This is a genomic window from Paenibacillus sp. P2(2022) (assembly GCF_029522175.1).
Classification (GTDB): Bacteria; Bacillota; Bacilli; order Paenibacillales; family Paenibacillaceae; genus Paenibacillus; species Paenibacillus polymyxa.
Genome location: NZ_JAKWFI010000001.1, coordinates 1,557,128 through 1,598,434, shown reverse-complemented (window position 1 = coordinate 1,598,434; position 41,307 = coordinate 1,557,128). Strand labels below are relative to the sequence as shown.

Here is a 41,307-nt window from a genome sequence, read left to right as displayed (position 1 = left end):
TTATGAGACGTATCCGCTGTATGAAATTCAAGCCTTGACCGAGCAAAAGCAAGAGCTGATCAACCACATTATCGTGTTTGAAAACTATCCGGTGGAGGAGCAGGTCGAGCAGCTTGGCGAAGGTGCAACGTCGGATTTTGTAATCAGCAATGCAGGCATGATTGAACAAACGAACTATGATTTCAATCTGGTCGTTATGCCGCAGGAAGCGATGAAAATCCGATTTGAGTACAATACGAAGTTATTTGATCGGGAAGCCGTGGAACGGACTCAGGGCCATTTAATACAGCTACTGGAACAAGTGGTAGCGAATCCGGACATTCGGGTGCAAGAGCTGGATGTGTTAAGCGAGCAAGAACGCGAGCAAATTCTCAGCGTATGGGGAGATACAGCCGCCGAGTATCCAAGCGAGCAAACGATCCATGGTCTGTTTGAGACACAAACGGCGCACACACCAGAGCAGCCAGCGTTGTACTTCGAAGGAGAGCAACTGAGTTATCGCGAGCTGAATGAACGCGCGAATCGTCTGGCTCGTACCTTGCGCAGTCAAGGTGTGACGAAAGATCGTTTGGTGGGTCTGATGACCGAACGCTCAGTAGACTTGATCGTGGGTATGTTAGGCATTTTGAAAGCCGGAGGTGCATATGTCCCAATCGATCCGACGTACCCAGAGGAGCGTATCCGCTATATGTTGGACGACTCGGGAACAGAGCTGTTGTTGACGCAAAGCCATCTGGTGGACAAGGTAGCTTTTGACGGTCACATGCTGGTGCTGAATGGGGCACAAAGTGTGTATCACGAGGATGGTTCTAACCTGGAGCCGTTGTCCGGTCCGAACGATCTAGCGTATGTGATCTATACGTCGGGTACGACGGGGCAGCCGAAGGGTGTTATGGTGGAGCATCGCAATGTCGTACGTTTGGTGAAAAATACAAACTACGCGCAGTTGGATGCTGACACGCGCATATTGCAGACAGGCGCTATTGTTTTCGACGCATCCACCTTCGAAATTTGGGGATCTGTATTAAACGGTGGACAGCTTGTGCTAGTGAGTCAGGATGTCATTTTGGATGTGCTCAAACTTAAGGATGCTGTCCACAGCTACGGCATTACCACGATGTTTTTGACCACACCGCTCTTTAACCAGCTGTCTCAACAGGATTTGACGCTGTTCGAGGGGATACGGGAGCTGCTGGTCGGTGGTGATGTAATGTCCGTACCACATATGAACCGGGTGCTGGAGGCCCATCCATCCCTGCGAATTAGTAACATCTATGGCCCGACTGAAAATACGACCTTTTCAACAGTGCATGCGATCATCGGTGTGCAATCGGAATCAGTGCCAATTGGCAGACCGATCCATAATTCGACAGCGTATGTCGTGGACCATTCGATGCGGCTTCAGCCCGTCGGGGTATGGGGTGAACTGTTGGTAGGCGGTGACGGGGTGGCACGTGGATACCGCAACCGTCCGGACCTGACGTCCGAAAAGTTCATCGACAGCCCGTTCCGCAGTGGAGAACGCTGCTATCGCACAGGCGACATGGTACGCTTGAATGCAGACGGTACGCTGGAATATAAGGGGCGGATCGACGCGCAGGTGAAAATTCGGGGCTACCGAATCGAACTGGGCGAGGTAGAAACGCAGCTGTTGAAGCTGGAGGCAGTGCAAGAAGCTGTGGTCATCGCACGAGAAGATGAGCAAGGGCAAAAGCAGCTCTGTGCTTATGTGGTCGCTAATGAGGAAGTTGTCGCAAGTGTGCTACGCAGCACTTTGAGCCAGAAGCTGCCAGGTTACATGATCCCTTCCTATCTGGTACAGCTGGAGCAGATGCCGCTGACACCAAACGGCAAAATCGACCGTAAGGCCCTGCCAGCACCAGAAGACAGCCTGCAAACCGGAGCCGACTATGTTGCACCGCGAACGTGGGTCGAAGTGAAGCTGGCGCAAATTTGGCAGGATGTGCTAGGCCTGACGCAGGTCGGCGTAAAGGAAAACTTCTTTGAGATTGGTGGACATTCACTGCGGGCGACGACACTGGCCTCGAGGATTCACAAGGAGCTGAACAAGCCGCTTCCCCTGCGCAGTATTTTTGAAGCACCAACGATTGAGCAACTGGCCGTTGTATTGGAACAGCTGGATCAAGTGACGTATGCGTCCATTCCGGTAACGGAAGAGCGTAGCTTCTATCCCCTGTCTTCAGCGCAAAAACGACTGTATGTGTTGCATCAGTTCGATCCACATGATGTGAACTACAACATGCCATCGGTGCTGCAAGTGAACGGTCCGCTGGACGTGAAGCGAGTGGAACATGCATTCCGTCAACTGATCGCCCGTCATGCGACGTTGCGCACCCGCTTTGATCTGATCGACAGTGAGCCTATGCAATGGGTTGAGGACACTGTGCCGTTCGAGGTGGAATATACGAAGGTACAAGCAGAAGGTGCGACTACGGATACAGACACGAGGGTCGGCAAGGAAGTGGATGAGCTGGTGAGTTGCTTTGTCCGTCCGTTTGATCTAAAAGCTGCGCCGCTGTTGCGGGTGGGCCTAGTAGATCTGGGCGTATCCGGAACTGAGCAGGAACCGCAGCATGTACTCATGCTCGACATGCACCACATCGTTTCGGATGGGGTGTCTATGGGGGTACTAACTAATGAATTTGTCCGCTTGTATGACGGTGAACAGCTAGCGCCATTGCGGATACAGTACAAAGATTATGCTGTATGGCAACAAAGTGAGACCCATCAGGAATGGATGCAGCGTCAGGAAGCCTACTGGCTGGACACCTTCCGGGGGGAACTTCCTGTACTGGATCTACCGACGGACTTTGCCCGTCCGTCGATACGAAGTACGGCAGGCGATGCCGTGGTGTTTGGGCTGGAACGCGAAGTGAGCGAACGCCTGAAGGAACTGGCGGCGCACACAGGCTCTACCCTGTATATGGTGCTGCTGGCGGCATACACCGCACTCTTGCATCAATATAGTGGCCAAGAGGACATCGTTGTCGGCACGCCGATTGCCGGACGACCGCATGCCGATTTGGAGCCAATCCTCGGGATGTTCGTCGGTACGTTGGCATTGCGAAACTATCCGACAGCGGAACATACCTTCCGCAGCTACGTGGAAGAAGTGAAGGTTCGGGCCCTGCAAGCCTACGAACATCAGGACTATCCATTTGAGGAATTGGTGGAAAAGCTGAATGTGAAGCGGGATATGAGCCGCCATCCATTGTTCGATACGATGTTTACTCTGCAAACGACCGAGGAAGGCGAACTGCAACTGGCAGACCTGAGCTTCCGTCCATACGGCTTGGAGCAAACACCAGCGAAGTTTGACTTTACGCTGGAAGCCAGAGAGGAAGAGGCAGGCATCCAGTTCGGATTGCAATATGCAACTGCGTTGTATCAACGGGAAACCGTTGAACGGATGACACGTCACTTTATTCGCTTAGCCGAAGCCGTGGCGGCAAACCCGGATGCGAAGCTGGGTGAGCTGGAACTGATTACGGCGGAAGAAACCGAACAGATTCTGAAGGTGTTCAATGATCCGAACGCGCACAGCGTGCGTGGAACACTCCAAGGTCTGTCGCTCAGCGAGCGTTTTGAAGAGCAAGCGAAAAACAGCCCTGAGCGGATAGCCGTTGTATCTGGGGACATAGGTCTAACCTACGCTGAGCTGAATGAGCAGGCGAACCGGTTGGCCCGTGTGTTACGGGCAGAAGGAGTTGAAGCAGATCAACCGGTAGGCGTACTGCTGGAACGTTCTGCGGATCTTCTGGTGAGCATTCTGGGGGTACTGAAGGCCGGAGGCGCGTATGTGCCAATGGATACGATGTATCCACAGGAACGGATCGACTACATGCTTCAAGACAGTGGGGCCAAGGTCGTGATCACCAGCAGAGTTGCCAACCTGTCACTCGAACTGCCATCGACAGTACAAGCTATCGTTCTTGACGATGAGGACGTTCAAGCTCAATGGGGAGCACAGGATGCGAGCAACCTGATCCCTGTCGCCGGCCTGCATAACCTGGCCTATATGATCTACACGTCAGGTACAACCGGTCAGCCGAAAGGGGTTATGATTGAGCAAGGCAGTGTCGGCAATCTGGTAGATGCTCTGTATGAGCGAGTGTACAGTCGGTATGATCAGCCGCTTCACATCGCATGGCTGTCCGCATTTGTATTTGACGCTTCGGTGAAGCAAATCTTTGCCAGCTTGCTGCTAGGTCATACCCTGCATGTGGTGTCCCGTGACGTCAGCCTGAGCGGAGAGCATTTGATCGCCTACTACCGCATGCACCGGATTGATCTGTCGGACGGCACACCAGCGCATCTGCATATTTTGAACGAAAGCGTCAATGTGACAGAAGCGCCGGATGTGAAGCATTACCTGATCGGGGGCGAAGCCTTATCCGTGCAGCTGGTACAGGGGTTCCTGCACAAATGGTCCGGGTATCATCCGGTCATTACGAACGTGTATGGTCCGACCGAAGCGACCGTAGATACGACCGCCTATACGATTGAAGATGTAGAGTCGCTGAATGTACTGCTGGAAAAAGGGGAGCACACGGTATCCATCGGAACGCCGATAGCCAACCAGGCTGTGTACATCTTGAACACTCGACAACAGCTGGTACCGATGGGGATCGCGGGTGAACTTTATATAGGAGGGGCAGGTATCGCACGAGGATACCTCAACCTGCCGGAACTGACGGCTGAGAAGTTTGTCCCGAATCCGTTTGCTGATGCGACGGCCGCTGATCCAGCGGACAGCACTTACGCAAACCAGATGTACCGGACAGGCGACCTGGCACGGTGGCTGCCGGATGGCAGTATCGAGTATTTAGGCCGGATCGACCATCAGGTCAAAATTCGCGGGTATCGGATCGAGCTGGGCGAGGTGGAAGCACAGCTGCTGACCGTGGACGGCATTCAGAAAGCCGTAGTCACAGCATGGGAAAACGAGGACGGACACAAGGATCTGTGTGCCTATATCGTAGCTTCGGAGTCGCTGAGTCTACCAGAACTGCGGAATGCGCTGCAGCCGAAGCTGCCGGATTACATGATCCCGACGTATGTGGTACAGCTGGATCGTTTCCCTCTGACGCCAAACGGGAAAATTGACCGGAAGGCATTGCCAGCACCGGAAGCACGCCTTGAAGGAGGCCTAGAGTATGTGGCACCGCGGACGCCGCTGGAGGCCAAGCTAGCCCAAATCTGGCAGGATGTCTTGAAGCTGTCCAGCGTCGGAGTCACCGACTCATTCTTCGATGTGGGGGGACACTCCCTGCGGGCCACGACGCTGGTGGCCAAAATCCATCAGGAACTGGGCAGCCGAATTACACTGCGTGAGGTGTTCCAGCACTTTACGATTGAGCAGCAAGCCCAGCTGATCACCGCGCAGGGCACAGACACCTATACGGTGATCCCTACAGCTGCCAAACAGTCTTACTATCCGGTCTCCTCAGCGCAAAAACGACTGTACATTTTGAGCCATCTGGACGGTGGGGAGGTCAGCTACAATATGCCGGGTGTATTAGTCGTGGAGGGGCCGCTTCAGGCAGATCGACTGGAGGATGCGTTCCGTCAGTTAATAGCCCGCCATGAAACGCTGCGAACTTCCTTTGAAATGATGGATGGTGAGGTTGTTCAGCGAGTTTACGATCAGGTAGCGTTTGCAGTAGAGCGCCTGCAGGCCCATGAGTCTGAAGCAGAAGCCTATATCGAGTCTTTTGTACGCAGCTTCGATCTTCAGCAGGCACCTCTGCTGCGTGTCCGTCTCATTCAAACCGGACCCGAACGTCACCTCCTGATGTACGACATGCACCATATTATTTCAGACGGTGTGTCGTCTAACAATATCGTGCAGGAGTTGGGACAACTGTACGAGGGACAGGCCTTGGCGCCGCTGCCCATTCAGTACAAGGACTATGCCGTGTGGCAGCAGCAGGAAATGCAGCGTGAATCATACCAACGCCGGGAACAGTTCTGGCTGGAGCATTTAGCCGGAGAGTTGCCTGTACTGGAGCTGCCGATTGCTTACCCTAGACCTGCTGTTCGCAGCTTCGAGGGAGCAATGTATGATTTTACTGTTGACTCGAATGTATCCGAGCAACTGCGCCGAATCGCGGCACAGACTGGAAGTACGCTGTACATGGTGCTACTGAGTGCCTATACCGTCCTGCTGTCCAAATACAGTGGTCAGGACGATTTGATCATTGGTACGCCGGTAGCAGGCCGCTTGTTGCCTGAACTGGAGCCACTGATCGGCATGTTCGTTAATACACTAGCCATCCGGCACCAGCCGCAGGGCGACCAAACGTTCCACAGCTACCTGCTGGAAGCCCGAGAACGTACGCTGCAAGCCTTCGAGCATCAGGATTATCCGCTTGAAGAACTGGTGGAAAAGCTGGATGTAGCGCGGGATGCAAGCCGTAATCCGTTGTTTGACACTGTGTTTGTACTGGAAAATACAGAGTCACAGGAAGCGCAACTTGAAACGCTGTCCTTTAGTCCTTATGTTAAGGAACACAGGACCTCCAAATTCGATTTGACCTTGTCCATGAGTGATGAAGACGGGCAGATCAAGGGTTCCTTTGAATATTGTACGAAGCTGTTTGGCGCAGATGCTATTGAACGATTAACCGGAGATTTGATAGCGATCCTGTCCCAGGTTGGAGCTAATCCAGATTTGCTATTAAGCGATATTCAGGTGAACTCGGACGAGCAGCCGGAAGGCTTCTCGCCGGATTCCATCGACTTTATTTTCTAAATCAGTTTTCATTTTTCTAAAAAGAAATGATTTCAGTTTGCAGGCAAGGGTAGCGGCTCAAACCGACGGCCCTGGCCTGCAAAATATTTTTTCCTGATATAACAACGATCCATTCTCATTTCGTTGTTCTCTCAAGTTTCGAAACATGCTCAGTCTGCTTTTCACCATTTGAAAAAAAAGCGAATTCCAGCACTCATTCGGTAACGGTTCATCTGGACTATGTGCCTCACGAAGCACGTAAAGCCTCATTAAAATATCGGGCTATCCAATCCCTTCGGCATTGGTGGCCACAATCGGTCATCGTTATTAAGCGTTATGAGCCATAAATGAATATAAATGATTAAACCTCAGGGACCTTATCCATCTAGAAGGAACCCTGAGGTTTTTTGTCATTGAGCATGAAGGCCTTGCCTGTAGTAATACGAAGCGGTCTCAAAATCTTTTTGGTGATAATAAGCTTCAGCTATAAGGATATACAATCCACTCAATTTTTTATGAGCTTGCTTTTGTTGATACATGGTGCGAGCTAAAAAGAAGTGATCCAGAGCTTGTGCTCCAGCTTGCCAATCCGAAAATTGGTTATCTCACTGGACAAACCATTTGTCATGGATGGCGAACGCTATATGCAATAATCATATTCGTTTATGCCTGACAAACAGCTATGAGTTAGACGATAACCAGGTTGAAGAGACAATGCTTCTGGATCTTCCTCATCGGAACGATACCGATGGTAGTTATCTTGCCTTAATCAAGGTTGTAAATCGGCGCTGTCCAACAGAGGAAAGCACCCGATTTTAGAAATAACCTAACTCAACTTTCGGTGGGCCAAGCCTAGATTGTGATGTATTTAGCGGGTGGCTTTTGCTCAATAACCCTAACAGACAGTCTGCCCTTAATTTGCTCGCCTACAATCAAACTCAACCCATTCAGGGCAAATATTATACTTAAACGGTTACGGAAAAACGTCAGTATTTCACAAAGCAAATCGGTAGGTTACATCCCTTTTGGTGTGCTCTTTTAAATTAGAATGATATTGTTATATGTGATAGAGTATGGTATGATCATTCCAAATAAATCCATTATTATGAATCGAATTACATATTAGTACTTAATATTTTATATTTTATATTTTATTCAATTAATACTGAAGTTCACAGCATAAGGACAGAGATAAGTAAGTATTGACTTCTCTTGAAGAACGTTTCCAAACAATAATTTGTAAGCGGTTTCAAATTATTTCTATCCCTTACCACTCTTTACGTCAGTTCCCTTGCGGGTAGAGGTCTGAGCATATTCTTAAGCTTGATAAATTTACGGATAGCTCAGCTTTAGACCATATAAAAAACGGAGGTTATGTTATGATTAGAAAATGTCTAGTTTTATTTCTTTCCTTCGCTTTATTGCTCAGCGTCTTTCCCATGCTAAATGTAGATGCTGCCAATCGACCACTGGCAAAGCTACCTGGAAATTCCAATCCTCTAATGGATCATAAATTGGGAGCTGATCCCTATTCATTGGTGTATGATGGAAGAGTGTATATTTACATGTCAAGTGATACGTACGTGTATAACAAGGATGGATCGATTAAAGAGAACGACTTCAGTGCGCTGGATCGTATCCAGGTCATATCCTCTACAGACATGGTGAACTGGACGGATCACGGAACGATACCAGTCGCAGGTGCCAACAACAAAAACAGTGGAAGAGGCATTGCCAAATGGGCCTCTAACTCTTGGGCTCCAGCAGTTGCGCATAATAAAATAAATGGCAGAGACAAGTTCTTTTTATATTTTGCCAATGGGGGAGCAGGTATTGGTGTCCTAACAGCAGACACGCCTATCGGACCTTGGACAGATCCCCTTGGCAAAGCGCTTGTGACACATAGTACACCTGGGATGGCTGGCGTGACTTGGCTTTTTGACCCGGCTGTACTGGTAGATGATGATGGCACGGGATACCTGTATAGCGGTGGGGGAATCCCTAATGAGTCGGATCCGGCTTCCATTGCAAATCCTAAAACCGCCAGAGTCATCAAATTAGGCGCAGATATGACCAGCGTTATTGGAAGCGCCACCACTATAGACGCTCCTTACCTGTTTGAAGATTCCGGTATTCATAAATACAACGGTAAATACTACTATTCGTACTGTATCAACTTTGCCGGAACACACCCTCAACAGTACCCTGCAGGTGAAATCGGTTATATGGTTAGCGACAACCCGATGGGTCCCTTCGCTTATAAAGGTCATTTCCTAAAAAATCCGTATACGTTCTTCGGCGTTGGAGGCAACAACCACCATGCTGTATTTAATTTTAAGAATGAATGGTATGTCGTATACCATGCCCAAACGGTCAGCAAGGCTCAAATTGGAGCTGGAAAAGGCTATCGCTCTCCGCATATTAATAAGCTGGTGCACAAGGAGGACGGAAGCATCTCTGAGGTGCAAGGGAATATGACAGGAATCGCTCAGCTATCCAATATGAACCCATATACCAGAGTTGAAGCGGAGACCATTGCCTGGCAAGCAGGAGTTACGACCGAACCCACACAAGCCAGTGGCGGCCCGATTAGCAATCTGAATGTGACCAACATCCATAATGGAGACTGGATCGCTGTCGGGAAGGCTGATTTTGGCTCTGCCGGAGCGAAGACATTCAAAGCTAATGTGGCCACTAATGTCGGTGGCAACATTGAAGTACGGCTTGACAGTGAAACAGGCCCTCTAGTCGGCTCCTTGAAAGTACCTTCAACTGGAGGTATGCAGACCTGGAGAGAAGTAGAGACCACGATCAATAATGCAACGGGGGTTCACAACATCTATCTGGTGTTTACTGGGTCAGGCAGCGGCAATCTGTTGAATTTGGATGCCTGGCAGTTCACTCCCAACACGGGAGGGAATACGATAACCAAGGTTGAAGCCGAGAATATGAAGATTGGCGGCACTTATGCAGGCAAGATCAGTGCACCGTTCGACGGGGTCGCTTTGTATGCCAATGCTGACTATGTATCATATTCACAGTATTTTGCCAACTCTACGCATAATATCTCAGTGCGGGGGGCTTCAAGCAATGCTGGTACGGCCAAGGTGGACTTGGTTATTGGCGGAGTAACTGTAGGTTCCTTCAATTTCACGGGCAAAACGCCGACTGTCCAAACCTTGTCCAATATTACTCACGCTACTGGAGATCAGGAGATCAAACTCGCCTTGACGAGTGATGACGGCACTTGGGATGCCTACGTGGATTTTATTGAATTTTCATTATGATCGCTCATATAAACAGTAGTTGTTTTGGAGCTTTTGCAAAATCGAGGGACCCGCCCTGTTATTCCAAGAGAACGCTATTAGCGGGTAAATGTCCAGGCAAGCTCTATTATTTGGTTTTCGGCAGATCATATTACGTTTGCTGGAAACCACATTCCACAACTTTCATTCATATTTGAAATTGTCCTTGGAGGTGTATGATGAAGAAGAAGTCTTGGTTTACGCTGATGATCACAGGTGTGATTTCTCTGTTTTTTTCGGTAAGCGCATTTGCGGGGAATGTGTTCTGGGAACCATTAAGTTATTTTAATTCAAGTACTTGGCAAAAGGCAGATGGGTACTCCAATGGGCAGATGTTCAATTGCACTTGGCGTGCCAACAATGTTAACTTTACGAATGATGGAAAGCTCAAGCTGAGTTTAACGAGTCCGGCGAACAACAAATTTGATTGTGGGGAGTACCGATCAACGAACAATTACGGATATGGCCTGTACGAGGTCAGCATGAAGCCTGCTAAAAACACGGGAATTGTCTCATCCTTTTTCACGTATACAGGACCTTCCCATGGCACGCAATGGGATGAAATAGATATCGAATTTTTAGGAAAGGACACGACAAAAGTACAGTTTAACTATTATACCAATGGAGTCGGTGGGCACGAAAAGATTATCAATCTTGGCTTTGATGCTTCAACGAGCTTCCATACCTATGCTTTCGATTGGCAGCCAGGGTATATTAAATGGTACGTTGACGGTGTTCTGAAACATACAGCAACCACGAATATTCCGAGTACGCCAGGCAAAATTATGATGAATTTATGGAATGGCACCGGAGTGGATAGCTGGTTAGGTTCATATAACGGAGCAAATCCGCTATACGCTGAATATGACTGGGTAAAATATACGAGCAATTAGTATGATTACAGCAGAAGAGGCAGCCCTTTAGGGCTGCTTTTGCTTGTCCAGGGAGATATAGGTGAATAGACCCGCTAGGGGTTTTTTAGTTAGCATAATGATGTTATGAAAAACTTCAAAAACAGAGCGATAGCGTATTAAACGCCCTTGGAACAGGTGCCAAACTGAATATCGACAATCGATGGCATCTGGCGTTGCTATCGTACCATCGTCACCAGGTTCCGAGCGGACCAAACTTCCCAGTTTAACATGACTATTAGCCGTCTGTCCTTGTAAGTGAGCCCTGTTGAAAAAAAGCATTGGAATAAATACTTGACTCTCCCCATTAGGGGAGACATTAAACTCAATTTGTAAGTTAATTGATTAAAAGGAGGAAGTCAAAATGAACTTAGATATTAGAGACATTAGAAAAGAGGATATAGAACCTATTAAATCGATTATCGCAGATACCTGGAACGCAAAGGATTTTATCGAGGATGACGGCATAATAAATGCAGCAGTTACAATGATGTTCATAAGTCCAATATTAAATAAAAGTACTTTTGGAAGAGTAGCTACATTAGATGGAGAAGTCATTGGTGTAATTTTTGGTTCAAGAGTTGGTGAAATAACATCTTATAGATTGTTACAAGAAGATTATACAAGTGAATTGCTACAACTCTTAAATCTAAATGACATCGAACGAAAAGTATTTGTTGAACTCACCTCTATGACTAATGAGGCATACAGCAAGTTAATTAGAGGAAAAGAAGATAAGTTTCAGGGGTGCTTAGAATTCTTTGCTGTTTCTGAAGAAGCTAGAGGAAAAAAGGTAGGGAAACAATTATTTAATGAGCTTATCTCTTACTTAAAAAATACAAAAACAAATAAAATTTATGTGTATACAGATACAATGAGTAACTATGGATTCTATGATCATAATGGATTTGTCCGTCTTGATGAAGAAGTAACTGTATTTAATCTACCTAACGGCAAACTCGAAAATACAAATTTTATTTATGAATACAAGCTATAAGCTAAAAGTCAGCCCACCTTATTTATAGGGTGGGCTTTAGACTAATTTGAAATTGAGAGAAGTGATTATATTGATTAAAAACATCTGTCACTAGATAAAACATATAAACCTTATTACACGTCAAACTGTTTTTCTCCAAATATTCTTTTACTAATTGAAATGTTTCAATTTCAGTATCTCCCGTGCAATTAATAGTTAAATATTCTCCTTTTGATAATTTAGATACATTAAAGGTATCTTTAAGCAATCTATAATCATCTGATGTTATTAGACGAAATACATCACTGATTTTCCAATTATCATGGTGACATGAATAAATTAATCCATACTGAAACGTTTGGACTGCCAATTCGCCTAATTTTTCATCTAACTTATCGAATGACTTAATCTCATTAAGTTCTCCATCTTGAGTAGGTAAACTTAAAAAGTATCTGTCTTTAAATGTTTGAATATTAAATCCATTGTTCATAAGTTCATCTTCAGATGAATGGATAGCTGTCTTTAATATTTCTATTTGTTTATTAAGTTGCTCTAATTTCTTGATTTCTTTATGAATTTCTTCATTTTTCTGTTCCAAGTAAAATTTAAGGTAATTAGTATCGGCTTTAGCAAATAAAGCTTTAATTTCTTTGACACTTACATTACTTTGCTTGCAAATTTTTATAATATCCAGATAGATGAATTGATTAATTGTATAATAGCGATAACCGTTTTCGGGATTAGTGTATGCAGGTATTAACAAACCAATATTATGATAATAACGTAGGGCTTTTATCGTTACATTTTTTAATCTAGAAACTTCTCCAATTGAAAAATACCTTTTATTATCCATAAATTCCTCCAATAAGTCTTATGTATGAAAGTCGTTCTCCTGATACATCAATTCCTATCTTCCTAATAAATCACAAGTTGTGTTCTTATTCAACGGGTCAAAATAGTTAAAACAGCAGCAAACATCATTCCATCGACATCGTCCGCAAACCGACCAACCTACGCAAGCCCACGATGGAAAAAAGGGAACGCCCAAGCATAGAGAACGAATAGCACACAATAAATCGCATTTAAGGGATTTGAATTTGCGTTTTATCCAAAAGCTATGTATAGAATATTAAGATATTGTATACTGTTCAGACTATACTTCCTTGCAACATGTATGGGAAAGAGGGGGGCATTTATGTATAGAGTGGCTATTTGCGATGATGAGTACAAGCAAAGAGAGCTTGTTAAAAATATGCTGATCGCTTTATCAATCAAAACAAATATAGAATTTAAAGTTGAATTATTCGACTCAGGAGAACAACTAGTATCTCATTATCAAAACCATGAGTCTCCATTCCATATCTTAATATTGGATGTTGAAATGAATGGCATGAACGGAATTCAAACCGCCCGAAAAATAAGGAGTTTAAATCACCTAGATGAACAGATTGTTTTTTTAACGAGCTACCCTGAATATATGGTGGAAAGTTTTGACGTAGTTACATTTCAATATTTAATAAAACCGATTGCTCCCTATATCTTTGAGGAAAAAATAATAAAGCTGTGTCAATATTTTCAAGCTCTCGATAAAAAATTCGTTATCATCAAGTCAGCTTATGAGGAAGTGCTTTTAAAATATGATGATATCATTAGTATTGAAGTGGCCAAAAGCTTGACCATAAAAAACAAGCTGCATTTTGTAACCTCTACACAAACCTATGATAGCAAAGGGATTCTTTCTGATTATGCATCAGCATTAAAGGAACATAATTTTTTGCAAATTCATCGTTCGATTATTATAAATTTAATTCATGTCAAAAAATTTGCTGGCGGTGATGTTCTGATGTCAAATGATGTGAAGTTGCCAATTGGACGTTCTAAATTAAAAGAAGTTAAAGATTTGTATACCAAATTTATGATTATGAAGATGCATTAATATGATGGCATATAACTACCTGTTTCTTAACCTAAGTGTCGTACTGGTGATGTGCTTTCAGGTCAATTTTTATTTCAACTCGGTTTTTGATAAGTCCAGTCGAAAGCCGAATAGAATGATGTATTTCATTATTTTCGGGTTGTTGAACTTCTTATATTTAACTGTTTATCTGACTCCTACGTTTTCCTCCATTTTGGCGTTATTTGTCATATTTAGCTTGGCTCATTCTTATAACGTGGAAATAAAGACAAAGATCATTTTTTCCATTCTTTATGCTGTGTTGATCACCATCGTTAATCTTTTATCCCTGTATATTTTATATGCTGTAGACTCCGTTAAGATTAGCAACTTTAGTCATTTGAGCGGACAGGATCACTTGATATTTTCTAAGGTTATGCTACTCAGCTGTATTATCATGTTTGCTGTCATTCAGATTATACGGCTATTCGCCAAACGCAGAACCTTCCCTTTGCAGCATCGTTACTATTTTTTATTTTTAATCGTTCCCATCATAAGTATATACCAGGTCAATGTTTTATCTGTTTATAGTGAAAAGAATATGTATTATTTTGGCTCTATTATTGGCTTTATTTCTTTAAATGTTTTTATTATATACATCTTCGATAATGTTATTGAAAAATTCCAGTTAATGCATGAAAATGCTCAACTACAACATCAGATGGACTACCAAGATGCTAACTACGAAAAAACGGTTCACAGCTTCAAAAATATAAAGAGAATCATTCATGATACACATCAACAGTTTTTGTATATTGACGAATGTATCAAGAGAAATGAATTAGCTGAGGCGAGTGAACATATTAAGATCACATTAAATAAAATTGAAGGAGCATATCAAAGGGTTAATACCGGTAATCTGGTTATAGATGCCCTTGTCACGAATAGTCTTAATATTGGACAAGCTAATGGCATAAAGGTAGATACCCAACTTAACTTATATTCACAGAAAGTAAATATTGAACGTTATGATTTATGTGTTGCTCTAGGGAATATGCTGGATAATGCCATAGAAGCATCTAAAAAGGTCAAGATTGCTGAGGACAGGTTCATTCTTATTAAAATACATTCCAATGAATCTGCGCTTTTCATTCACATTCTGAATCATATGGAGAATGAAGTGGCCCATTTGCAAAGTCTAAAATCAAACCCGGATATTCATGGTATTGGCTTAACCAATATATCTAGAATATGTGACAAATATGGTGGTAACATGACCATTGAAACGAAAAATAAAGTATTCGATAATATGGTTTTATTACCATTTTATAAGGACATTCCTTAGACATCTTGTTGTTTAGGGATTGTTTTTTACGTTTAAGGGTGTTTTTTTTTATAGAATCCTCGTTCGTTGTATGATCAGGTCAGTAATAAAGTCTGATGAAGCTATAAGAGGAGGAAATATGGAATGAAGAAAATAATAGCTGTGTTCGTTTCTGCTATGCTTTTTGTGCTGCCAATGACGAATACTTTTGCTCAAGGCACTCCTGAACCCATCAAGGAAAAGGCTCGCAGTCTGGCCTCAGAGCTGGTATCCAAATACGGTGCTAGCGGTGTGCAGTATGCCATTATGGACCATGGAAACATCGTATTATCGGATAGCGTGGGTGTAAAGAATAAAGCAACCAACGAGCCGATCACCAAAGATACGATGTTTGGTATAGGCTCTACAAGCAAAATGTATGTAGCTGCTGCAACGATGATGCTGGTGGATGCCCATAAGGTAGATATTGATCAGCCGCTCACAACATACATTAAGAACTTTACAATGGCCGATGAAAGGTACAAAAAAATTACACCGCGTATGCTGTTAAATCATTCGTCAGGCCTTTACGGTGCCCACTTAAAAAATAGTATGTTATTTAATGACAATGATACAAAAAATCATGATGAGCTATTGCTGAGATTACAATCAGAAACTTTGAAATCCAACCCCGGCGAATATTCTGTATATAGTAATGATAGTTTTCAATTGCTTGAAATATTGGTTGAACGGGTGAGTGGTCTAAGTTACACCGAATTTCTGGCAAAGCATATTAGTGCACCTTTGGGTTTGAAGTCTACGAAAACACCACTCGATCAGTTTGATAGACAACAGCTGTCCAAAACTTATTTTCCTGCGATTGAGGGGGCCTTACCGGTTGAAAATGCCAATGTCATCGGGACAGGGGGCTTATACTCCACCGCGGAAGAGGTGGTTATGTTTTCAGAAGTATTAACGGGGAACAAACCCGATATTTTATCTAAGCAATCAGCCAAGTCCATGCAAAGTCATGAATATCGAAATGGAGTATGGGTACCTGAAGAGACAAACAGCTTTAATTATGGACTTGGTTGGGATGCGGTTCAGTTGGCACCGTTTAGTGATTACGGAATAACTGCGTTGTCCAAGGGTGGGGATACTGTTTTGTATCATTCTACTTTGATCACCATACCAGAGCATCATATTTCTATGGCTGTGCTTTCATCTGGAGGTTCTTCCATCCTGGATAGTATTTTTGCCTCTAATGTTTTATTGGAGCTTCTAAAAGACAAGGGCATCATTAAAGGCATTCTACCAGGTAAAACCTTTGAGCCTCCTGTAAAAGTGGAAATGCCATCTGATTTACTTACTTATTCTGGATTATATGGCACTGTGGGTACAACCATCAATGTAGAAATTAAAAACGGAGAGCTTGAATTACCAGCTTTTCTGGATGGAATAGTCCCGGCGCAAAAATATGTGTATACAGGCAATGGAGAATTCAAAAGCAGTGATGGCAGTGTAGCCATAGGCTTTGACAAACAAAAAAATGGGAAAACGTATATTAAGGCTAACTTCTACGTAAACTTTCCGGGATTAGGTCAAATGGTTATGGTGACTTATGAATATCAAAAGCTGGATGCCAATCCTCTAAATACTACTGTTAAAAAGGCATGGGAACATAGAAACGGGAAAAATTATTATGCCCTGGATGAAAAGATATCTTCTATTTTTTATTTGGTCCCCTCATTTATAACGAAAAAAATATCCGTTGATCATGATGGATACGCAAGTGGTACTAAAATTGTGGATGAGAATAAAGCCGTTAATGCCGTTGAGATTCCTGTTATGAGTGGAAGAGATGCATTTGATCTGAATTTTACTACCAAGGATGGTTCAGAGTATTTAACCATAGATGGACAGTCCTACATCAGTGAGGATGCTATTAAACCTGTCCTGGGCGGGAAATCAGTGTACACCATACCATCGAATGGTCAAGCCACATGGTTTAAAATAGATAAAAACGTAGCCCATAAAACGATGACCGTTGATGTTCCAACAAGTGGAGGGTTCGCTGTCTATGATGAAAACGGAACGGTTCTAGATTTTTCAACTGCCAGCCATAACAATTCGGTTGTGCTGCCCAAAGGTGGCTTGATCGTTTTGGGTGGCAATGCAGGGGATAGATTTAAAATCAATTTGAATTAAGCGTGTAGCCGCTCCTGAAAAATTTAGGAGCGGCTATTATGATAGGATGAGTTCTTTATTTTGGATTGTGTGTTTTTTGTCCCTTTTGCAGTAACACTTACCCCCACGAGGAAGTTACTATATTATGTGATATACTTCATTCCAGGATTTCTGAGGGGTGTTTTTTTTGTCTACTAATGTCCTGCGACAACGACTTTTACGAAATCATATGTGAGAATCTTTTCACTACGGTAAATTCACATATTAGTCCATATAAAATGAGAAAAATATCGGGGTGTATACACTTTAATAGATACATTTATCCATAACTCTCTAGATGATATTTCAACCAAGTTTATTCACCACCTCATACATACTACATAGTGTATACAATATTCTCGAGGAGAGACAGGAACATATATTATTGAAATATGATGAACAATAATGGTTAAAATGATGTCATTGCATATACAGCGCGGAATGATGAAGACATGTTTTTTCACGTTTAACAATGTTAAAATAATAGAATGATTGGAGACTTGGCATGAAGAGAAGGCAGGTTGAATCAATGAAACCAAAACTGAACGATGTTGCACAATTAGCTGGAGTTTCACCGACTACGGTTTCTCGCGTACTTAATAATCGTGGCTATATCAGTCAAGAAACGAAGGATCAAGTTCATAAAGCGATGCAGGAGCTAAATTATTTTCCTAATGATGTAGCTCGGTCATTATTTACTAAACGGACAAATCTGATTGGATTAATCATTCCAACTACGAGCAACCCATTTTTCGGAGAGCTGACTTTCCATATAGAGAATATTTGTGCGTCATTAGGCTATAAGCTGTTGCTATGTAACAGCTTAAATCAGCTGGATAAAGAAGAGTCTTATGTAGATATGCTTATGCGAAATCAAGTTGACGGTATTATCGTCGGTACACACAACCGAGGTATCGTAAATTATGAACAGAAGAATATTGCAGTTATTGCGATCGACCGTTTCCTATCCGATTCAATCCCAGTTGTAGGATCGGATAATTATATGGGTGGAAAACTGGCATCAGAGCTGCTTATTGAAAAGGGGTGCAAGCATATCTTACACATAAATGGCCCTGTTGAATTGGAAACACCAGCAAGTTTAAGAAGAAAAGCATATGAAGATGTGATGGAGCAGTATAGTCGAGAGGCAATTACCTATGAAGTACATGATCCCTTTCACCAACAGAATCACGATGAACCGATTAAACGCTTGCTCGATGAACATCCTGAAGTAGATGGATTGTTCGCGAGTAATGACATGGTGGCAGCGTCTTTTATTGCTGAAGCAAGAAGAAGAGGAAAACGGGTTCCTGAAGATATCCGCGTAGTTGGATATGACGGAACAGAAACAACCCGCAATCTTCTCCCTGAATTGACAACCATTCAGCAACCAATACAGGAGATCGCGAGATCTTCCATAGAGTTACTTATTAAAGAAATTGAAGGTGGCTTCAGTGATGTCCCGCGAGAAACCTATCTACCCGTGAAACTCATTGAAGCTAGTACAGCTTAATACAATTCCCATAGTTTTCAGCATTGTGATATAAGATGGAGCTATCCTTATTAGAGTAATTGAAATCAAAGAGGAGAGCTCTTTTTCTTTCGAAAATATGTCAAGCGGTTGACATATGAAAGCGGTTGACATATAATCAGTCTGTAAATACGAAAGTGCTTTCATTTACATTAAATGTTCAACTAAGAGGAGCGTTCGATATGAGAAAGTCAAAGAGCATGTACTGGAAACTAAGTGCCTATTTCTTCTTTTTCTTCTTTACTTGGTCAGCAAGTTATTCATTGTTCTCCATCTGGCTAGGACAAGAAATCAGTCTAAATGGTGCTGAAACAGGTGTTATCTTTACTGTAAACGCTATCTTTGCGCTATGTATGCAACCGCTTTATGGCTATATATCTGATAAAATCGGATTGAAGAAGCATATTTTATTTCTAATCAGTTCTTTGCTCTTATTTGTTGGTCCTTTCTATATCTTTATCTATGGGCCGTTACTTCAATACAATGTATTTCTCGGCGCCATTGTAGGTGGCTTTTACTTGGGTATTGCTTTTTTGGCAGGGATCGGAGCTATTGAATCTTATGTCGAGAAAATCAGCCGAAAATATGAATTTGAATACGGGAAATCTCGTATGTGGGGCTCGCTAGGTTGGGCAGCAGCAACATTTTTCGCTGGTCAGCTCTTCAATATCAACCCTAACATTAACTTCTGGATTGCATCAGTATCTGCTGTCATTCTGTTTATCATTATGATGACAATTAAAGTTGAAATGACAGATTCCGAAATGGAGCGAGCAGAATCTGTTAACTTTAAGCAAATCGGCTATTTGTTTGCAAATAAGCATTTGTGGTTCTTCATTTTATATGTTCTTGGCGTTACCTGTATTTACAATGTGTATGACCAACAGTTCCCAAATTACTTTTCATCGACGTTCTCAACGGTTGCATTAGGCAATCAAGTTTATGGTTACTTAAATTCCCTACAAGTGTTCTTGGAAGCAGGCATGATGTTCTTAGCGCCTTTCATTGTCAACAAAATTGGAGCAAAAAAGGGTCTGATATTGGCAGGATTCTTGATGGCATTCCGGATCATGGGTTCAGGCTTAGTTATTGGACCTTATGGTATCTCAGCTATGAAATTGATTCACGCATTGGAACTGCCAATCATGCTGATTGCCGTATTTAAGTACTTGGCTGCTAATTTCGATACGCGTCTGTCTTCGATCTTGTATCTGGTGGGATTCCAGTTTATGAGTCAGGTAGGAGCTTCGATCTTCTCGCCAATCGCCGGTATGTCTTATGACATTAGAGGTTTTGCAAATACGTACGTGATTATGGGTGTATTCGTATTTGTCTTTACAACAATCTCAATCTTTACCTTAAAGAAAGAACCGAAAAATCTGGATCCCAAGCCTAACAAGCATATTGAAACAGCATAGGAGGAAGACAAATGAACACATATAATAACAATACAAAGCAAGCTGAGGAAGCATTGAAACAGGCAGAAGCAAAAATGAACAAGCGGTACCGGTTAGGTTATCATATTATGGCACCAGCAAACTGGATTAACGACCCCAATGGATTAATCCAATTTAAAGGTGAATATCACGCCTTCTATCAGCATCATCCTTATGATGAGAACTGGGGTCCAATGCATTGGGGTCACGTGAAGAGTAAAGACCTTGTACACTGGGAGCATTGTCCGATTGCATTAGCGCCTGGAGATGCATGTGACCTTGATGGCTGCTTCTCAGGAAGCGCAGTAGATAATAACGGCGAATTGACATTAATCTATACTGGCCATCACTATATTGATCAACCAAACAATATCTTTTTCCAAAATCAAAATGTGGCAGTAAGTACAGATGGCATTCATTTTACAAAACTAGGGCAGAATCCCGTAATCGCTGAACCTCCAACAGATAGCTCACAGCATTTCCGTGATCCGAAGGTATGGAAGCATGAGGATACATGGTACATGATCCTAGGTAACAGCACGAAAGAAGATCTGCCGCGTGTTATTCTATATACATCTCCTGATCTTAGAACTTGGACCTATCATGGTGTGCTTCTGCAGGGAGATAAGAATATGGGCTTCATGTGGGAGTGCCCTGATTTTTTTGAACTGAACGGTAAGCATATATTTATGTTCTCCCCGCAAGGTATTGATGCGCAAGGAGATAAGTACAATAATTTGTTCCAGACGGGATATTATGTTGGCGAATATAATTATGATAGTAATGAATATAAACATGGAGAGTTCATCGAGTTGGATAATGGTCATGACTTCTATGCGGTTCAAACTTTTCTAGATGATCAAGGTCGCCGCATTGCGATTGGTTGGATGGATATGTGGGAATCGGATATGCCGACGAAAGCAGACGGCTGGTCCGGAGCATTGACGATCCCACGTGTAATTACGCTGGGTGCCAATAATAAATTGCTGATGAACCCAGTAGAGGAAATGAAGTTGCTTCGTCAAAGCGAACATGTTTTGTACCAATATTGCGCTATTTCTGGCAGTTACTTGACGGAAGTTGAAGCGGATCTGCTTGAAGTGAAGGTCGTGTTCGACCTGACGAAGTCAAGTGCAGATCTGGTAGGCTTGAAGCTTCGCGGAACAGGTGAGGAGGAAACGGTTATCACTTATTCTATCCCGGGTCAGAAACTTATGCTTGATTGTTCTAAATCAGGCAAAAAGACGGATGGAGTACGTCAAACAGCCTTAAGTGCAGAGGGGCAGCTGACGTTACATGTATATCTGGATCGCTCATCCATTGAAATATTTGCTAATGAAGGGCAAGCTACGATGACAAGTCGCATTTATTCGAGTGAAAAACTGCTAGGCATAGAACTCGTAACGGAGGGCGGAGAGGCTCTAGTAAATGAGTTGACATACTGGAAATTAAAAGATATTTGGCAAGCTGAATAATTCGAAGAAAAGGTTGCTTTCTGAGTCCTTGTATTGACTTAGAAAGCAACCTTTTCTTATTGATAGTTAATCTGACTGCTATCGAAAAGAAAATTGAATACGAGCGAGTCCGGCAATAGCGACTTTCCCCGGAAATGCCCATCTACATGACAGCCAATTTTAAACCGAGCCTGGTTTCTGCGTATCCCCAATTATGCCCTTTTGCGAAAAAGTCTGCAAGAGAACGTTTCCATTATTCGGCGTTGGATTCGCTGAAAAGACCACCCCTGCCGGTTAAGCATTTCCCGCAACCCGTAGGAGCATCAAAGGTTAGGATACTCAAAGTTTTGTACTGCTGTCTCGAATTTCTAACTGATGAGATATGGACCAGTGGACAGCCGCCAATTCTTCTCCTCTAATAAGCTTAATGAGATTGCGGGCGGCGACCATGCCAAGTTCGGATGCTGAATATCGGACAGTTGACAATTTAGGCCGGATTATTGTAGCCATGTCAATGTCGTCAAATCCGAAGAAAGAGACCTGTTCAGGTATTTTCACCCCATTTTCGGCCAGAAAGTTCATAGCGCCTATGGCAACTCGGTCCGTTGCGCAGAACACCGCACTAGGCAGTGGGCCTGAATGATAAAGTTTTCTCATAGAGGTTATGCCATCTTCAACTGAAAAGCCGCTTTCCAACACACGTTCGGGGCGTACTGGCAGGTGAGCGGCCTTCAATGCCTGTTCATAGCCCAAAAAACGCTGATTGCTCACTGAAATATCCCCCGCTGGTCCCTGCAGCATCGCGATATCCTGATGACCCTGCTGTATTAGATAAGTTACCGCTTCAAAAGCAGCCGTTATGTTGTCAACATGCACGGAAGGAATAGTTTGGTCTCGGAAATCCCGTCCGACAAGGATGCAGGGAATTCCCGCCGCTTCAATGAGCGCGAATAGAGCATCCCGGATTCCGCTTACCGATATAATAATTCCGCTCGCCTGCATTTCACGGAACATATTGTAATAGTGTAATTCAGAGTCCGCGTCTCCCCCTGACAAGGCGATTATGACATCGAAGCCGTATAGATGCGCTACTTGATTGATGCCTTCAACCATGTCATCAAAAACGTTGTTTTTAATCGCGGGCAGAAGTACCCCAATCAAAGATGTATTATTCTTTACCAATGTCCGTGCTATGGCATTAGGACGGAATTGAGTGGCTTCAAGAACATCCAGAACTCGTTTGCGTATTTCACTGTTGACCGTCTGGCTATTATTGATCACTCTGGAAACTGTAGAAATGGAGACGTTGGCCATTCGAGCCACATCTTTTATAGTCATTTTCATTGTACACACCGACTTTCAAGCAAGTATTTATTTAGAAAATAGGTTCTCAAAGTGGATTGAATTTATTATATCAGTTTATTGAATTGTTTATTGAGTTTAACAAAGATTCTAGAGCAAAGAAAGCGCTTGACCTTGGTTTATAAGGAGAGTATAATCAACTCCGGAAAACGTTTTCTAGTATTTTTTGGACGAACATAGTTGTTTTTACCAATAATCGGCTGGATTCAGGGTATTTCAGCTTGTTTTTTTGATAATTAAGAAAACGTTTTCTTGATAACCTTGAATTGTAGAGAATAACAAGGGAAAAGGAGCATGAGCATGAGAAGTTCAAGCGATATTGTTGTAAGGGGAAATGAGGCTTCAGTGCAAACCGGTTCAATTATTACGCTGAAAGAAAAAATTGGTTATGGATTCGGTGATTTTGCCAGCCAGTTGCTGTTTGCCGCCGCAATGACTTTTCTGTCCTACTTTTACACAGATGTAATCGGGATCAGCGCTGGGGTCATTGGTACTTTAATGCTAGTTGCACGCGTACTGGATGCGTTTATTGATGTCGCGATTGGGGCTTTGATCGATAAAACGAAGAGCAGACACGGGAAGGCACGTCCTTGGTTACTGTGGATGTCCGGGCCATTTGCATTGTCTGGAATTCTCTTGTTCACGGTTCCAAGTGGAAATATGACGATCACTATTCTATACATTTACGTTACCTATCTACTGATGAACTTTATTTATTCCAGCATTAATGTCCCTTATGGTGTGCTTAATTCCATGATAACGCAGGATTCTTACCAGCGTTCTCTGCTTAATATTTTTCGTATGAGTCTGGCGAATATTGGTGCCTTGCTAATTAATTATTTCACCCTCCCGTTAGTGAAGTCATTCGGCGGCGGTCAAAAAGGATGGATTTTCACCTTTATTATATTTGGCTTGCTCGGAACCTTCTTATTTCTTGTTACCTTCTTCAGTACCAAAGAAAGGGTTACTCCATCTGTTGTACAAAAGCCAATTCCGTTTGGACGCGCTTTTGGAGCGCTGATGCGTAATAAGTATTGGAAATTGATCCTTGGGTTTGCTGTGGTCTATTTTATAAATAACGCACTGGGCACAGGTATGAATATTTACTACGCACGTTATGTGTTAAAAGACGCCAATCTGATTGGAGTGCTCGGCATATCCTTACTGCTTCCTTCCCTGCTTGGTTATATGCTATTGCCCCCCATCGTCAAGCGGATCGGTAAACGAAATTCCTCCATTATCGGAAGTATCCTCCTTATTGTCGGGTCGCTTGTCATTGCCGTCAGTCCCACAAGTCTTATGGCGGTCTGTCTGGGACTCGTTATTAAAGCGCTTGGACATGCCGCTATTCTCGGAACCTTCTTTGCCATGTTGGCAGATACCATTGAGTATGGCGAATGGAAGACAGGGATGCGCACCGAAGGACTGGTGTACAGTGCGGGTAGTTTCGGCACAAAAGCGGGAGGCGGTTTGGGAGCGGCACTTATCGGTTGGGGACTGGCATTGGGAGGATATGCTGGTGGACAAGCTACAATCAGTGCTACTGCGCTAGCGTCTATTCATTTCATGTTTATCTACGTTCCAATTATCTTGGCTCTCCTGCAAATTTTATTGCTGGCATTTTACAATCTAGATAAATTATTTCCGGGTATTGTCAAAGAGCTTGAATTCTTAAAAAACGCTGAATAGCTACTGGGTAAATAAGGTAGCCCATGAATGAACTCACCCTATTGTTGAAGTGACTAGCAGTAGGGCAGTTCAAGAGGGGCTACTTTTTTCATTGAAGTAATGGGCAGTATTATTCAGTGAGAGACAAATTAAAACGGCTATTCCCCGATCGGGCATATAATTTATATTTACTAACTATAAGTTCAAATCTCTTCTAATCCATTTCATAAGGATTTTATCTTCATATAGGCAAGGTGGGCACCGGCGATCCTTAGGTCTTTGAGTCAATGTCCATTCTAAGCAGATTGACACGACCACACCACACAATGCGTTGTACTTTTAAGTATATGATTAATTAAGGAGATGCTTAATTGGTTGCCATACACTCAGCCTCGCAGAAACATCCTGTAAAGGCTGTCACAGGGAGCCGCTATAGTCGGGGAGGTCGCCGAGCACCTCGAGATAAGACCACCTGCGATCTCCAAACCCCTCAAAGTCTGGAGCGAGGAACGTACAGTAAAAGCTCAATGTGGGACTCTCCCCTTTGAAATATGTTGGATATATTGATGCATCGATAGATGCAATCAAGAAGATAGAATTGTTCGATTATTGAATATTTGGATAGCGACTAACCAATATGGAATAGACGTAACCAGTATAATTGAACGTTTTTAAAACAGACATTGCTCAATCAGGGTATTATAGTGATCATTTTAAATATTTGATGTATTTACTGGTAAGTTATCACACACTAAATAATGAGACTTTGCAGCTACATTAAGCTAGGGAAGAGTTATGTAATGCAACTATTTGGAAGAAGGATATAGTGATACACGGCGACCAAGTAAGGAGAAGACATCAAGGTTAAAGGAACTTAATCCTTTCGGAGCAGTAAGGACCTACTATATTGTAATCGATAGTTCCTTTAGGTAGAGTCATAACTAAATAGGTGGGTGGGGAAACAATGAAGAAAATAATTATTTGTTCTCGATTTTAACTTTAGCTATGGTAGGTATTGTAGGTACAGGTGCAGCTTCAGAAAATAAAACTAATGGAAACAAGATAATTTCTCAAAAATCGGGGGAAGTGCAACAGTAAGAGAAGCATTTAGTGCCCCTAAAGGCTGGGGTCATGTTAAACTTTGTATGAAGAACCATTCTGATCATCCAGTAAAGGTAAGTTTAACTCATGGCGGTTAAAACAAACTATATATTAAAAATTAGTAATCGCTCCCCACGACATAGTGACTTGGAAATCTACTGACCAAGGTTTTAGCGACGATTTGCGATCTGGAGACTACATACCTCAATGGAGAGGCAGCAGTGATTATAAAGTTGACGGGGAAACATGGGGAGTAGCTGGCTCAAAGTCTGAAAATGAATAGATGCTAATAAGTGCTTCTGAATCACTGTAAACCCGGATAAAAAGGGGATATGCAAAAAAACAAAACAAGGGCCGAAAAGAATTAGATCGGAATCTCCCGTGAATTTATAGAGCTCTCAGTAACAAGATTCTATACCAAGCTTCTCGGGACTTAATAATCAAGCCGATTAAATTAAACCGAGACAGTTACTTTAATTCTCGGATGATGTCGATAGTTCAAAACTCAAAATCTTCAAAGTTATAAGTCGAGGCAACTTTGTATAACATAATAAAGACACAAAAATGGATTTAACGATTGATATTGTTGGACAAACTTAGCAACTCGCTCAACACCATAACCCAAAATATCATGATATACGAGAACTTGGGGCATCTACATTTACCCCAGCACCGATACCAATCACCGGGATCGAAAGGACCTATATGTTCGATAACTACTGCTTTGGTATGATGAATCATATCTTCGAGTGTCACTGGGATAGTTGAATCGTAACCAAGAACCACCATTCCAAGCGAATCCCCAACCAAGATGACGTCAACACCGGCTTGTTCTGCTTTGCAGACGGATAGTCATAAGCTGTTAACATGACGATCTTTTCATTGTTTTGCTTCATTTTCATAAAATCTGTCGTTTGTTCTTCAAATTAACTCCTCCAAGGACGCTCCCGAGCCTTCGCTTGGGCTACGTCCACCTCGTTATATTCAATTTCCAATTAATAATTTAAGAACATACGCGAGTAGCATGTAGTTCTTTAAAAAGATACATAAATTAATCTAAGCACTAAGAAAATACTTTATTTTTTGCTGACATCAAGAAGGCCTTTGCTTTCGAGGCTTTAAGAAAGGTTCGCGTTTTATTACCTTTTACAGAGAGACTTCAGAAAGGAAGTACCCGGACTCGTCCTTCTAACGGACATCACCTATTTACCCTATGGCAGCTCTGTCACTTGGCTTATCATGTTTCTGACCAGTTTCCACTTGATTTAGCTACATGCGGGCTAGGCAATAAAAAAGTCAAAAAAAGTGCTTCAAAGATTATTGAAACGTTTCCAATTTCGTGCTATTATGATTTTCATAAGAGAGAGGGGGGGCTAAATGCCAAGTATTAAAGATGTAGCTAACCTGGCTGGCGTAGCTGTGGGAACTGTTTCCCGTGTTATTAACAACTCGGGCTCTGTAAAACCAAATACACGCCAAAAAGTGGAAAAAGCTATACAAGAATTGAATTATATCCCTAATGAAGTCGCTCGAAATTTTAAGATGAGGAAATCCAAGATGGTAGCCTTGCTGCTTCCAAGTATCTGGAATCCTTTTTTTTCTGAACTGGCTTATTACATTGAGGATGAGTTGGATCGGGAAGGCTTTAAGCTCATGCTATGTAATAGCGGTGGTAAGCCCGAAAAGGAACTGTATTATCTAGATATGCTACGGCAAAATAAAGTGGCTGGTATTATCGGCATTACTTACAATGATATTGAGAATAGCGTAAGCAATGACATTCCGATTGTAAGTATTGACAGACACTTTAGCAAAAAAATTACCTGTGTGACCTCGGATAATTATAAGGGAGGGCGTATGGCTTTAAGGGAACTTATTAAAGCGGGAGCCCAGAGACCGGCTTTTATAGGAAGTGTAACTTCCGTATTTAGTGAAACCATGAATCGAAGAAAAGGTTTCATTGATGAGGCGAAAAAATTAGGTGTCGACTATGTGATATACGAGAAACCAGACCCTATTGTGAACGACGATGCCTATTTTAGCGAATTTCTACATAAGTATCAGGATGTGGACGGCATTTTCGCTATTACCGATATGCTAGCCGCCAAATATATAGAAAGAGTAGGCAAGCAGGGTATTCGCGTTCCAGAGGATGTAAAGGTCATCGGTTACGACGGCATTCAGAATCATCCTTATTTTCATCCGATATTGTCCACAATCAGGCAGCCAGTGGAGGAAATGGCACGTATGACAATCAGACTGCTGTATCAAAAGATGGATGGTATAACTTTAGATCAGCAAGTGTATCGTCTCCCCGTTATCTTCAGGCAAGGCGAAACTACATGATCTTAATTGTAAAGATATTAGCTCATTCAGTTGGATCTCAGTTTGGATCTGCAAACTCGGCATTTTTTTTATAATAAATTGGAAACGTTTCATTTGGAGATCAAAGGAATAAGTCTGGATCAACAGATGCTTCGTCTTCCCGTTTTTTTAAAGTAAATTGGAAACGTTTCAAAAATGAAAATATCCGATGTCAAGAAAGGGAGTGTAATGGTGAATACAAGAATTAGCGAGTTAGATCATTCTACGATCAAGCCAAATCGCAAAATATGGAACCAGATCAAACGTGATTATGAACTGTATTTGTTTTTGCTGCCAATCATTATTATTTATCTCGTATTTAAATACTATCCGATGTATGGAATACAAATTGCTTTTAAGGATTTTTCACCAAGTCGGGGAATCTGGGGAAGCGAGTGGGTAGGCTTTAAGCACTTTATTGATTTTTTCGATTCCTATAACTTCTGGACGATCATGACTAATACGCTTACACTCAGTGCTCTATCGCTTGTATTTAGCTTCCCAGCTCCGATTATTATAGCGATTATGCTCAATCAGATGCTGGCCAAGAGATACAAGAAAATTGTACAGACTGTAATTTATGCACCGCACTTTATTTCTACCGTAGTGCTCGTTGGTATGCTTAATGTTTTTCTGTCTCCAAACAGCGGAATTGTGAATCACATCATCACTTGGTTTGGAGGGGACCCCATTATGTTTTTGGCCGACGAAGGGTGGTTCCGTCCTTTGTATATATTATCAGGGGTTTGGCAAGAGACAGGTTTTGCTACCATCATTTACCTTGCAGCTCTGGCAGGGGTCAATCCGGAATTGCATGAAGCGGCGATCATGGATGGAGCAAGCAAATGGAAGCGCGTAATGCATGTGGATATTCCAAGCATTTTGCCGACGATCGTCATCTTATTGATTCTCGCACTCGGCAACATTATGGGCATCGGTTTTGAAAAGGCTTTCCTTATGCAGAACGATTTGAATTATGCCACCTCCAATATTATTCCGACCTATGTTTATGAAATTGGGATTCAAAAAGCACAATACAGCTTTTCTACAGCAGTTGGCCTGTTTAATTCAGTTGTAAATATTATCCTGATAGTCACCGTCAACCGGATCGCAAAAAAATTGACGGAAACCAGCCTGTGGTAAGGGGGAGATCAATTTGAATCAATTATTAAAGAGAAAAAGTAAGGGAGACTTATGGTTTGACATCATCAACTACGTCATGCTGACCATAGTTATGTTGCTTGTATTATTCCCGCTGTATTTTGTATTGATTGCTTCACTCAGTGACCCCAATCTCATCTACTCAGGTGAAGTATGGTTCTTTCCAAAGGGTTTTACGCTGGATGGATACGGGCGAATATTCAGCGATTCATCTATATGGATTGGATATGCCAATTCGATCTTATATGCGAGTCTAGGAACATTAATCGGAGTTGCCGTGACCGTATGTGCAGCTTACCCGTTAGCTCGTAAAGGAATGGCAGGAAAGTCGGTGATAATGTGGTTTTTACTGATCTCCATGTTTTTTAGTGGGGGGTTGATCCCGACCTATTTGCTGATTAAAGATCTTCACATGCTGAATACGATCTGGGCACTGGTTATTCCTGGAGCAGGAGGTGTGTTCAATGTCATTATCGTAAGGACTTTTTTTCAGTCGACCATCCCTGATGAAATGTGGGAGGCCGCTTCCATTGATGGTTGTTCCAATACCAGATTTTTTTGGAGCATCGTATTACCTTTGTCTAAGTCCGTTATAGCCGTAATGGTACTGTATCATGTTGTCGGGTTCTGGAATGGTTTCTTTGACGCTTTGATTTACTTGAACGATGAAAGCAAGTATCCATTACAACTGGTCCTTCGCAACATTCTTGTCCAGAATCAGGCCAACTCGAGCATGATGATCGACGTGGAATCCTACGCAGCGAAGATGCGCGTTACAGAGCTTATCAAATATGGTGTCATCATGGTATCCAGCCTACCGTTGTTGATTTTGTATCCTTTCCTGCAAAAATACTTTGTTAAAGGCGTGATGATCGGCTCGATCAAAGGCTAACATTGTCAGGGTGCCTGAAAGGGGGAATGTGCAACAGAATACCTAAATTCAGCATTCAGACAAGTAAATAACAAGGACAAGGGAAGTTCTCAGCTTGTGGACTGACATAAGGAGGTTATGTACGATGAAATTATTCAAAAGGGCTGGAATGCTAATGCTGGCTGGAGTGTTTGTTCTTAGCGGATGTTCGGGAGGCGGTGGCGAGTCAAAAAATCAGACAGTGAATCCGGATCAGGATGCAAATTTTAATAAAACCGGTCTTCCGATTGTTAAAGAAGCGGTGACATTAAAGATGGTATCCCCAAAAGCTGCTTTAGCTCCAGATTACTCAAAAATGGAAATATTTAAGCGGCTGGAAAAACAAACAAACGTAAAAATTGATTGGGGAAACATTCCAGACACTGACTTTGCAGAGAAGAAAAATTTGTTGTTGGCCAGCGGAGATTTGCCAGATGCCTTTTACGGAGCCGGATTCACAGATTACGAGCTAATCAATTACGGTAAAGACGGAACCATTATTCCGCTGGAGAATTTGATTGATAAATATGCGCCTAATTTGAAAGCGCTTCTCGATCGTCGGCCTGACATTAAACTAGCCATCACAGCACCAGACGGTCACATCTATGGGCTGCCGTCGTGGGAAGAGAATAAGCTCGATACCAACCCCTTCTTTCACGTCATCAATAAAAATTGGCTCGATAAATTGGGTTTAAAAGTACCTCAAACGTTGGACGAATACACGCAGGCTTTGATTGCCTTTAAAACGAAGGATCCGAACGGCAATGGCAAGGCTGATGAAATCCCATTAAGCTTTATGCACATGCAGTGGTGTAGTGACATTGCTGGCATATTCGGAGCTTTCGGTCTTCCGGATAATTTGGAACATCGGATCGTCCGCGAAGGTAAAGTGATCTTTACCGCTTCGCAACCTCAATTTAAGGAAGCATTAAAATATATTCATGATAACTGGTATAAGCAGGGGCTGATTGACCCTGAATCGTTTACCCAGGATGCCGCTCAGTATTTAGCAAAAGGCAAAACACCAGATGAAACGCTCGGCTCCTACGTTTGGTGGGAAGTCGAAGAAGTTGTCGGACCGGAGCGTAGTAAGGATTATGCTCTGCTGCCCCCGCTTAAAGACCCAAATGGAGATCAAATGATTGGTCGCAACAACGGCGGAGGACCGGGACGAGGTAGCTTCGTGATTACAAAGGAGAACCGTTATCCGGCAATGACGATGCGTTGGATCGATCAACAGTATGACCCTTACATGGCGGCTCAAATTCACTGGGGTCCGTTAGATGTCGTATTCAAGAAGGACGAAAAAGGAAAATTGGTGAACCTGCCGCTTCCCAAGGGAGTCTCCGCAGGTGAATTCCGTCAAAAAGTGGCTCCAGGCACAGGGAACCCGGGCGTCATTACTTTCGATGACTTCGGAAAAGTTGTTGATATGGAACCCCGAGCTCAGAAGCGTGCTGAGTATTTGGAGAAATATTACACTCCATATATGAAAAAGGAAAACTATCCGAGCATCTTCTTTAAACCGGATGAACTAGATAAAATCAATCGGATTGAGCCTGAACTTATTAAATATGTAAATACCCAAAGAGGCAAGTTCATCGTCGATGGCGAGGTAGACGAAAAGTGGGACAGCTATGTGAAGACACTCGAGAAGATGGGGCTGAACGAATTAATGGAGATCTATCAAAAAGGGCTGGACCGTTATAATGCAAATTTAATAAATAAATAATCAAACGATAGGTGGGGAGAAAACTGTGCTTGATGTAATAACCATTGGGGAAGTATTGATAGACTTTACGCCATCAGGTCGTACAGCGGGAGGCAACGGGCAGTTTGAATGCAATCCTGGAGGGGCTCCGGCTAACGTAGCAGCTGCTCTATCCCGTTTAGGAGCTAGAGCGACGTTGATTAGCAAAGTTGGGGATGATCAATTCGGTTCCTTGCTGCACGATACCTTGATGAACGGTGGCATCGACGTGTCTGCGCTTACGTTTACAGATGAAGCCAATACAACGCTGGCATTTGTTCATCTGGATGACAACGGAGACCGATCGTTCAGCTTCTACCGGAAACCAGGAGCGGATACATACTTGCGCACGCAGGATGTCCCGTTCGATAGGATTGAAAACTGCCATGCACTGCACTTTGGTTCTTTGTCGATGACCCATGAGCCGGCCCGTACGGCAACAAGAGCGGCAGTTGTGAAGGCTAAAGAGGCAGGAGTCCTGCTTTCATTCGATCCGAATATCCGGTTTGCTTTATGGGAGAGTAAAGAGGAAGCGAAACAGAATATCCTTTGGGGCATGAAGTATACCAACATCCTGAAAATATCGGAAGATGAGCTCCACTTTATAACAGGTACAACTGATGTGGAAAAAGGCTCGCTAGAGCTGCAACAGCAATTCGGCATCGCTGGGATCTTCGTAACTTTAGCGGAAAAAGGCTGCTATTACCGATTAGCGGGTCATGACGGATATGTGCCGGGTTTTCAAGTAGAGGCCATTGATACGACAGGAGCCGGCGACGCTTTTCTGGGCTGCTTGTTATATAAGATACTGAATGCTGGTATTTCTTTGAATCAGCTGACCAAACAGCAAATCATCGGTATGCTAACTTTTGCTAATGCCGGTGGTGCATTAGTAACCACACGGAAAGGGGCTCTTCAATCTATGCCGACGACAGATGAAATTACCCAGATAATCGAGACAAATAAACAGCACGATGATGATAGATTTAGGCCGGGTTTTCATTTTTCACCTCACTCCCACTGGTTGAATGATCCCAACGGATTAGTCTATTACGAAGGAGTCTATCATCTGTTTTATCAGCACCATCCTTATAGTAACCAATGGGGACCAATGCATTGGGGTCATGCTGTAAGCCAAGACCTGGTTCATTGGGAGCATATGCCTATCGCTCTGTTCCCGGATGAGCACGGCGCTATTTTCTCCGGTTGCTGTGTGGTTGACTGGAATAATAGCAGCGGACTGTTCGAGGGTTCCCATGGATTGATCGCACTCTTCACTCATGCAGACAGCTGTCCGGAGACCGGACAACCTCGCCAGCGGCAAAGCCTAGCTTACAGTAGCGATAAAGGCCGAACATGGCACAAATATGAGGGGAACCCAATACTCGACGAGCATGATCTGGTCGACTTCCGGGACCCCAAGGTGTTCTGGCATTCGCCAAGTGAATGCTGGATTATGGCTCTTGTCGCTGGAGACCACGTTCGGTTTTATCGTTCCGACAATTTACGTGAATGGTCGTTGTCAGGCGAATTCGGAAAGAGTGAAGGCTCGCATGACGGAGTTTGGGAATGCCCCGATCTCTTTGAATTACCGGTTGATGACAGCGGACATTCCAAATGGGTACTTATCATAAGCATCGGAGATAATCCCAACTGTCCGGAAGGCTCACGCACGCAATACTTTATCGGAGAGTTCGACGGAAATACGTTCATCAATGACCATCCGGCCGATCATATCCTGTGGCTGGATTTTGGCCGGGACAATTATGCGGGGGTCACCTGGTCGGATATAGCTGAGCAGGATGGACGGCGTGTGATCATCGGATGGATGAGCAACTGGAAATATGCTAACCAAACGCCTACCGGGGCCTGGAGAGGCACAATGACTCTGCCTCGCGTCTTGTCATTGACCAGCCGAGACGAGGGCGTAGTTCTGACCCAAATGCCTGTTCGGGAAATAGAGCAGCTGCGGAAAGGAACGCTCTGCTGGAATGAGGTTAAGGTTAAGCCAGCGGTGCCGTTTACGCAAAAAATGAATGATGTTCTGCTTGAAATTGAAGCGGATATCGACATTCGTTCCGGGGACGAGGTTCATATTAAAATGAAGTCCTCTGGACAAAGTGAGACTATTATCGGGTATGACCCTGTGCGCCAATGGCTATTCATCGATCGTTCGAAATCGGGCCTGACTGATTTCCACCCATCGTTTGCGTGCAAGCACGGTGCTAGAATGGTTTCGGAGAATGGGAAGATCAAGCTGCATATTTGGCTGGATCGCAACGCGGTTGAAGTGTACGCGAATGAGGGTTTGGTTGCACTGACGGATCAAATATTCCCTGATGCTCCGATGGATCGTATTGAGATAAGTGCGAAATCAGGGGAAGTTATAGTGAACTCGTTTTTTACGCATGCTCTTAACTCCATTCATATTCCCAATGGTCCAACGGAGCAGACACAAGGAGGGTTGAAGTATGAGCCATGCAACCGATAATCGGGGATTGATCATGTATTGGGCCTTCAATGAAGGAACCGGTACAAGAGCTCTGGAGAGCGTATCCCAAGTCCAGGATAAAATCCAGTACGTATTTAACCAAGCGGAGTTTACTAAACCTTGCCCTCCACGGTGGAGACAGGGGGTAATTGGAAATGGGCTTCTGTTCGATGGTTATTCGACTTACATTGCGCATTCGTTCGATGAGGGAAATCAAAACACCGAGCCAGAGTATCGATCAGCGTTAAGCATAGGAGTATGGGTAGCCCCACGCTCCTATGAATGGGGGGATGATGGCAAATTGTCCGCCATCGTGAACCGCTACAACCTGGATCGCAAGCAGGGTTATCTGCTCGGCATGTTCCGTCACGGTTCCTGGTCCTTCCAAGTCGGGCTGGAAGGAGGGGACTGGAAGGAACTTTGGTCGCCAGACGGCCATGAACTGCCGAAGAATGAATGGTCATACGTGAATGCTGTGTTCGATGGGAACCAAGGGGAAATCAAGCTGTATTTGAACGGCAGTGAAATCGCTTCAGCTGCCGTGCCTCGTGGTTCCCGCCTAGCTGAGGCGGCGGACACGGATCTTCTGATTGGCAAGAATAACCATAGCAGCCTGCTGGCGGAAGTGTTCAGCCTGCACATGTTTAGCGGTATCATTGATGAACTCAAGATTTATAATCGGGCGCTGAGCGCGGAAGAAGTGGCCGCTTCTTATCGTTATGTGCTGGATACCTTTCATGAAGGTATCCAGCCGCAATTAAACTATGACGAGATCAAGCTAGACCGAACGCCACTGCTACTTGATCGGCACAGACCGCAATATCATGTTAGCCCGCCGGCCCATTGGATGAACGAACCCCATGCACCGATCTATTTTGACGGGCAATATCATTTGTTCTATCAGCATAATCCGCAGGGACCGTTCTTTCATCAGATCCATTGGGGGCATTGGGTAAGTCAGGATTTGGTGCATTGGCGTGATCTACCCGTGGCCCTGGCGCCCGAAAAGGATCAGCTCGCACCGGACGGGATCTGGTCGGGAAGCGCAACCTATGATGCTGACGGACTTCCTGTCTTGTTCTTTACGGCAGGTAATGACAGCGCTTCTCCGAATCAGAGCGTAGCGCTTGCCCGAAGTACTTATACCCTTGACGGAAACCCGGATCTGGTTCAGTGGGTCAAACATCCAGAGCCGTTGATCGTGCAGAAGAAGGGAATGGGCGCATTTGGGGATTTCCGAGATCCATTCGTATGGAAGGACGATGACGGCTGGTATGCTCTGGTCGGGTCCGGAATCGAAGGAGGAGCAGCACTGGCATTTGCGTCACAGGATATGCTGAATTGGACGTATAAAGGGCCGTTTTTTAAAGCGGATATTCAGAAGTTTTCTTACCTTGGACCCATCTGGGAGCTCCCTGTGCTTCTTCCCCTTGGCAGGGACAAGCAGGGGGTGAACAAACATCTCCTGCTTGTTAGCCCTGTGGGGAAGGGAGCGGATGTCGAGGTGTTCTATTGGATCGGACAACTTGACAAGCAAAATCTTTCGTTCATCCCCGATCAAGAAGAACCTCAATTGATTGACGTCGGGGATTTCCATTTTACCGGACCGAGTGGAATGGTTGATCCGAAGACCGGCAGAAATATCGTCTTTACGATAGCCCAAGGCGACAGGACGTCCGAGATGGAATATAAGTCGGGCTGGGCTCATAACGGAGGCTTGCCGTTAAGCGTGTATTTGAGGGATGACGGACGTTTGGGAATAGAGCCGATTCAGGAGCTTCAATCGCTGCGTGGCCCCAAGCGGCTATCGCTTCGGGACCAGTCATTGGCTGAAACTAATGTACAGCTTAGGAATGTTCATGGTGACATGCTTGAGATTCAATTGGAATTAGAGCCCGGCAGCGCCAAAAAATTCGGAATCAAGGTCCGTTGTACACCAGACGGAGAGGAAGAAACTCTGCTGTATTATAATTGGAATCAAGCGATGCTCTTGGTCGACCGGTCGAAAACGACGCTGCACCCGGGAGAAAAGTGCGGAGGGGTTCAAGGCGGTAAGTTGGAGCTACTTGGGGAGAATCTGAAGCTCCACATTTATTTGGACCGCTCCATGGTCGAAGCCTATGCAAACGGATTGAAAAGCCTGACAACCCGGGTATATCCGAGCCGTATGGATGCTTTGGGACTCGAGATTTGGGGAGATGGAGAACCGTTTGTTAAATCCTTGGATATATGGGATATGCAGTCCATTTGGTAAGACGATTGTTTAGGCGCTCCTAACGAATGGGGTCATACACAAATGATCAAGTAATTTTGCATTCCTCCGTTTGGAAACGTTTCATTCATATTCTCCCTTCTTCATGACTATTCATCTTTGTACAAGGAGAGCATTTCGAAATGAGGTATCGATGTTCGCAAGTATAACAAGTTTCGAAGGAGGCTCGAGAATGAGGAAAGCCAAAGGAAGAAAATGTTGGATATCGGGAATGGTTATATGGGCTATGGTTCTCCAGCTTGTTGTTCCGGGAATCTCTGTCGCATCCGAAAATAGAACTGTTGCTGGAGAAACGCTCGTTCCTAAGAATGATGTGAAATCATCGGTTACGGATGCGATTTATCAAATCAAGAATATTCCTAAGAATGACATGGGATTGTCAGTTACGGATTCAGTCTATCAAATCCGGAATCCTGGATTTGAAACAGGAGATTTGACGGGATGGACCGTTGTCAAAGGCGAGGCGTTCGGTCCGAATAGCGTAACCGACGAAACGACTTGGTGGGCGGAAAAAATACCGTATAACCAGGAAGGAGCTTATCATTTAAACGGCTGGAAGTATGACGAATCTGCGACAGGTATAATTCATTCCAGCACTTTCGAGCTGGGCGGCAGCGGCTGGATCAGCTTCAGGCTTGGCGGTGCAAAGAACCCAGACAAGGTATTTATAAATATTGTGGAAGTCGATACGGGACAAGTTATTGCCCGATACGGAAATAGCGCATTCGCCGACGTTGGCTTCCCAGATCCCGCGCTGGGCATGCGGCTTGCCAATATGGTGCAATACAAGGCGGATCTTTCCACATATTTGGGCAAGAAACTGTATGTGGAGGTCGTTGATAATGCAACCTCGGATTGGGGAGTCATTTTTGCGGACGCATTCTCCATGTACCATGAGTCGGAGCCAGCTGAAGGAATTGTTGCGACGGATATCAAGCCGGATTTCAAGCGCTATGAAATCGATAATCCAAGCTTTGAAACCGGAAATCTCGATGGCTGGACTGTTGAGGGAGATGCTTTTGAAGTGACTAATGAAGCTCATGCGAGCAAAGAAGGGAACTTCTTTGCCAAATCCTCCATGCAAGGAAAGGGCTCTATCACTTCTAATACTTTTACGCTTCAGGGAACCGGAACAATTAACTTTATTATTTTGGATATCCTCAAACCAGAAAACGCATATGTTGCACTTTACGATGCGAACAGCAACACATTGCTCATGAAAACCGGGAATGTCAGCGCGAACGAGAAAATCTCATGGAAAGTGCAAGAACACTACAACAAGAAGCTCTATGTAAAGGTTGTCGATTATTCCAATGAAGCCAACATTGCCGTTGATAGTTTCCAAGCAAGTGGTAGGGGTACTATTTTCCACTTAAACCTTGATGAAGGCGCAGGAAAGAAAGTGCTGGAGAAAGTACACAACCTTAGGTACGATGTGAACTATGTATTTAACAACGCCAGGTATATGGCATCGAAGGATCCGAGATGGACTCCGCGTGGAATAAAAGGCGGCGCCTTATTGTTCGATGGATACTCGAATTATATTGAGGTCAATGCAAACGATACTGTGCCTGTAAGCGACGCGTTAACCATCGAAGCTTGGGTTGCACCGCGTAGCTATGAGTGGGGAGACGGAAACAAGTTGTCTGCGATCGTAAACCAATCCGATCAAGATAAAGCGGAAGGCTTTTCTCTTGGTATGTATCGGCACGGTACATGGTCGATGCAAGTAGGCATTGGCGGTCAGTGGATTCAGGTATGGGTAAAGGACCACCCGTTGGAAAAATACAAGTGGAATTATGTGGCTGCTACTTTCAGTAAAGAAGATGGAAAAATTAAATTATATCTAAACGGTGAGGAAGTGGCTTCCCAAGCAACCCCCGTCAACGTTCCGATCACACCATCTACCGAAAGCCTGATCATCGGGAAAAATAATAAACCTGTAGAGTTAGCAGGGGTGTTCTCCTTCAATATGTTCAGCGGACTCCTAGATGAAGTGAAGCTGCATAATAAAGCCCTTACAAACCAGGAGATACTTGCTGGATATGAGAGCGTGAAGGCGCTTCATGGAGGTTCAATTCCGAAAATTCTGAATGCGGACATTGATGAGGATCCAAGTGTGTTTGACGGAGATCAGCACCGACCCCAGTACCATGCGATGCCTCCGCAAAACTGGATGAATGAAGCACATGCACCGATTTACTATAACGGCAAATACCATTTATTTTATCAACATAACCCGCAAGGTCCATTCTGGCATCAAATCCACTGGGGGCATTGGGTGAGTGACGATATGGTGAACTGGGAAAATGTAAGACCTGCTCTTGCGCCCGAAGCGGGCACCCTAGATCCGGACGGCACGTGGTCAGGCAGTGCAGCGTATGATCGAAACGGCAATCCTGTTCTGTTCTATACCGCTGGCAACGACTCCTTGTCGCCGAACCAAAGAACAGGGTTGGCAACTCCGGCGGATTTGTCCGATCCCTATTTGGAAAAATGGGTGAAATATCCTATACCGGTAACGGAGCAGAACGGAAAAGGCATTCACAACGAGTTCCGCGATCCGTTTGTATGGTACGACAAAGAGGTGGACAAGTGGTATCAGCTAGTGACATCTGGTCTTCCAGACTTCAGCAGCGGCACAGCTTTGGTGTATGTATCCGATGATATGTACAATTGGGAATATAAGGGTCCGTTATACGTTAGTGACAGAAGCCGTTATCCGGAGTTGGGGACGGTATGGGAGCTACCAGTGTTATTGCCGTTAGGCACGGATAGTACGGGCAAGCAAAAATATATTTTCATGATTAATCCCCATGAAAAGCCGGAGCATGTTCCTCCAGCGAACGATGTGCAAAGAGATGTTGAGGTCTTTTACTGGATCGGGACCTGGGACCGGGATAACTTTAAATTTATTCCTGATCAGGAGGCACCCTCCAAAATGGATGTAGGTGACGGCTATTTAACCGCAGAGAGCGGTCTGGTCACACCCGACGGAAGAACGGTCGTATTTTCCATGGTGCAAAATGTAAGAACACCGCAAGCCGAATATCAATCCGGATGGGCTCATAATTTATCTTTGCCGGTTTCCCTAAGCCTCGATAAGCATGATAAATTGCATATCGAACCGATTAAAGAACTACAGAGCCTTCGAGGGAAAAAGTGGGTTGATTTTTCGGACAAAAATTTGGAGAGTGCCAATCAATTGATTAAGAATGTCAAAGGCGACATACTAGAGATTGTGATGGAGATTGATCCGCGTGAAGCCCAGAAATTTGGTCTCAAGGTGCGACGCTCGGAAAAAGGCCAAGAAGAGACGCTCATTTACTACGACAAGAAGAACGGGACATTTAACGTGGATCGAACCAAGAGCAGCATTGATCCGGATGTGCGTGTGGACGGCATTCAAGGAGGATATGTAGATCTTAAAGGAGAGAACTTGAAACTCCATATCTTTCTCGATCGCTCGGTCATTGAAGCATTTGCAAATTACAAGAAGAAGCTGACAACTCGTGTCTATGTAGGCAGATACGACTCCCTAGGCTTACAGATCTGGGCCGATGGCGATATCAATATCAAATCCATGCAAGTATGGGATATGAATGCCTTAACGGGTAAACCGGCTGCTCCGGTCTATGTACCCGATAAGTGGGATAATTCTGTGTATAAGGATATTACAGAGCTGCCTAACCATGATTTTGCTACGGGCGACTTAACAGGGTGGATAACGGAAGGAGACGCCTTCCAGAATGTCCATGTGACCAATACCCAGTTCTTCTGGGACAACATTTACTTCAACCCGTCGCATAAAATTCCGGGCGGCTACCATTTGTGGGGCTTCAACGAGCAAGCCGGCGGCGACAGCTTAACCGGAGCGCTAAGATCTCAAAATTTCGTCCTTGGTGGGAACGGTAAGATCAACTTCCTTATCAGCGGCGGCCGGGATATAGATCGTCTGTATGTTGCGTTGGTTCGGGCGTCGGACGGCAAAGAGTTATTTAAAGAGACAGCAACCAACTATGAAGAATATCAACGGAAGATTTGGGATGCGACGGATTATATCGGCGAGGAGCTTTATATAAAGGTGGTCGACCAATCCAAAGGCGGGTTTGGACATATCAACGTAGATGATTTTAATGTACCTGTTCAGGTAAAGAAGAAAACCAACAACTGACTCTTGTTAATACGTGAGTCCTGTAGTCACTCCAAACAAACCGAATACTCAGATAGCTTGTCATTCGAAATGGCAAAGGAAAAGGGCAGGTACTTGTAAAACGAAGCTGAATCAATTTTTATTTGGATGGGAGATAAGAGTGTATTTAATTTAATGCTCATTCGCCATAATCCCTTGGCTAAAACCATAGGATTATGGCTTGGTGAGCGCACATTAATGAAAAAATAATAAATTCTAACCTTAGCCAGAGAAAGGTTTCGTGGT

At 43.9% G+C, this 41,307-nt stretch carries 20 protein-coding genes and 1 pseudogene; 18 read left to right on the top strand and 3 right to left on the bottom strand.

The window, feature by feature from the left end:
• From MMB75_RS07030 to MMB75_RS07015, 4 genes are all read left to right on the top strand, one after another.
• Positions 1 to 6,775 (top strand): amino acid adenylation domain-containing protein (locus MMB75_RS07030; RefSeq protein WP_481857093.1); only part of this gene is annotated, 6,775 nt, incomplete at its 5' end.
• Between the two features lie 1,358 nt (positions 6,776 to 8,133).
• Complete coding sequence (locus MMB75_RS07025; protein WP_016820937.1) at positions 8,134 to 10,041, top strand: carbohydrate-binding protein; 1,908 nt, start codon at positions 8,134 to 8,136, stop codon at positions 10,039 to 10,041.
• Positions 10,042 to 10,238: 197 nt separating this feature from the next.
• Positions 10,239 to 10,952, top strand: a complete 714-nt coding sequence (gene bglS / locus MMB75_RS07020; protein ID WP_017426919.1) for a beta-glucanase — start codon at positions 10,239 to 10,241, stop codon at positions 10,950 to 10,952.
• A gap of 382 nt (positions 10,953 to 11,334) precedes the next feature.
• Positions 11,335 to 11,967 carry a GNAT family N-acetyltransferase gene (locus MMB75_RS07015; protein WP_016820923.1) on the top strand — a complete coding sequence of 211 codons (633 nt, stop codon included), beginning with the start codon at positions 11,335 to 11,337 and terminating at the stop codon, positions 11,965 to 11,967.
• A 22-nt stretch (positions 11,968 to 11,989) separates the two neighbouring features.
• Here MMB75_RS07015 and MMB75_RS07010 read toward each other — a convergent pair whose 3' ends face one another.
• Entirely contained in the window at positions 11,990 to 12,799 is an 810-nt protein-coding gene (locus tag MMB75_RS07010) for a MerR family transcriptional regulator (protein ID WP_016820922.1), read from the bottom strand.
• Between the two features lie 342 nt (positions 12,800 to 13,141).
• Here MMB75_RS07010 and MMB75_RS07005 point away from each other — a divergent pair, with 342 nt between their 5' ends.
• The 6 genes from MMB75_RS07005 (at position 13,142) to MMB75_RS06980 (ending at position 21,811) form a co-directional block, all read left to right on the top strand.
• Entirely contained in the window at positions 13,142 to 13,882 is a 741-nt protein-coding gene (locus tag MMB75_RS07005; protein ID WP_031463562.1) for a LytR/AlgR family response regulator transcription factor, read from the top strand.
• A gap of 1 nt (position 13,883) precedes the next feature.
• On the top strand, positions 13,884 to 15,185 hold the full coding sequence (locus tag MMB75_RS07000) for an ATP-binding protein (RefSeq protein WP_045245374.1): 1,302 nt from the start codon (positions 13,884 to 13,886) through the stop codon (positions 15,183 to 15,185).
• 123 nt (positions 15,186 to 15,308) lie between these two features.
• Positions 15,309 to 17,351, top strand: a complete 2,043-nt coding sequence (locus tag MMB75_RS06995) for a serine hydrolase domain-containing protein (protein ID WP_045245375.1) — start codon at positions 15,309 to 15,311, stop codon at positions 17,349 to 17,351.
• A 547-nt stretch (positions 17,352 to 17,898) separates the two neighbouring features.
• Positions 17,899 to 18,882: a LacI family DNA-binding transcriptional regulator gene (locus tag MMB75_RS06990; protein WP_029515032.1), complete on the top strand. Its 984-nt coding sequence runs from the start codon at positions 17,899 to 17,901 to the stop codon at positions 18,880 to 18,882.
• A 200-nt stretch (positions 18,883 to 19,082) separates the two neighbouring features.
• Positions 19,083 to 20,318 carry an MFS transporter gene (locus tag MMB75_RS06985; protein ID WP_044785903.1) on the top strand — a complete coding sequence of 412 codons (1,236 nt, stop codon included), beginning with the start codon at positions 19,083 to 19,085 and terminating at the stop codon, positions 20,316 to 20,318.
• 11 nt (positions 20,319 to 20,329) lie between these two features.
• Entirely contained in the window at positions 20,330 to 21,811 is a 1,482-nt protein-coding gene (locus MMB75_RS06980) for a glycoside hydrolase family 32 protein (protein WP_045245376.1), read from the top strand.
• Positions 21,812 to 22,129: 318 nt separating this feature from the next.
• Here MMB75_RS06980 and MMB75_RS06975 read toward each other — a convergent pair whose 3' ends face one another.
• A complete protein-coding gene (locus tag MMB75_RS06975; protein WP_080942721.1) occupies positions 22,130 to 23,134 on the bottom strand; it encodes a LacI family DNA-binding transcriptional regulator in 1,005 nt (334 codons plus the stop codon).
• Between the two features lie 318 nt (positions 23,135 to 23,452).
• Between MMB75_RS06975 and MMB75_RS06970 the strand changes: the two genes are divergently transcribed.
• The gene (locus MMB75_RS06970; protein ID WP_045245378.1) at positions 23,453 to 24,841 is read left to right on the top strand and encodes an MFS transporter; all 1,389 of its coding nucleotides are present in this window, start codon (positions 23,453 to 23,455) and stop codon (positions 24,839 to 24,841) included.
• 1,797 nt (positions 24,842 to 26,638) lie between these two features.
• On the opposite strand, the pseudogene MMB75_RS26205 reads toward MMB75_RS06970, so the two are convergent.
• Positions 26,639 to 26,823: pseudogene (locus tag MMB75_RS26205) on the bottom strand (3-methyl-2-oxobutanoate hydroxymethyltransferase); the annotation flags it as partial.
• A gap of 475 nt (positions 26,824 to 27,298) precedes the next feature.
• Between MMB75_RS26205 and MMB75_RS06960 the strand changes: the two are divergent.
• From MMB75_RS06960 to MMB75_RS06930, 7 genes are all read left to right on the top strand, one after another.
• A complete protein-coding gene (locus MMB75_RS06960; RefSeq protein WP_025364902.1) occupies positions 27,299 to 28,267 on the top strand; it encodes a LacI family DNA-binding transcriptional regulator in 969 nt (322 codons plus the stop codon).
• A 207-nt stretch (positions 28,268 to 28,474) separates the two neighbouring features.
• Entirely contained in the window at positions 28,475 to 29,428 is a 954-nt protein-coding gene (locus MMB75_RS06955; protein ID WP_026065421.1) for an ABC transporter permease, read from the top strand.
• Between the two features lie 13 nt (positions 29,429 to 29,441).
• Complete coding sequence (locus tag MMB75_RS06950) at positions 29,442 to 30,338, top strand: carbohydrate ABC transporter permease (RefSeq protein WP_016820910.1); 897 nt, start codon at positions 29,442 to 29,444, stop codon at positions 30,336 to 30,338.
• Between the two features lie 124 nt (positions 30,339 to 30,462).
• Positions 30,463 to 32,088, top strand: a complete 1,626-nt coding sequence (locus MMB75_RS06945; protein WP_277507268.1) for an ABC transporter substrate-binding protein — start codon at positions 30,463 to 30,465, stop codon at positions 32,086 to 32,088.
• A 25-nt stretch (positions 32,089 to 32,113) separates the two neighbouring features.
• Positions 32,114 to 34,597 carry a PfkB family carbohydrate kinase gene (locus tag MMB75_RS06940; RefSeq protein WP_277507267.1) on the top strand — a complete coding sequence of 828 codons (2,484 nt, stop codon included), beginning with the start codon at positions 32,114 to 32,116 and terminating at the stop codon, positions 34,595 to 34,597.
• Positions 34,578 to 36,851 (top strand): GH32 C-terminal domain-containing protein, encoded by a 2,274-nt coding sequence (locus MMB75_RS06935; RefSeq protein WP_277507265.1) that lies wholly within the window; start codon positions 34,578 to 34,580, stop codon positions 36,849 to 36,851. Before MMB75_RS06940 ends, MMB75_RS06935 begins: the two co-directional genes overlap by 20 nt.
• 190 nt (positions 36,852 to 37,041) lie before the next feature.
• Positions 37,042 to 41,043, top strand: a complete 4,002-nt coding sequence (locus MMB75_RS06930; protein WP_277507264.1) for a GH32 C-terminal domain-containing protein — start codon at positions 37,042 to 37,044, stop codon at positions 41,041 to 41,043.
• Positions 41,044 to 41,307: the final 264 nt, after the last annotated feature.

Coding starts and splice junctions, on each gene's coding strand:
- MMB75_RS06960 (WP_025364902.1), top strand. CDS start 27,299: ATGCCAAGTATTAAAGATGTAGCTAACCTGGCTGGCGTAGCTGTGGGA.
- MMB75_RS06985 (WP_044785903.1), top strand. CDS start 19,083: ATGAGAAAGTCAAAGAGCATGTACTGGAAACTAAGTGCCTATTTCTTC.
- MMB75_RS06935 (WP_277507265.1), top strand. CDS start 34,578: ATGAGCCATGCAACCGATAATCGGGGATTGATCATGTATTGGGCCTTC.
- bglS (WP_017426919.1), top strand. CDS start 10,239: ATGAAGAAGAAGTCTTGGTTTACGCTGATGATCACAGGTGTGATTTCT.
- MMB75_RS07015 (WP_016820923.1), top strand. CDS start 11,335: ATGAACTTAGATATTAGAGACATTAGAAAAGAGGATATAGAACCTATT.
- MMB75_RS06990 (WP_029515032.1), top strand. CDS start 17,899: ATGAAACCAAAACTGAACGATGTTGCACAATTAGCTGGAGTTTCACCG.
- MMB75_RS07025 (WP_016820937.1), top strand. CDS start 8,134: ATGATTAGAAAATGTCTAGTTTTATTTCTTTCCTTCGCTTTATTGCTC.
- MMB75_RS06945 (WP_277507268.1), top strand. CDS start 30,463: ATGAAATTATTCAAAAGGGCTGGAATGCTAATGCTGGCTGGAGTGTTT.
- MMB75_RS06930 (WP_277507264.1), top strand. CDS start 37,042: ATGAGGAAAGCCAAAGGAAGAAAATGTTGGATATCGGGAATGGTTATA.
- MMB75_RS06995 (WP_045245375.1), top strand. CDS start 15,309: ATGAAGAAAATAATAGCTGTGTTCGTTTCTGCTATGCTTTTTGTGCTG.
- MMB75_RS07000 (WP_045245374.1), top strand. CDS start 13,884: ATGATGGCATATAACTACCTGTTTCTTAACCTAAGTGTCGTACTGGTG.
- MMB75_RS06980 (WP_045245376.1), top strand. CDS start 20,330: ATGAACACATATAATAACAATACAAAGCAAGCTGAGGAAGCATTGAAA.
- MMB75_RS07010 (WP_016820922.1), bottom strand. CDS start 12,799: ATGGATAATAAAAGGTATTTTTCAATTGGAGAAGTTTCTAGATTAAAA.
- MMB75_RS06955 (WP_026065421.1), top strand. CDS start 28,475: ATGGTGAATACAAGAATTAGCGAGTTAGATCATTCTACGATCAAGCCA.
- MMB75_RS06975 (WP_080942721.1), bottom strand. CDS start 23,134: ATGAAAATGACTATAAAAGATGTGGCTCGAATGGCCAACGTCTCCATT.
- MMB75_RS07005 (WP_031463562.1), top strand. CDS start 13,142: ATGTATAGAGTGGCTATTTGCGATGATGAGTACAAGCAAAGAGAGCTT.
- MMB75_RS06970 (WP_045245378.1), top strand. CDS start 23,453: ATGAGAAGTTCAAGCGATATTGTTGTAAGGGGAAATGAGGCTTCAGTG.